Origin of the sequence: Nostoc sp. NZL, from assembly GCF_015714705.1 — a bacterium.
In the GTDB taxonomy this organism is placed as follows: domain Bacteria; phylum Cyanobacteriota; class Cyanobacteriia; order Cyanobacteriales; family Nostocaceae; genus Nostoc; species Nostoc foliaceum_A.
The window spans coordinates 1-49,315 of sequence record NZ_WBKL01000053.1; the positions used below are offsets into that span (position 1 = coordinate 1).

The following is a 49,315-nucleotide window of genomic DNA, read 5'->3' on the forward strand; positions in this document are numbered from 1 at the left end:
TAAGGGACTTCCAAATAAAAAAATATACCATCGCTATAGAGGCAGGGGGCAGGGAGCAGGGAGCAGGGGGAGGGATAGTCGTAGTGAAGTCCAGAAATTGGATAATTTAATTTCTGGAAGTCCCTAAGGAACAGGGGGGAGTAGTCCCAGAGAATGAAGTTTATAAGTTTTTGACTTTTATCAGATATCTAATGCTTAGATTTAAAAAAAAGAGCGATAATTAGTGTTGCGATACTTTTTTGTTAAAGCTTGATATTCCTTTCTTTTTAGCTAAAGGAGTAATAGCCCTCTTTGTTAAATGGCGATAAGGGTTTAAGTTATCCATAAATATATTTAACAGAAAAGTATTCATTTTTAGTGTGTATGTGATTTAAGCGCATTTTTTGAACGCAGTTACACCGAGGAGGTTGAGATGAGTCGTCTTCTTTACGAAAATTCAGTCTCATACAAAGGATATCTCATCATTCCATTTGTTTTTGGAAAAGTTGATAATTACGAAATTTATTCGTATAAATTACTATCTGAAATTGGCAATAAAAGCCAATTTCATAAAGCAGAAAACCCAGCAGAAATTTATGGAAGTAGCGTTAGTAATATCGTTGATCTTGCTAAAGAACATCTTGATCAAAATTCAGAGTTTGTTCATCGAGGGGATAGTTTTAAGTCGCGCTACATTTACCGAAACAATTTAATTATCATTTTCCAAGAAAGAGACAAATTCTTTTATGACCATTATCCACCAGAGTTATTGAATAATATTGCAGCTCCAAAATTATTCAAATCTGAATACGAATGTCTGAGTTGGATTAAACAAGGGCTTAATGGGCAACATGTACGGCAAAGAACTATTTGAACAAGCAATCTTGACTTTGGTGCAGAGATCCAAATCTAGCACCAGATACAATCTCACCGATCAACTTCAGCTTTGATAGTTACTGAAAAGCCGTATACGTCCATTGGTGAATATACTAACCAATGTTCAACAAACTAGGCGCAAGCAAGCTTCTGCATTGACTCAAATAAACAAAGACGCAATGTTATAACATTGCGTCTTTGCTTTTTATCCGAAATCATTTTCAGATTTACTTGTTAGGCTGAGGAGTTAGCCGCAGATAGGGTTTGACTTCCTGGTAGCCTTTGGGGAATTTCTCTTTGAGTACTTCTGGATCTTTGAGTGAGGGGACAATTACACAATCGTCTCCATCTTTCCAGTCAGCTGGTGTCGCTACGCTGTAATTATCAGTCAATTGCAGAGAATCAATCACCCGCAAAATTTCATCAAAGTTGCGTCCCGTGCTGGGGGGATATGTGAAACTCAGGCGGAGTTTCTTATTGGGGTCAATTACGAAAACCGATCGCACTGTCAAAGCCGCATTAGCATTGGGGTGGATCATGTCGTAAAGATCAGAAACCTTGCGATCCGCATCCGCCAAAATTGGGTAGTTGAGGGTGGTGCTTTGAGTTTCTTCGATGTCTCCCACCCAGCCTTTGTGGGATTCAACATCATCAACACTGAGTGCGATCGCTTTGACATTGCGCTTGTCAAATTCTGGTTTTAGCTTGGCAACTGTACCAAGTTCTGTTGTGCAAACAGGTGTAAAATCAGCAGGGTGAGAGAACAGCACAACCCAGCTGTCACCTGCCCATTCGTAAAAATCGATGTCGCCGTGTGTTGAGGCTTGCGTAAAGTTGGGTACTGTGTCACCTAGACGGAGAGCCATGTGAGATTCCCTGTAATTAGAAAAGCATATGTGTTCTACTTTGCCATCATGACATAAAACCCCTATTCCCCAATCGGACTTTAGCGGTTTGAAACAAAATTTTAGGTTGTCACCACTCTCGGATAAGGGACGAGGGAAGGTAAAGATTGTTAAGTGACATACTCCCACACTTTTGCAAGCGGTTGTCCGTAGGAGTATCTGTGCTTATCTGTGGTTAATTATTTTTTCCGTACCTGATCAATGCGGGAACCGCCATAGTTTAGATACTAAAACATAAACTTGTGTAATTTATAGCCAAAAATCCCCCAGATTTGGGGGATTTTGCGTTAAAGCCAGCAGCGGGATTTGAACTCGCGACCTTCCGATTACAAGTCGGATGCACTACCACTGTGCTATGCTGGCAAGTTTGGCGTAGGTGTAGCCTAATGTAGGCATTGCTTTTAAATAGCAACCACAATTTATGATTGTACCATAATTAAATTATTTGTCTACCTGTAATTGCTAAAAAATATTCGCCTCTTCAGAAATTAGGCTCAAAGACCTGAGATTTTGGCAATAACGCTGCTTTTGTGACCTTAGATGGGAGCGTTGGTCTTGCAATTGTGACGAAACAGAAAAAAATCATGTTGATAAATTGATATTCATGGCAAAAGCTAACTCAAATCCTGGGCTGGACGCAAAAATATTGTGTACAGTTCTAAAAGTGTATTTTCTTGACACGGCTGAATAAAGGAACAGAAATATATAATTATTTTTTACAGATCACAAGCATGGCAGCATTGCTCGGACGAGATTTATTAAGTCTAGCGGACTTCAGTCCAATGGAAGTTCAAGAACTTCTGCAATTGGCAACTCAACTTAAATCACAACAACTGAAGTTGCAGTGTAATAAAGTTTTGGGGTTGTTGTTCTCCAAAGCTTCAACTCGCACACGGGTAAGTTTTACTGTGGCGATGTACCAACTGGGTGGACAGGTAATCGATCTCAACCCCAATGTCACTCAAGTTAGTCGCGGGGAACCTTTGCAGGATACGGCGCGGGTGTTAGACCGATATCTGGATATTTTGGCAATTCGCACTTTTGCACAGCAGGATCTGGAAACTTTTGCTCACTATGCTAAGATTCCGGTGATTAATGCGCTTACTGATGCAGAACACCCCTGTCAAGTCTTAGCGGATTTATTAACGATTAAAGAAAGCTTTAACACCCTTGCTGGGTTAACTTTAACCTACGTGGGTGATGGGAATAATATGGCTAATTCTTTGATGTTGGGCTGTGCTTTAGTGGGGATGAATGTCAGAATTGCCACTCCTAGCGGATATGAGCCAGATTCTCAGATTGTAGAACAAGCAAGAGCGATCGCTAATAACAAAACGGAAGTCCTCGTCACTCATGATCCTGAATTAGCAGCTAAGGGTTCTGCTGTACTTTACACTGATGTTTGGGCAAGTATGGGGCAAGAAGCAGAAGCAGACAACCGGATGCCAATTTTCCAGCCTTACCAAATTTCAGAGCAGCTATTAAGTCTTGCTGACCCAGAAGCAATTGTTTTACACTGCTTACCAGCCCACCGTGGTGAAGAAATTACCGAAGCAGTTATTGAAGGTTCTCAATCACGAGTTTGGGAACAAGCAGAAAATCGCTTACACGCCCAAAAGGCTTTGCTTGCGAGTATCTTAGGGGCAGAATGAAAGAAGTTAGGAGTTAGGAGTTAGGAGTCAAAATAGCGAATGTGTGATTGGCTCCTAACTACTTCCTGGTAAAAAATCCAAAATAAATGGGTAAAAGAAAAGAGAATTATTTTTCTTTTGCCTTTCATATTTTTACTTTTCTCTTGTTATGGGGAGTTTTTTGTAGTACTAATGTTCTAGAGACATTTATAATTACTTCCGGCTTTCTTTATGGAACGTCTAACTGAAGCTCAACAAGAACTTTACGAATGGTTGGCAGAATACATCAGATCGCACCAGCATTCGCCTTCAATTCGGCAAATGATGCAAGCGATGAACTTGAAGTCACCAGCACCAATTCAAAGTCGCTTAGAACATTTACGCACTAAAGGATATATAGAATGGACTGAAGGTCAAGCACGAACGATTCGGATTTTGCGTCCAGTGAAGCAAGGTGTACCAATTTTGGGGACGATCGCTGCTGGTGGTTTAATAGAACCGTTTACTGATGCTGTAGATCATTTAGACTTTTCTAATATCTCGTTACCTCCCCAAACCTACGCTTTGCGCGTTGCTGGCGATAGCATGATTGAAGACTTAATTGCTGATGGCGATGTCGTATTTCTGCGTCCAGTAGCAGAACCAAATCATTTAAAAAACGGCACCATTGTCGCCGCCAGAGTAGATGGATTTGGTACCACATTAAAACGTTTTTATCGCCAAGGCGATCGCGTTACCCTCAAACCAGCAAATTCTAAGTACAATCCCATTGAAGTCAGCGCCATACAAGTGCAGGTACAAGGTTCTCTCATCGGTGTTTGGAGGGGTTACAACTGAGTAATAGAAAATGGGGAGTGGGGAAGAGATAATCAATACCCAATGCCCATTAATTAGGGTTCATGACTACCTTTGTGCTTAACATTTTATGTACCTGACGCAAAATTCAGTGCAGCAACTGCCCACTTTCCGATTAAAATTGCCATTTGCAAGGGAAAGTAAGGGCAGTTATCACACTTCGCAACCATTACCAGGATGCCCAAGAATGCCTCTGTCTCTGCAATTGCGGCAATATCAGCGAGAAGCGATCGCTAGCTGGTTTACCAACAATGGCAGAGGGACGCTGAAAATGGCTACTGGTAGTGGTAAAACAATTACCGCATTAGCGATCGCTTGTGAATTATATCAGCAGATTAATTTACAAGTTTTGTTGGTGGTATGTCCCTACCGCCATCTCGTTACCCAATGGGCACGAGAATGTGAAAAATTTAATTTGCAACCCATTTTAGCTTTTGAGAACTTACGCACTTGGCAAAGTCAACTTTCTACGCAAATTTATAATCTGCGTTCTGGTTCTCAAAGGTTTGTCACGGTGATTACTACGAACTCCACTTTAATTGGAGATGGGTTTCAGTCTCAACTCAAATATTTCCCCGCCAAAACTTTAATTATTGGGGATGAGGCGCATAATTTAGGCGCACCCAAATTAGAAGAAAGTTTACCGCGTAGTGTTGGGTTGAGACTAGCTTTATCTGCCACACCGGAAAGGTATTTTGATGATTTTGGTACGCAATCTTTATTTGATTATTTTGGCCCAGTTCTCCAGCCAGAGTTTACTTTGAGGGATGCGATCGCTCAAGGTGCTTTGGTGCATTATCTGTATTATCCGGTGTTGGTAGAGTTAACTGAAGCAGAAAGCATTGCTTATTTAAAGTTAACTAAAAGAATTGGGCGATCACTACTATATCGAGATCGAGAAAATAGCGAAACGGGAAATTTTGAAGACAATGAAGATTTAAAGCCTTTGTTAATGCAAAGAGCAAGATTAATTGGTGCGGCGGAAAATAAATTAAATGCTTTACGGGATTTAATGGCAACTCGCCGCGAAACTACTCATACACTTTTTTATTGTAGTGATGGTTCCCAAGATGCAGGACAACGTTCATCTCTACGCCAACTTAAAGCTGTTGCTAAAATTCTGGGGGTGGATTTGGGGTACAAGGTAAGTACCTATACAGCCCAAACAACTTTACAAGAAAGAGAACTATTACGTCATCAATTTGAAAGCGGTGAATTACAGGGTTTAGTGGCAATTCGTTGTTTAGATGAAGGTGTCGATATTCCGGCAATTCAAACTGCGGTGATTTTATCAAGTTCTGGTAATCCCCGCCAATTTATCCAGCGACGGGGGCGAGTTTTACGTCCTCATCCTGCTAAGGAACGCGCGACAATATTTGACATGATTGTTTTGCCACCAGATTTAGATAGAGAAACTATAGAAGTTGAGCGTAATTTGTTGAAAAAGGAATTGCGCCGCTTTGTAGAGTTTGCTGATTTGGCTGATAATGCAGGCGTTGCAAGAATGAAGTTACTTGATTTACAAAAGCGATATGGTTTATTAGATATTTGATGATGAACCAGAAAATAATTGTATGTTTTTGTAAAATTTTTCGAGATTTGAAAAAAGAAGCATTAAGTATGAAATAATAAGATTATGAGTTAGATCATAATTGGATATAACCTGCGTTAAAAATTTCACCTCCATCCCATTATGATCTAGATTGTTACTATTAATAGTAACAGAGAACGATTAAATGATAAAGTATTTTTTCAAATAAATTATAAATTTAAAAAAATAGTTTTTGCAAAATTAAAGATAACGCAAACAGTGGCTTTACGGAGGCAATTGCAACACTAGAGAAAGTTAAAATATAGAAAAAGCATATTTCAAAATCCGATATGTCACAAGAGACGAATATCGATGATGTACAGGAGCCAATAACCAGTGCTCCACCAGAAGTACGGCAAATCATTGAGCGGGTATGGAAGCTGGAAAAAGGCAGGCTAGATAAGAAGATTAACACCCATATAAATGACAATATTTTGGACATTATTAAGGAAGAGGTGCGATGAAGCTGACTTCAATCAAGCTATGCAACTTTCGCTCCTTTTATGGTACGACACCAGAGATGATCCTAGCTGGGGGAGATGCTCAAAACACGACGATTATTCATGGTAATAATGGCTCTGGAAAAACTAGCTTGCTAAATGCCTTTACGTGGGTATTGTATGATAAATTTAGTGCAGCATTTGCATCGATAGAGCAGTTGGTAAATAAGCGTGCGATCGCAGAAACTCAAAAAGGTCAAGCTGTAGAATGTTGGGTAGAGATTGGCTGGGAACATGAAGGTAAGCGCTATCGAGTTAAACGCGCCTGTCGGGGTTATAAAAACGAAGGTGATTTTGACGCTGGCAAAACTCAATTAACCATGTGGGTTGGTGCGGATGATGGCAAATGGAATATACCAACTCAGCAACCAGACGATATAATTAATCAAATTTTACCCGCTACTTTACATCAATATTTTTTCTTTGACGGCGAACGAATTGAAGAAATAGTCCGTTCTGATAAAAAAGCTGAAATTGCCGAAGCTACAAAAATCTTCTTGGGTGTGGAAGTAATCAACCGTTCCATCAGACATTTGGGAGATGCTAAAAAAACTCTAGAAAATGAGTTAAAAGCTATTGGTGATTCTGAAACCAAACAACTATTACGACAGCAAGAAAAGATAGAACGAGAGCGTGAACGCATTACCAAACGGCAAACTGAAATTAAAGAAGAGTTAGAATATCAACAAACTTTTAAAAAAGAGACAAGCAATCGTTTACGAGAATTGAGTGCTGCGAAAGAATTGCAAGAAAGATGGCAGGATTTAGAATCGCAGAAAGCGGCGAATCAAGAAGAATATAAAAAAACTAAGGAAGCGCTGAAAAAAGTTATTTCCGCGCGGGGTTATACAGTTTTACTCTCAGAAACTACATCCCAGTTTCGAGGAATTATCAATGACTTGAAGCAGCGAGGCGAGTTAACATCAGGAATTTCGCGGGAATTTGTGAATGATTTACTCAATTCTCAACGCTGTATCTGTGGTGCAGAGTTGCATGATGGTAATAATTCTCATACTCATGTGAGTGCTTGGTTAAATAAAGCAGGTTCCTCGGCGGTGGAAGAAACTGCAATTCGGATGAGCGCTCAAGTAGATGAAATTGATAAGCAAGCCATAGGATTTTGGGAAGAAGTTGATAGAGAACAAACTAGGATTAATCAGTTAAGGCAAATCATATCCCAAATTGAAATTGATTTAGACAATATTCAAGAACGGTTGCGAAAAGATGCTAATGAAGAAATTAGCAGTTTGCAAAAACGGTTAGATGAAATTGAAAGTAAAATTGATGAATTAAACCGAGAACAAGGTGCAAATCAGCAGCAGATTGCTCAACTCACAACTGAAATTGAAGGTTTGAACAAACAAATCGCCAAACAAAAGCTGAATGAAGACAAGCAAACTTTAGCACAGCGGCGAATTAACGCTACTCAAGATGCAATCGAACGGTTAACAGAAGTTAGGAATCGTCAAGAGCAACAATTTCGCCTGCAACTAGAAAAGCGAGTACAAGAAATATTTATGGAAATTTCTGTAACTCCATACATTCCTAAAATCAGCGATAAATATGAACTGACATTAGTAGAAAATACCACAGGTATAGAAGCACCAGTTGCAGCATCCACCGGGGAAAATCAGATTCTCAGTTTATCCTTTATTGCCAGCATCATTGACAAAGTACGGGAATGGAGTGAGAAAAGAAAAATGATGATGATTCCCGATAGTAGTACTTTCCCAATTGTCATGGATTCACCCTTTGGTAGTTTAGATGAAAGTTCGCGGCGACACATTGCTAAGACAATTCCTCAATTAGCGAATCAGTTGATAGTTTTAGTTACTAAGACTCAGTGGCGGGGTGAAGTAGAAGCAGAAATGACAGACAGAATTGGTAGAGAATATGTGCTTACATATTATTCTTCTAAGCCGGATTGCGAACAAGATTATATTGAGTTGGCTGGGGAAAGATATCCTTTGGTGAAACAAAGTCCGAATGAGTTTGAGTATACGGAAATTATGGAAGTTGAACGTTGAACGGGATGGGTAATTACAGTGTGTCAACTTAGAGCCAAGGCGAATGAAATTCGCGGCTACACAAACAAAGCCCACCTTTCCTTCGGAACGCTACGCGAACGTGGGCTAAGGTTTTGTCTCTGTAGGCGCGGTTTATAACCGCCTTTATTAAGTTCTTTACGAATTACGAATTACGAATTACGAATTACGAATTACGAATTATTTTAATGCTCCTCAAAAAAACTACAGTACTCGTCGTTTCCCTCTTAACTCTATCAACCCCCAATGCCCTAGCCTTTTCTGACACCCAAAGCTATTGGGCAAAAAATTGTGTCCAGCAACTAGGAGAGCGTAAACTTATTACAGGCTACCCTGATGGTAGTTTTCGCCCAGAAGCAACAGTGACACGCGCTGAAGCAGCAGTGTTGATGCTAAATGCTTTTCCTGATTCACCAGTGAAACGCACTGCTACGTCATTTAAAGATGTACCCAGTAATTATTGGGCGAATAAAGCAATTTCTACGGCTTACCAAAAAGGATTTTTTTCTGGTTATCCCGGTGGAATTTTCCAGCCTAACCAGCCAATTCCTCGTGCCCAAATCATTGGTGTCGTAGCTGGTGGGAAAAATTACAGTCCTTTATCCAACCCAACGCAGATATTACAAAAATATTTTAACGACGCGGGACAAATTCCTAACTATGCCCAAAATGCGATCGCATCTGCGACTATTAATAGTATTGTTGTCAATTATCCTAATGTCAAACAGCTAAAACCATTGCAAAGCGCTACTAGAGGCGAAGTTGCAGCTTTGATATGTCGGGCGTTAAATATCTACACGGTTCCCCCACAATATATTGCTGGAGTCGAAGTACATCCGCAAGAAGTACGCCCTTTACCAGGAAAACTCGATATTATTCCCACCTTTAACAGCAATAGTCCCGAACTGGTAACAACTGAAGGAATTTTACTATCAACTTTCCCCCCAAATGGAAAACAAGTACAGTCAGCACATTTAAATTATCCCTTTCAAGGCAGATTTGATATATTTGCTCATCATATCGTCAGGGCAGAAACATCAGCCCAAAGCCGCACTGTTTACCAAGGGATAATTGTACATAATCCAGGAAATGAACCTGTGACGCTGCAAGTATTACAAGCAGCTAGTTACCTCACCAAAGAAGCACCATTTATCGCTTTACCTGATGTGGTAGAAAATCCCCAAGGTACAGTTTACTCTGGGTCAGGCGATCGCACAATGAATGATGTATTGCGGGGAGTTCGGCAAGGGATTTTTCCCGAAAAGCTGGTGATAGAACCAAAAGAAACGCAAATCCTAGCGAATTTACCCATTCCCGTACAGGCTCCTGCTTCTAACGGTCGCACTACGATGATGCGCTTGGCAAGTAGTAGTCCAGTTTATCTCGCAAATTTAGTTAAAAATAGTAATATTCCACCCACCTTAGCCGAGTGGCAAAAGCTTCTGGATACAGGCAGTTTAGCAGGAAAGCGTGACCCCATTCCTACACCTCTCGACCCTCCCAGAGAACCAACGGTATTTAGTCGCGTTGCTGGTGTCTCCCAAGGAGCGCAATGGCAAACACAGCTTACGGATAATTCTAATGTATCTGAGTTAACAATACCTCAACCAGGAAAAGCGTTTTCTTATCCTTTGGGAACTGTACATTTAATTACTCTCAGCACTGGGCAAATTCAAAGTGCAGCGATGTTAAAACGCTATCCTGATACAGCATACTTTGCCCACAGTAACTATGGTGTTGAATACAATCTGACTGTACCCCTCAGAAATATTACTAATCAAACTCAGACGGTAACTGTATCAATCCAGACTCCTATTAAGGATGAAGGGGGAACGGATAGACTGCTGTTTTTAAAGCCAGGTGTAGAACAAATATTCTTTCGGGGAACGGTGCGGGTGCGTTATATCGATGATAATGGTGTGGAAAAGACGCGCTATGTGCATTTGGTACAGCGTCGGGGACAAAGGGGTGAACCATTGGTGACGCTGAAGATGTTGGCGGGTGGGAAGCGAGAAGTACAGGTGGACTTTTTGTATCCTCCAGATTCTACGCCGCCGCAGGTGTTGACGGTGAGAACGGAGGGGTGATTTTTTCACTACACAGCTTTCAGAAGCCCTGTGCTAATTGGTGTTCACACTCAAATCATAATGAAAAGTGGAAATTCAGGCAAAACTCTTATGCTGACATTTACCCAACTTAAACCACCTAATCCTGATGTCGCAGTCACCTTTACTCTGGCGCTGACAGCAGAAGAACGTACCCGCAGCCGTCATCGCTTTGAAACGGAAGATAGCAAGGTTGTGTTTCTACATTTACCTAGAGGAACTGTTTTACATGATGGCGATATTCTCCAAGAAGAAACCCATAGCAGTTTAATCAGAATTACTGCCAAACCAGAACTAGTGCTGACTGCCTTTGCCCAAACACCACTTTTATTACTACGGGCGGCATACCATCTCGGAAATCGCCATGTACCTGTAGAAATTACCCCAACTTATTTACGCTTGTCCTCAGATTCGGTTTTACACAGTATGTTGAAACAATTGGGGTTAGAAGTTAAAGAGGAAATTTTACCGTTTCAGCCAGAATTGGGAGCTTATGGACAACACCATCATGCTCACTGATAGCCATCTTTTGAGTATTTTACAACTGGCTAGCCCCGCTTTGCCCGTAGGAGCATATAGCTATTCTGAAGGTTTGGAAATGTTGGTGGAAAATGGTACGATCGCTAACCACACACATCTCAAAGATTGGTTAAAAGCAGAGTTACTCTACGGGGCAATTCGGCTAGAAGCGGCGGTAATGGTACGATCGCAGCAAGCTGCCAAAATACATGATGTAGAGTCGCTATGTCGTTGGAATCTGTGGTTATCCGCTGCTAGGGAAACAGAAGAGTTACGCGCCTCTAGTTGGCAGATGGGGCGATCGCTCATCCAATTACTTGGTAAACTAGAACCACAGATTGTGCCTATTGTCAATGCTGTAGGTAATCCTTGCAATTATGCGATCGCTTTTGGCATTGCCATTGCCCATTGGCAAATCAGTATTAAAGCCGGATTACTCGGATATCTGCATAGTTGGGCAAGTAATTTGATTACTGCTGGTGTGAAACTTATCCCCCTTGGGCAAACCGCAGGACAGCAGTTATTGCTAGATTTGCAACCATTAATTAGCGCTGCGGCATTGGAAATTCTCGCGTTGGAGGATGATCAACTTGCCTGTTGCAGTTGGGGTTTGTCGCTGGCGAGTATGCAGCATGAAACGCAGTATACAAGGTTGTTTAGGAGTTAGTCAAAATAATTCGTAATTCGTAATGACGCTCGAATACTCGCTAACGCTACGCTAACGTAATTCGTAATTATTACAAAGGACAAATGACAATGAATGTATTTAGAGTGGGAGTTGCTGGCCCAGTGGGTTCGGGGAAAACGGCTTTAGTTGATGCTTTGTGTAAGGGATTGCGTGAGCAGTATGAGATTGCGGTGGTGACAAATGATATTTATACTCAAGAGGATGCTCAGTTTTTAGTGCGTTCTCAGGCGTTGGCAAGCGATCGCATTTTGGGTGTAGAAACTGGTGGTTGTCCCCATACTGCTATCCGTGAAGATGCTTCGATGAATTTGGCGGCAATTGAACAGTTAGAGGAACGTTTTCTCGATTTGGATTTAGTATTTTTGGAAAGTGGCGGCGATAATTTAGCTGCTACCTTTAGCCCCGAATTGGTGGATTTAACAATTTACGTCATCGATGTTGCAGCAGGCGATAAAATTCCCCGCAAAGGTGGCCCCGGTATTACTAAGTCTGATTTGTTGGTAATTAACAAAACTGACCTTGCACCCTATGTTGGTGCAGATTTAAGTGTGATGGAACGAGATGCTAAAAAAATGCGCGGTGATAAACCTTTTATTTTTACTAATTTAAAAACTCAGTCTGGACTTGCAGATGTAATTAACTTTGTTTGTACAAATATCTGTTAAGCCTGAAAGTTTTCTATAAAGCCCGTAGATGACGGCTTCGCACACGTTCAGCACTACCGGTAGGAATCGCAGCAATTAATTTTTGCGTGTATTCCTCTTTGGGTTCTTGGTAAATGCTTTCGGCTGTCCCTTCTTCAACAATTTGACCGCGATTCATGACTAAAATGCGATCGCTCATAAATTTCACCACACTTAAATCATGAGAAATAAAGATATAAGTAAGCTGAAAATCTGACTGTAATTCTTTGAGAAGATTTAATACCTGCGCCTGTACTGAAACATCCAGCGCTGAAACTGATTCATCGCAGATGATAAACTTAGGATTCAATGCCAAAGAACGGGCTATGCAAATCCGCTGGCGTTGACCACCAGAAAACTGATGAGGATAGCGGTTCATCGCATCTGCACTCAAACCCACCCGTTCCAAGAGTTCGGCTACTCGCACTCGTCGTTGTTGCTTTGTTTTACCAACGGCGTGAATTAACAATGGTTCCATCACCGCGTCCCCAACCTTCATCCGGGGATCGAGGGAACTGAAAGGGTTTTGGAAGACTATTTGCATTTCCCGCCGCAGTTTTTGCAACGGTTCTCCTTTGAGGCTAGTAATATCTTGTTTCTCAAAGATTATCTGACCACTCATCGGTTCAATTAATCGCAGCAAGGTTCTGCCAAGGGTGGTTTTACCGCAACCAGATTCTCCTACCAAACCTAGTGTTTCCCCTGGTTTGACATCAAAGGAAACGCCATTAACTGCCATATTGTAGCGTTTTGTCCCACCAAACACACCGCGCACTGGAAAACCAACTTTCAGGTTGCGGATTTGCAGCAAAGGTTCCTTCTCATTGAAGTTTGCCAATCTTGCAGCAATCTCTTCGGTGGTGACTTCTGTGGGTTGTGTGGGTTCTTTGGCTTGAATTACTACTTGTCCCGTTGCTGTCTCTTCTGCACTCATGTAATCAGAAACGGTGAGTAATTTTTGGGGACGGCGGTTGAGTGTGGGGCGACAAGCTATTAAACCTTTAGTATATGGATGCTGAGGACTGCTGAAAATTTGCTCCGCAGTACCAGATTCGACAACTTTACCTCTATACATCACCGCTACTTGGTCAGCAATTTCCGAAATTAGCCCCAAGTCGTGAGTGATGAAAATCATTGCCATATCACGGCTTTGTTGCAATTCGCGCATTAACTCCAAAATAGTCGCTTGCACCGTCACATCCAAGGCTGTGGTTGGTTCATCGGCAATTAAAATTAACGGGTTGCAAGAAATTGCCATTGCAATCATCACCCGTTGCAACTGACCCCCAGAAAGTTCATGAGGGTAGCGTTCCAGCATGGCTTCTTTGTGTTCTTTAACCAACTGGGACAACTTTGATGGTTCTGGTTTCGATGAATTGCTGTTGGTTTGATGCCAAGTTTCGATATACTGCTGCTGGATCTCCTCATCGCTAGCTAGAAGCTTAACCTCTTGTAGACCTGCGATCGCAATTTGTCGTGCTTGGGCTGCTGACACATTTTGATGCCGCATAATTGCTTCTGTTAGCTGAAACCCGATGTTATAAACCGGATTTAGCGAACTCATCGGTTCCTGAAAAATCATGGCGATGTCGCCACCACGGTGTAGCTGCATTTGCTCAGGAGGCAATTTTACCAAATCGATGGCGTTGGCATTCTCTTGAGGACGAAACCAGATTTCACCGCCAGTAACTATACCGGGAGTTTGCAACAAACCCATCACAGCTAGGGCTGTCACTGATTTACCACTCCCCGATTCTCCTACTATTCCTAGAGTTTCACCTCGATGCAAGCCAAAGGAAATACCATCCAAAGCTCTGACAGTGTTGCCATCACTGGGAAATTCAACTTGTAGATTGCTAACCTCTAGAACAGTTTCTCTCATAGGAATTGGGTGTGAATCTTAACTTAAAATTATTTGGATTTTAACAATAGTTTTGATCTATTATGTCGGTAAATATGGTTTTATGCTCCTTGGCAGTTTTTCACTGCTTAAACCTCAACCACAATTGACATCACATACTTCCACAATATACACGCATTTGCAATAAGGTTAAGTTATTGAATAGAGATTTGAAGTTGTTCTACATTTTGGGCAGTTGAATAATTGATGACAAAATTAGACTAAGGTCTATACATAAGTATGTCAATAAAATAGTTAAATTCTTGATAGAAGATACCAGAATACAAAGATAAGGGGTTGGCTAATTTAACCTAGGAATTGAGAGATGAGCGATCGCACATGGACGCGACACAACGCAGGGACATCATTTACAAATCCATCGCTTGTCTCATCCAATATTCCCACATTGGCCAATCCAACACGCGGTTTTGGTTTACCAACAAATAATACTCCACTCGCAACAGTCACAGAGGTAGCAGGCGACCTTCAAGAAGCCCAATCTGCTGATGAGCAATCATTAGAACCAGAAGCTATCAAAGAAAAGCCTCTTGTTCATGACATTAGTCGCATATCTTTGCGTCGTCCACAGCCGCAACTTACAGTTAGCCAGCCAGGAGACCAATATGAGCAGTCAGCTGACTGGGTGGCTAACCAAATTATGCTCCTGCCTAGACCTCAATCAAAGATAAATCCCGGTGAAATAGATTCACAAGATATAGTGCAGCGAAAATGTGCAGCTTGTGAGCAAGAAGAAGAGGAAGTACAACGCGCTAGTGATCACAGCGTTCCAACCCAAGAGAATATTGAGACTCAGTTAAATAATAGTAAGGGTGGGGGAAACCCATTATCTGCCGAAGTGCGAGACTTTATGGAACCGCGCTTTGGTAGTAACTTTGACAATGTGCGAGTACATACTGGCTCCAATGCTGTGCAGATGAGCCAGTCGTTGGGAGCGCAGGCGTTTACTCATGGTAGTGATGTTTACTTTGGTGCAGGTAAATCACCTGCTAATAACGAGTTGACAGCCCATGAGTTAACCCATGTGGTACAGCAGACAGGCAAGGTGCAAAAACAAAACGATACATCCACAGCACCAGCCCCCGTTGAACAGACAGCGAGTGGTATGCCGCCCAAAAAAGGTACAACCAAAATTGACAAAAAGAATGGCACAATTACCGCTTCTGGGAAAAACATCACCGAAGCAATTACAAACTTAACATCACAAGGAAAGGGCGAAGCGGGCAGTGTTACTTGTGCCCCAGAGAAAAGTGTCCAGACTTACCAAGCTGATGATCAATCTGCTGAAATTGTCTATGAAGCAGACGTTCTAGTTACAGAAACTAAGGCAATGCCCGTCTGGACTGAACTCGACCAACAATGCGAACCCGTTAAAAAAGAATGGGCAAGGTTTTATAGCGCTCTAGATACGCACGAAAATGGGCACATTAGTATTGACGAGAAGGCTTTTAAAGATTTACACAAAAAGCTGCTTGGCAAAACAACCTCAGCATCTGACAAGATTTTTAACGATACTTACGCCCAAGCAAATACTGATAACAACACCTACGACACCACAACTAAGCACGGTCTGACTCAAGGTACAGGAGTAACCCCGGTACAGTGTGGCCCAGAAAAAGTTTCTCAAAATGAAGATGAATCAAATGCAGAGACAGAAGTTCAAACTAAGCAGCAGGCGGGGATAAAAACCCTACAGCACAAGTCTAGTAACGATTTTCTGTCTAATAAAACAACACTGCAAACAAAACTTAGCCCTACTCTCTCAGTTACTTCGCAGCCACATTCGACCATACAAGCACAACCGCAGACTAACAAAGTGCAGATGAAATGTAGTGCTTGTGATCTAGAGGATAGTGTACAACGTAAGACGATCGCTCAAAACATCACTTCCCACAAAGACAACAAATCAATTCAAAAACTGGGTTGGAATGATATCAAGGATGCAGCAGGTGCAGGTGCTAACTGGGTTGGTGATCAAGCTAGTGCAGGCGCTGAATGGGTCGGAGATAAGGCTAGTGATGTGGCTTCTATGGGTAAAGATGCCTTTGCTGCCCTAGTTGCGAGAATTGCCCCTGGTTTGGCTAATTTGATTCGCCAAGGGCCGATGGGGTTACTGGGTGAAAAAATCAAAGACGGCATCAAAAGCTGGGTCTCTAGCATCGCTGGAAACATCGATATTGCTGGTGTGATTGCTCAATTGCAGGGCAGTTTTACAGGCGTGTTTGAAGGGATTCAAGATGTTACCAAAGGTGATCCAGCCTCTTGTCGGAATTTTGCCAATAGTTTAAAGGCGTTGCAAGACTTAGGACACGCCTTCATGGAAAATGCCGCTGTCAAACAAATTCAGGCGGTATTTTCTCAAGTTAAAGGCGTTTTCCAAAAAGTTACTGATTTAGCGATCGCCCCAGCGTTTGATGCGTTGATGAGTGTTGCAGGCGGCGTATTTGACACCGTTAAGGGACTGGCAACCACAATCTGGGAATGGGGTGCCCCCGTTCGCAATACTCTAGGCGCTGCCTGGGATTGGGTGAAAGAACAACTCGGCATTGGTGGTGATGGCGAAGGTGGCGTTCTGGGATGGCTGAAGACCAAAGCCTCGCAGGTGTGGACAGAAATTAAAGGCACTCTTGCCCCAGTACTTGGCCCTTTGAAGACTGTGGGCAGTGTCTTACTAGCTTTTTCACCAGTGGGTTCAATCTACCTCATCGTCAAATATGTGCCGCAGCTAGTCAAAGCGGTGCAATGGTTATGGGCGCATAAAGACGATAAAGATATTGTCAAAAAAGCTCATGAGGAAATGGGCGATACGATTTTGCCGGAACTGCTGAGTAATCTAGAAGGATTTGCTCAAACGATGCAATCTACAGTTAGCAGTTTGGTAAATCAGGCAGTTCAATTAAGTGAAGCAGTTTTAGAATTGTTAGGCGCAATTAGCGGAGTGCCATTATTAAGCATGGCACAAAGCTTAGTGCAAACAGTATCAAATGGGGTGAAGGAATTCATCAGTTGGTGTCAAGAAGGATTCCAATCAGCCGCGAAGACTGTCCAAGAATTCGCCAGTAAAATTGTCACGAAGATTAAACCCTACATTGGCGTGCTAACTTCATTAGGGTTAGCGATCGTGAATCCGGCAATGATTCCGGTCATCCTGGCAGGTTGGGCTTGGCAAGCTTTGGATGATTGCTACAAAGCTCCAATTATTAATTTCTTACTTGACATTGTTATTGGCCTGTTGCAGGCTGCGCCCTCGTTACCCATGTTTGGGTTGCTCTGGCCAATAATCAAGGCAGGTGTCCTTGGTTTCCTTCAAGGAGTTAAAGGCAAGCCAGATCACGAAAAGGTTGCGATCGCCAACAAGTTGGCTAAAATCATCAGCGGTGGCAGTCCTGCATTTATTGTTGGATTTGTCAAAGGTTTACTCAAGGGCATCTGGGAAGGTCTCACTGACCCATTTGTGCTGATATATGAAGCCATCAAGGGATTGGGCAATCTAGTTACCTGGCTTAACGATGTGGCGAACCAAGCACTTTCTCCCACACCGACAGATCAGCCAGCATCAGCCCAGGAAGGAACAGCATCGCCAGCAACCGCTGCTAATAACAACGTGGAAATGGGTGAACGGATGCAGCAAATGGCTGGAGAACTGCAACCACCTGTAGAGCAGGTAAGCCAGGGCTTTATGCCAGCCGTGCAGGAGGTATTCAGCGGCGGCGGTGCTATGTCCTTCGAGCAATTGATGCAGAAGCTTGGTGATGCCTGGGGTAGTGTTGAGACGGCGCTGATGAATGCAGGTGGCACCCTTGCCGATAAAGTGTGTCAATTCATGTTGCAGGATAGTGCCGAAGGCGAGATGGGCGAAACGGTCGGTTGGTTAGCCGGAACGATCGCCTTTGAAGTAGTTCTCGGTATTCTAACCGCAGGTTCTTGGACAGCCGCTAAAGGTGCGATGAAAGGACTCAAGCTCTTTGCCAAGATTCTCGACTGGACAGGCGAGGCGATGGGGTTAGCATTTAAGGGCTTGGCTAAAGTTGGTGGCTTTATCCTGGATGGTATTAAGGGATTAGGCAAGCTTTTGGGTAAGGCAGGTGGTGCAGCAAAAGTCATCCTGGATGCTCTGGGTGAGATTGGGCAAAAACTAATTACCTTTGCAGACGAATTGCTTGGCAGAGCAGCTAAAGGAGCAGCTAGTGAGGTCGCTGAAGAAACTGGTGAGAAAGCTGCTAAAGAGGTAGTTGAAGAAGCTGGTGAAAAAGCTACTAAAGAGACAGTTGAAGAAGCTGGTGAGAAAGCTGCGAAGGAGGGAGCTGAGGAAAGCGGCGAGAAAGGTGCGAAAGAGACAACCGATGATGCAGCTAAAAAGGCTGCTGAATTGCCTGCTGCGATCGCTAAGGCGAAATCAATCACGGAAACTAATGATATCGCAGATACACCAGCTCCAATCCTGCTTGGAATCCTAACATCAACTGTTAAACCTCAGTATTCTTGGATTAAGGGGTTTGAAGCGCGTCCAAAGCGGCCGGGCCATTACTCTATTCATATGATTGCTAGTGACCATGAAATTGACTCAGACTACAGTACTGATGAGATTAAAAAACTGGAGTCACAAGCCAAAGAATTTGAAGCCCAGCTAAAAGAAGCATCAGCAAAAACCAGAGAAGCAGAAGCCAAGGCAGTTGAGGCCAGAAGAACTGCTGATGAAGCGACAAGTCATGTCAAAGCAACGGAGGCAGAAGCAAAAGCGGCTGAGGCCAAAGTTCAACAGGCAGAAATAGAAGCCCAAGCAGCAGAAGCAAGAGCTAAGAATGCGGAGGGTACCACGGAAGAAGCAGCTCAAGCCAAACAAGAATTGCTCAAGGCTAAACAAGAAGCAGAGCAAGCTAAACAAGAGGTACTCAAGGCTAGGCAACAAGCAGAGCAAGCCAAGAAAGAATTTCAAGTCTTAGAGCAGGCCAAAGCTAAGGCTAGCCTAGAGGAAACTGAAGCTAGACAAATTGAAGCGATCGCTAGAGAAGAAGCATCTCTAGTGAAACAAGAAGCACTTACAAATCAGAAAGTTAAACTTCAAGGAGACCGTGCTGCTTTAGATAAAGAAATTGATGAGTTAAGAACAGAAGCGGCAAAAGCCCAGAAGAAAGTTGATGAAGCTTCTAAGAAGATCCCTGACAAAAGAGGGGCGGAAAGAAAGCTTGCTGAAAATGAGCTAGATCAACTGCAAAAAAGGCGGGACAAGATTAGTAATAAACTTTCAGAGAAATCAGGAGAGAAAGCGAAGCTAAACAGTCAGATTAAAAACATAGAAGAACAAATACAAGCAGAAATTCGAGCTTCTAGAGCAGTTCCACCAGAAATTGCTAAAAAACTTCGTGACAATAGTCCCAATGATGAATTGCGTAAATGGGTTAATGATTCCAGCAATCCTCAAGTCAAGTTTGATCCTGTAACTGGCAAGCCAATCGATCCTGTTTATGGAAGGCCAGTGGATAGGCTTTCTCCCGATCACATTGTTCCTTTGGAGGAAATAAAACAAATGCCAGGTTTCAATAAGCTGACATATCAACAGCAGCTAGAGGTTGCAAACTTGAGAGAAAATATTATGGGTATAGATCCCCGTGTGAATTCAGCAAAACAAGATACCTCTTGGACAGTATTTAAAGGACACTCAGAATTTGGTGCGATTGATCCAAAAGTTCAAGCAAAACTAATTCAGGCAGAAAAAGATGCAAGAGCAGCATTAGAAAAAGCGATTGAGGCAAGATTACCGTAATGAAATTTCAACGTCAAATAGGAGCATTCAACGTAGTTGCTCATTGTCCTGACGATCTTGAGCATCAAGCTCAAGCACTATTAGATAAACTTGCTGAGATTAATCAGCAGAAATCTAACCTTAAAGATGGGACTAAAGTTGAGTTCGGTTGGTCTATTTTAACTCTGCGTGGCAATGAAGATGAACTTGTCGTTTGTGAACCATATTTCAGCGATGATCCATTTCAAAACTATCTACCAGTAGTTGATGACACTCTAAGAGTGATTACTGAACAAATAGAGTTATTAAATCGTGTTGGGGTAGAAGGAGTCAATCCAAGCTTTCAAGATAAAGTAGTAATTGCCAAAGGGTCTCTCCAGGCAAACCATATCTATCTTGAACGTAAATCACCTGAGGCTAACACCCATAACTCAGGTTGGTATATCGGAGAAGTTACACAAGACAAGCCCGAACAAACTGATGATAACTTTGAAGCTGTTTATGTGTACCAACTGCTAAATCAACGTCCTGCTCTTATGCCAATTCTTGCTTTACCACCTGGGTATCTAGTTATTGTCAATGAAGATATAATTGAAGCAATTTTTAATAAAGATAACCAGAACATTTGGCAGTAAAAAATTAATGACCTTATAGGATAAAGTTCTCTATGGGAACTAAGGCTGAAGATTATCAATATCAATTAGATGCAGAGCTAATCTTATGCGATCGCACCATCTCCCCCTTACCCATCCACGCTCTAGCTCTAGCTTTGACAAAACTAGAAGAGGATTTGATTGAATGTCGTCTCAGGTTTCAAATCAATGCAGAACTTCACCGACACATCGAAACTGAAGCCCTATTCAATCTCAAACCAGAAATTCGTGTCCCGCTTTCCAGTAAAGATTTTTTATCTGAAACAGATATCGAAATTGAGATTAGTTTACAGCCAGATTTTCTCCCAAATCTGAGTGAACACATTGCCAGTCTAGATGAGATATCAAGTAATTTCATTAAGCTAAACCAAGAACAACCTGATAATCCCCTATTTGCAACTGAAAATTGGCTGTTAGTATCAGCCATACAACCGCAAACATCCGGTGATGTTGGCTACCGCACCCTTTGGGATTACCTCAGTCCCGCCACCCTTAGCAAAGCTGCTGCATCCGGTTCAGCTAATCCAATCTCTGATGCACTAGGCACCTTCTTCAAAAATTGGACGCAGAATAACCTATCTGCGGTGACTGAAAAAGCCACTACTGAAGTTGTTGATGGAATTGCTCATTTTTTCAGAGATTTCGCCGATTTCAATCTGGATGAATTGAAAAAACTTGTCAAAAATATTGATCAGCAAGTTACAAAAGATTGGAAACCCTTTTCAGGTGACAGAACAATTCTTCAGGAAATACTTAACTTCTTTACTGAAGACGACTGGAACTTTACTAAATTGCAGGGAGAATCTGTCTTACAACTCGCATTCGGAGGCAAAAATGGCAAATGGAACTGTTACGCCAAAGCCATAGAAGAAAATAAGCAATTTATCTTTTACTCTCTTTGCCCCATCACCGCACCTGAAGACAAAAGACAAGCCATTGCTGAATTCCTCACTCGTGCCAACTACGCCATGATGATTGGTAACTTTGAACTTGACTTTAACGATGGCGAAATTCGCTATAAAACTAGTATTGATATTGCAGGCGATCGCCTCAGTTTTGCTTTAATCAAAAATTTGGTTTACACTAACGTCACCATGATGGATGAATACCTACCAGGGATTTTATTAGTAATTGATGATGATGCCTCACCTCAAGAAGCAATTACCAAAATAGAAACCAACGTATAAGAAGCGAGAGTAACATTAGCCATCGTTGGCTAACATATTACAGTCAAGCATTCGTGTTAATTTAAATACAATTAAATACAATCATTTTTCATCAGCCACCAAGAGCGCAAGTGGGCGATCGCTTCTTCTTTTTGTTTGGCTTCGACTTCGATCCACGGTGCTTGGTGGTAAACTTTGGGCATATCGGTAATCAAGTCGCTGTGTTTTCTGTCATTGAAAGCTTGCTCACCATTGGAAATATGGACTAATTGCCAATCTGGATTTGCCCAAGTTTCTCGCGCTGCGTAAAACATGGATGCGACACTCGGATGATCGTAGCTATCTAAATTTTCGTGGCAAATATGGTGATGGGCATCAAACACCATCGGCACGCCAGCTTGCTGACATACTGCTAAAATTTCATCGGCGCTATAGGCGTATTCATCGTTTTCTAAAGTCAAACGGCAAATGATATTTTCTGGTAGTTCGGAAATTACTTTTACTAGTTGTTCAGGACGTTGAGATTTGCCACCATGAATATTCATCAATGACCAAGGCGATCGCGGTAAGCCCAGTAAGTCAAGTATACGGGAATGTCCTGCTAGATTATTGATACTTGCTTGTACCACTTCGGGAGAATCAGAACTTAGCACTACATATTGATCTGGATGCAACACCATTCTTATGCTTAATGCATTTGCTCGTTGACCGATTGTTGCTAAATCAGCGCTCATTGCCTCTAGTATATTTGCGCCGATTTTGTCTTCTAAGTCACTTAGGGGAAATAAAGAAGAAGACATCCGATAGAGCTGAATTTTATTCTGCTGGCAAAATGAGAGGGCATCATGCAAGCGATGTAAGTTATGCCGATACAGTTCACTCAGGGCACTTTTGCGATCGCTAAGGGAAAGTTTTAAGTATCGTGTGCGCGTCATTGTCCGAAAGCGCACTTGTTTGTCAGAGGTGATACAAACTAGCCCTAGGTTGGGCAGTGTACTTTTTTGGTACTGCTGTGTATTAGGTGAATTTTGAAACTCGATTACGGTCATTAACTAAATTTACTAACTGTTGCATGTTTTGAGCCATTTTTTAATTTAAACAAATTCTGCCACTGACTTACGAGTACCTAAAGAATGAAGTCCTAAGGCTTAAGGGTGTAAATGCTCGTAATACTTACGTTTTAGCTAAACAAGGTCTTCCTCAAACTTAGTCAAATAATGACGTTTGAACGCACCCCATCTAAATCAGAGATTATATTGCTCAGTATTGGTGTATCTATCTATTTTTTATAAGCAATAACCAACAGTTGAGGAGCATCAAAACCACCCTGAAACACAAGGTCATGTATCACCTGCCATCCCTTACGAGTAAACAGCAATTTCCAAAACGATGGGCTGGATTCTGAGTATAACTGCTTCCAGTAAAGCAACTCACTACGAGTCAAAAAACACTGGTCACAACGGTAATAATCTACAGAAAAACCTGTTGTTTCTAGAAGCGTAAATATTTGCTCGTGAGTGAAGGCATGAAGGTGGTATGGATCAAAATGACGCGTCTCCCCTAGTGGTACAGACAACATCAATACGCCATTGCTAGTTAAATAATTACTGAGTTGTTTTAAAAAATTGGTCGGATTTTTTAAATGTTCTATCGTCTCAAACGAGATAACAACGTCAAAAGGCTCCGAACACTCAAATTGCTCTGCATCGGCGCAAATGAAGTTTATTCCGGGAATTTGGTAGTGTTTCTTAGCATATTCCACAATCTGTGAGCATATATCGACTCCAACTACACCGCTTGCGCCTGCAACACGAAGCATTTGGCTACCATATCCACTGCCGCACGCGATATCTAGAACTCTTTTTCCCAAGACGTACTTGGTTGCAGTTTCGTAGCGTCCAAGATGTAGCTCCATGATCTTGCGACTAGCCGAATCCTTACCCATGCGCTGGGGAATCAAGCGTTCCCAAGTTACAGTCAGGTTATCCAAAGCTTCAACTGAACTGCTAACAAAGTTACTCATATAATTTGCGGTTACAAAGTGGTAGTCTTTTGTTTTGATGGTTTTCAATTATACATAGTTGTAACTATCAGTAACATGGTCTTAACATGTGAATTTGGCTAGGGTGTTGAAACTGGAACTATATAAACACCTAGCGCCTACTCTCTCTCCTGTTTAAACGTAATTGATAATTATGTTTTAAGTGGAAATTTAAACCCCAATTGAAACATAAATGAAACTCTTTAAAATTACGAATTACGTTAGCGTAGCGGGGCGAAGCCCATTACAAATTACGACTTTACCAAAGTGAGCCGCACTTTTGAGGTAATGATAAGCTTCTGGCGCTTCAGAGAATGGAAAAACTCGATCAATAATCGGTTTGATTTGATGCTGTTGCATCGCCTGATTCATCGCCTCAAACATTTCCCGACTGCCAACATAAATTCCCTGAACTGTTAAACTCTTAAAAAGTATTGGCATGGGGTCAATTTTATTTCCTCTGCCTGATAATACGCCAATCAAGCTAATACGTCCCCCAATGCGAACTGCTTGTAGTGATTTTGGCAGAGTTCCTGCACCGCCTACCTCAACTACATGATCTACACCCGTTCGATTGGTTAATTGGTAAACTTGCTTTTCCCAATCTGGCGTTGTTTTGTAGTTGATTGTTTCGTCAGCACCAAGCTCTTTAGCTCGTGCCAATTTCTCATCACTGCTGGAAGTAATAATCGCTCTTGCACCATGTATTTTGGCAAACTGGAGAGCAAAAATCGAAACTCCCCCAGTACCGAGTAATAAAATACTATCACCTGCGCGAATATTGCCTTTTGTCACCAGTCCATGCCAAGCTGTGACTGCTGCACAGGGCAAGGTTGCTCCTTCAATGTAAGATAGGTGGTCAGGTAATATCACTAAACCATCTTGGTGTAATACCACATACTCAGCCAGTATTCCATTAATACCGCCTCCTAAATCGGATTTCATTTTCTCTTTGGTTAAAGAGCCATAAATCCAGTCTTGGAAAAAAATACCAGCGACGCGATCGCCTATTTTAACCCGTGTCACACCTTCCCCCACCGCCACGACTTCCCCTGCACCGTCAGACAGGGGAATTAAGGGATATTTCTGTTCAGAACCGTAAGTTCCTTCAATGACAAGCAGATCACGGTAATTTAGGGATGTTGCTTTGACTTGAATGAGAACTTGTCCCGCAGTTGGTTTTGGTTCAGTGCGATCGGCTAACCTGAGGGCATCAATCCCGGCGTTGCTTTGAATTTCGTAAGCTTTCATTGGCGGACTCCTTTTGCCAAGATAATAGTGTAGAGAAATTTTGTGCTGTTTTTCTACACTAAAATAATTACCGAGGAGGGGAAAATGAGTAATTTAAGTTCATATAAAAAGCAGTGTTTTCATGTGATATGAAAACACTGCTTTTTATTGTAATAGATAAATAGTTCCTACCCTAAGTTGATATAGCAGTTCACACTCAGATGCGGTACAATCTTATATCGCCAAGTGCCGTGCCCCTATGGGTGTACCTCACTTCGCCTTATGAGCTTGGTTGCTGATCGGGAAACATACACTTATCAGAGTCACAACCACTAGGGCCAGCCTCTGCCATTTCGCCTAAATCGTAGCGGCTTAAGACTGCACAGAAATCATCTGTTTTACGCCGTGCTTTCACGTCTCTATTCAAGCGCTCGTAAGTTGGTTTGTCTATTGGTTCAAATGGCAAACGTGGGAATGATTGCAAATCGTCAAAACGGGCTAAAAGGGCTGCTGAAATATATCCTTCATCATTTTGGATAGTTTCGTAGATCCGCTGTCCTAAAGGTTCGATTTCATCAGAGCGAAGTTCCAAAGTTGCTGATGTGTTGTGAGTCACATACCAACGTTGAACCTGGAGGACAAAATCAAATTGAGCTAAGACTGAAAACTTAGAAACATCAATTTCATCAGCCCCTGGTAAATCAGCCCAAGATACAGAGACAGGGATTTCTACTAACCATTCACTCACCCGTGAATCAAAGGGATCATTGAGCAAATTGCCCTGTTCATCTTTGTCAGATTGAGAAGGAATGACGTTGTAACCATAGTCAATACAAGCTAAGGCTACTGGGTCATTTTTGCCGAAGGTGATGCGGCGAATAAATCTTTGCGCTTTTGGAGGATGCCATCCGGAACTAGCATTAGTTAATAATGCTTTCGTGCCACTAGGTTGGACTGTCGTACAGCGATTTGGACGTTTGAAATTATGGCGATCGCAATAATCCCAAACTACCCGATGTACAATGTCTTTCCAGGAACTTAGATATTTTTCTTCCTCACGCTTGAAAGCTAACCCTTGTGGAGTTGCAGGCCTTCCCGCTTCCCACCAGCGCAGCCAATCAACACCAAAAGCATGGACAAAGAAATCAAATAAACCTGTAAAAGAAACTCCTACAATCGGATCTAATTCACGGCTGTATTGATAGCGTGGTTCTAAGAATTTGTGATTTAAAAGTGCTGCTACAGATAGCGCCCCAGCAGTGAAAGCCTCTTCTTGTTCTTTGTAGTTATGTGGGTCGATTTGATTAAGGTGAACCTCTGACAAATTGCAGTGGAAGTTGCTGCCGATGATTTCCAGATTTGTTACCCTAGAGGCTTTTTATCCCCTAGTTCTACTGCTTAATTATTTGCAGTAGCTCCGCGTACCTTTTGCAGATGTGACTTCAGATAATAAAAGTATTTTTCACATCCACCCCCGCACTCTTGGAGAGATTATATTCTAGACACAAATTTCTGATGTCATCTAGTTTCACTCTCTACGCTGTACGGTGTCAAAGGTTTTTTACTTCCTTTGATTACCACGGGATTAGCATCTCAGCTTTCCCCGTTTTTGCGAGGTTTTTAACGTGAGGCAAAATCACTTACCACACGGATTTAGCCCATAGCGAGCTAAACGATGTTCTAACTCATTAGCATCAAGATTTGAATAACGTTCTTCTAACCACTGTTTTGCTGTTCCTTGTTCATAAGCTTGTAAAAACTCAACTTTTAGAGCTTGTGTTGGCAGCAAATCAATATTCGATCGCGCTACGGCTTCACCAGCCCATTGAATCGCTCCCTCGCCGCTATAATACTGTTTGCGAACGGCATTAAGACATTCTTCTAAGGTTGGCTTGCGGTGAAAAACTCTGGTATGGTTTGCCATCCTGAGTGCATCACGCTCTGGATCGATTCGCCAACTGCCATTTTCATCTTGCTGCCATAAATTATCTTTGGCGGTGGCTGCTAGGTGATCCCCAGAATCAAACTGACGCATCCCCGCACTTCTTCGGATATTTCCTGCAACAATTGTTACAGCAGCTTGGTCGATTAACAAACAACATTCAACTGAACTTAATTGTCGTCCTATAGCTTTATTCAGGATAGATGCACAACGCTGATAAAGTCCGGGCAATTTTACAGGATTAGCAACTCCTCCAAAGCCGTTGAGAGTTTCTCCTGCTTTTCGGACATCGCTGATATCAACTAATACTTCAACTTCTGCTGAAAATTGTTCATCAGTAGAGAGTTCTAATAGGGCTTGATATGATTCAACCCAACCTTCACGGCTATCTCCAACGTGAATAGTGACGTTATTGCCTTCTATATGAGTTTGAGTATATTCACGTCGCTGTTGCACAGGAGTGCTACCAATTTCACCTTGTACAGTGACATTCAGTTGATTACGGATGGGGGGCAACTGGTTAATAAATTGTGGTTCTAGGACGGCTCCAGTACCACAGCCCATCATTGCCAGATCCATCATTAAGCCGAAGGCACTCCAGTCTTCGAGATTGGTAGAGGTGCAATTATAAGCCCCGGAAAAATTCTTTGGCTTGGTTATCCAGTCTGTACCACCAACCCATAGCCAGCGTCCACTGGGCATAGCTTTCAAGTTGCGCTGCATCTTATCCAGTATGGCAGCTTCTTCTTGAGTGAGCTTTCCCAACTCGACTAAGCCGAGGAGAGTGCGATCGCATACCTCATCCCATGTTTCCCTTAGTCCCGCCTTTGTGCGGCGGCTATAGGTTCTAAAAAATACGGGATTAGCAGCCGGTGCAGTTTCAGGAAACTTTGCACTCTGGCGTTTTCTTTCTAGCTCTCGAACCATATATTAAGTGTCTTGCGTTCTTGTTGCGTGCGGACAGATTATGACTATACGCCAAGTAGTTTGAGTATTAAAGATTGTCAAATTACCCACTTTACGCTACCTCTACCCTGCACTAATTGCAACAGAAATTTATGATGTATAATGTCTTTCACCCTTGAGTATAATTTCATTAGCTAGTTCTAATTAGCACCAATTAACTTATAAGTAAATTATCTTTATACCGATTTTTATTCAATTACCTAGCAAAGGCATAAACTTTGCTTAAAATTATGCAGGTAGAGACTGACGAACATAAATTTCATATACAGAAACTGTTTTGGGAATACTTTGCCGATTCAGCAAGTAAGAGTATTATGTGTTGAATCTTGGATGTAAACTCTATGTAGCTTTTATACAGGGCAAGTTGCTTAGGCGGCAACTGCCAAAAAGTTCTCAGCCAGGGAAAGATGTATCAGACTTGAATAAGTATTAGAGGTGGCTGTAATGCCGACAATTCATTTGGTAGATGGTGAAAAAGGCGGGGTAGGAAAATCTCTCTTTACCAGAACAATGATTCAGTATTGTCTGGATAAGAAAATCCCGTTTGTACCAGTGGACACAGATAGGTCGAATCCAGATGTAGCAGAGGTGTATAAGGAGATATGTAAGTATGCTGTGTTTAGTGAGAATGAACGACAGGCAGATAAGGCAGATAAAATATTTGAGTGGGCGGTAGAGAAGCCAGTAATTGTGAATTTACCCGCACAATCGCATAGAGCAGTACAAGGGTGGATTGATTCTAATCAATTAATGGAACTAGGGAATTTGCAGGGAGTGATGTTTTGCAAATGGTTTGTATCAACAGGAGGATACGACAGCATCAACCTGTTTGCTCAGTCAGTGAATACCTATGGTGAGAAAATCCCTCATATTCTGGTAAGGAATTTAGGGCTGTGCGATGATTGGGAGCATATAGAGTCAGACTCAAACTTTCAGAAAATAGCAAGTAAATATAAGATAAAAGTTATAGATTTTCCGAAGTTAGCATATAGAGAAAGAAACATAATTGACCAAAATCGCCTGACTTTTGCGGAGGCAAGAGAGTATAAAGAATTTGGCATAATTGGGCGACAGAGAGTAATCAATTTTCTGAAGCTTGCTTATAGTGCTTTTGAGAGAGTAGGTATCTGGTATGAAAAAGTTGAATAGCTTTGCCCTAGAGGGTTTAATCATTGCCAATGATCAATATCCGTTGTGAAACTCTGCCAGACTACACAGTAATAGCTGAGGTGGATACATTAGCCTTTGGGCAGCAAAACGAGGCTAAACTTGTAGAGAAAATTCGCCGTTCTGACCGCTATATTCCAGAACTTTCGCTGGTTGCAGAGGTTGAAAATGTTATAGTCGGTCACATTTTATTTAGCTACATTGACCTGGTGGGTGAAGAAACACTACAGGTGCTCGGTTTAGCACCTTTAGCAGTTCATCCACAGTTTCAAAGACAGGGTATTGGCAGCGCACTAATAAAAGCAGGGTTAGAAATAGCAGAGGCAAAGAAAGAAGCCATAGTGATTGTCCTTGGTCATCCTCACTTCTATACTCGTTTTGGCTTTCAGCCTTCTGTTGTTTATGAAATTGAGTCTCCTTTTCCAGTACCAGAGGATGTCTTCATGGTTAAACCGCTGCAAGGCTATCAAAAAAAGTATAAAGGGAAGGTTGTTTATCCAGCTGCTTTTGATGGAGTATAGTATTATTCCTGCGTAGATATTTACAATTTTCTGCCCTAACTTAAAAGCCTTGAAAAGTAAGAAACTTTAGAGCGCAATTTGCCAATTAGCCATTAAAAATCACTGGTGCTGAAACTACACTTTTGTCTTCTAACGCAGCTGCAACCCGTAAAATTAACGCTTCATTATATGGTGCTGCTATCAATTGCACACCTAATGGTAAAGCATTTTGGCGCTGAATTGGTACTGATAAAACTGGTAAACCGATGAAAGATAATGGTTGAGTAAATAATCCTAAATGGGGACGGACAAGAATTTCTTCCCCATCCAAAATCATGGTTTGTTGACCAATTAGCGGTGCGGAAATTGGTGTAGTTGGGGCAAGAATTACATCCACATTTTGAAAGATTTCCCGAACGCGATCGCGATACCAGCTTCTAAATCGTTGTGCTTGCAGATACCAGCTACTAGGAATTAACGCCCCTGCTAAAAAGCGATCGCGTGTCGCTGGATCAAAATCTTGAGGACGACATCGCAAATTATCCAAATGCAGATTTGCGCCCTCGCTAGCTGTAATCACAAACGCCGCAGCACGGGCGCGGTGTGCTTCTGGTATGGTTACGTATTCAGTCACATTCAAAGCATCAGCTACCTTTTGGACTGCTGCTAAAGCTTCCGGTTCTGCGCCTTTGGTGAAATAATCAGCAGCAATCGCAATTCTGATATCAGAAATATCTTGTTTTAGTTGTGGTAAAACCAATTCAGGTGGATGCTTTGTACAAACTGGATCGCGATCGTCTTCTCCCTGAAGCACATCAAACACTGTAGCGATATCCTGCACCGATCGCGCAAAAGGGCCAATGTGGTCAAAACTGCTAGAAAATAAAGCTACTCCAGCACGAGATAACCTCCCGTAAGTCGCCTTTAAACCGAAAACGCCACACAACGCCGCCGGAACCCGAATTGAACCATTTGTATCAGAACCCAACGTCAACGGTACTAAGCCAGCAGCAACAGCCGCCGCCGAACCACCCGATGAACCACCAGCAACTCGTTGTAAATCATGGGGGTTGTGAGTAGCACCGTAATGGGAATTTTCCGTGACAAACCCATAAGCGTACTCATCCATATTCAAAGCGCCAACCAGCACAGCACCAGCTTGTTTCAGCTTTGCTACTGCGGTTGCATCTTGACTAGCTGCGGGGTTCTCTGCATTGATTTTCGACCCCGCCAGAGTCGTTAAACCAGTGATATCGAAGAGATTTTTCACCGCAAAAGGCACACCAGCCAGCGTTCCAGGATTATTACCTTGGGCAATTTCCCTGTCAATGCGGGCTGCATCTATTAAAGCTGTTTCAGCAGTCACAGCCGTAAAACAGTTGAGTTGATTATCCCGCGCTGCGATCGCACGAATCGCAGCTTTGGTAACTTCCACCGCGCTAACTTTGCCTTCACGCACAGCAGCAGCGATTGATACAGCATCATTCATGGTTCAAAAACTGGTGCAACTTCAATATCCTCCGCTAGAGGAAAAGAATTTACAAGATTAGCGATCGCACTAATTCTCTCAAAATTTGCCACCACACCATCTCGATACTCATCTCTTATCTCTAAATCCAACAATAACGCCATTTGATCAACATACTGACCCACGTTAAATTCTTCTCTTCTCATCTCTTCGTCTCTGCGGTTCGTTATTCTAAACTTATAACCTCTTGTGGCAACACAAAAAACCCATCTTCCCCAGCCTTAAAATCAACAACCTGAAACACAGCATCAATATTTAACTCACCATAAATATGAGGAAATAAGTTATCTACCTCCGCAGCCTCATAACGAACATCAGCTTTAACTCGATCAGAATCAATGCAAAGAATTACCAAATCCTTTTGATTAACAAAAAAACGATTAGCAACCCAGATAACTTGTGCTGCTGTCGAACAGTGGATAAATCCTTCCGACTCTAACGTATCACCCCGATAAGTTCCGAGGATTTTTGCTTGTTCCCATTGTTCGCGTTTGGTGATATGTAAAATAATGTTCATAGTAATTAACAAATGCGATTAATTTTATACAGTAAACCCGGCTGTCATTTATGTGAAGGCTTGCAAGAAAAGCTAGAACAAATCCAAAATCTTAGCTTCGAGTTGGAAATTAGGGATATTACGACTCGTGAAGATTGGTTCGCTGCGTATGAGTATGAAGTGCCAGTACTTTATTTATCGAACCACGGAGGCACAGAGGACGTGGAGGGGAGTGAGAAATTATTGCCACGTCCTTCTCCTCGTGCTAGTGTGCAGCAGTTGGAGCAAATGTTGCGTAAGTATTTAGCCAATTAGAAAAAAATAATGCAGAATAAGCGCAAGATCAAGAAGGTGACGAGGTTCACAAAATGAAATTGCGGGAATTACTAACAGCGGTAGATAGTGTTGAACAATTGCCTAGCCATCCGACTTTAGAGGATGTGGAAGTTAGGGGTTTGAAGACAAATTCCCATGCTTGTCGTGCGGGAGATTTGTTTATTGGGATGCCAGGAACGCGGGTTGATGGTGGGGAATTTTGGCAAAGTGCGATCGCATCCGGGGCTGTAGCTGCGATCGTTTCTCCCGAAGCTGCACAGAAAAATCCTCCCACAAATGAGGCTGTGGTCATCAGTGCAAGCAACATAACTCAAGCTTGTGCCCAAATAGCTAGTGCTTTTTACGGTTATCCGGGGCAAAAACTCAAGCTCGTGGGTGTGACTGGGACAAATGGCAAAACTACAACTACTCATCTGATTGAATTTCTGCTCAACAAAGCTAATCTAGCTACAGCTTTAATGGGAACTCTCTACACTCGTTGGGCAGGTTTTGAGCAAACTGCTGCCCACACTACGCCCTTTGCTGTGGAACTGCAACAGCAGCTAGCAGAGGCGGTAAATGCTGGTAGTGAGTTCGGCGTGATGGAAGTAAGTTCTCACGCTTTGGCCCAAGGTAGAGTATTGGGTTGTGAATTTGATGTGGCAGTGTTCAGTAATCTTACCCAAGACCATCTTGACTATCACAGCGACATGGAAGATTACTTTGCTGCCAAAGCGTTGTTATTTAGCCCTGATTATCTCAAGGGACGGGCAATAATTAATGCTGATGATTCCTACGGGAAGCGGTTAATTGCCTCCTTAGATTCCCAACGAGTTTGGAGTTACAGCGTCAACGACAACAGCGCTGATTTATGGATGAGTGATTTAAATTACCAGCCGAATGGTGTCAGTGGTACATTACATACACCAAAAGGTGACGTAGCTTTTCGATCGCCCCTAGTCGGACAATATAATTTAGAAAATCTTCTCGCAGCCGTTGGAGCAGTTTTACACTTAGGGCTAGATTTGCAGTTAGTAGCGTCTGTGATACCTGAGTTTCCTGGAGTCCCCGGACGAATGGAACGGGTACAGATTCTACCAGACCAAGATATTAGCGTGATTGTGGATTATGCCCACACACCTGATAGTTTGGAAAATCTGCTGAAAGCTGCACGCCCCTTTATACCTGGGAAAGTGATTTGCGTGTTTGGTTGTGGAGGCGATCGCGATCGCACTAAGCGCCCAAAAATGGGTAAAATCGCGGCTGAGTTAGCTGATGTGGCAGTGGTGACATCGGATAATCCCCGAACTGAAGATCCAGAAAGGATTTTGCAAGATATTTTAGCGGGAATTGCTGACACAGTGCAGCCAACTGTAATTTGCGATCGGGCTACTGCTATTCGTACCGCTATTTTACAAGCACAACCCGGTGATGGAGTGTTACTTGCTGGTAAAGGTCACGAAGACTACCAAATTCTTGGTACTGAAAAAATCCATTTTGATGATCGAGAACACGCACGCGACGCTTTGCACCAAAGGCTGAACATACAAGCCTAATTCCAACTAGGGGCGCACATCTGTACGCCCCTAAAATATGTACTCTAGACAACTAAAATCGCCCATAATTCATAGTTAATATTTATTTCCGTGGGGATTTTGTAAAAAATGCACACATAAAGGTGAAAATCGAAGACAGAATTATTTCTTGCTTCATCCTTGTTGTGCTTGACTCATGAATGTTTCTCTGGCTAAGGATCTGTCTGTTTATCAACTGGTTATGGGTGTGCAAGCGCCTCCTAAACCATTGTCCCTCAGTCCTGCTACTCTGCTATCACTGGTGAGAGCGCAAATTGACTTACTAATTGAGCAGCAAATTGCAGCCACTTTATGGGTAAAGCTACCACCAGAAAAAATTTGGCAATCAGAATTAGCGCGTTATCAATCCTCGGTAGGTGCATCTAGTCTGATTTATACTTGCCAGATTAACGAGAGTGGGAAAGGGGGAGATGAAGGAGCAGGGGAAGCAGGGGAAGAAAATACCCCCTCATCTTCCTCATCTCCCTCATCTTCCTCATCCGCTCATTATGTCCGTGTTCACGTACCGCCAGATAGCCAACTGCGACGGGAAAACTTTCTGATGGTGTTATCGCCCCAGTTTTGTAGTTTAGTTTTGGCTCATCGACCACTTAAAAAACGCAAAAATCAGACATCGGTGAAGGTAAATACTAATAAAAGCCAGCCGTTACTGATTATAAGTACTGTTGAGGGGAGAATAATTCAGCAAGTATTAGATGGTATCCAACAGGCGATTGCGCCAGAATCATCCGCAATACCTGTTGATTTGACTTGTCCAACTGCGCCCCAAGCCTCACTGATGAATCAGCTGTTCGCAAAACAACTCCTGCGACAAGATGAAATTAATCGTCAAATCATCGCAGTCCGCACCACCAAGTTGCAGCAGCTAAACCAAGAATTGCACAACAAAGAGCAACTCCAAGATGAATATTTGAAGAATCTATGTCAGGAACTGCGTACACCCCTGACTCATATGAAGACAGCACTTTCGTTATTGAATTCCCCTAATCTTAAACCCCCGCAGCGACAACGTTATTTACAGATGTTAAATACCCAGTGCGATCAGCAAAATTCCCTGATTACTGGTTTGTTGGAACTGGTGCAGTTGGAACGTAATTTAGAGGGAACAACTTTGGAGTCGGTGCGGCTCTCAGATATTGTGCCTGGAGTAGTCAGCACCTACCAACCTGTAGCCCAAGAAAAAGGGATTATGCTAGCCTACACCGTACCTACTGAACTTCCATCTATTTGGTGTGTGAGTGGTGGGCTGAGGCAGATTGTAATTAATCTGCTGCACAACAGTATTAAGTTTACTCCTAATGGGGGTGAAGTATGGGTGCGTGCCCGAATTCAAGGCGATCATGTCCAATTAGAATTCCGCGACACAGGTATCGGTATTGCCGAAAGCGAGATTTCTAAAATCTTTGATCGGTTTTATCGTGTGCGTACAGCAGCAACTGAAGATTATGGTGGTGCTGGATTGGGGTTAACAATTGTACAGCAATTGCTGGTGCGCTGTGGCGGTTCTATTTCTGTGAAAAGTAAATTATATGAAGGTTCCACATTTACAGTGCAACTGCCAAGCGTTGGTGATACCCCAAGAGCGATCGCTACAGAACATGAGTGATGAGTTATGATTATCACCTAAGTTAACTTTGTGGTGCTATACAATTTTGCCTTTGTTTAACATCACAAATTTAGGCATAATCTATCTGCTTTATAAAGTTAATAAAAGGAATTAAAATTTTAATAAACAGCTAATTATTTCAACTGGGAATAATTAGTTTTTAATTCCTTAATTTCTCCAGTTTACTGATGATTATTAGCTAGAAGTTTTTGGTATCGCGGCGGTAATTTGGCGGAGCATCATGACTTGCCAATAAGGTATAGGAGCCAGCAATACAGTACCATTTCCTTCAAAAGTATTGACGAGAAACTCACCAGAAGACATCGAACCTAAAAGAGATTTGGTAGCTTTCTCAACGCGATAATTTAAAGTACTTGTGCGAGCGATTGCAAAATTTCCATCAACAACTAATCGGTCATTGCGTAAATTTATTACTTCTACAGGGCCTTGTGCCGCCATTACCACTGTACCCTTGCCTTTGACTTTTGTTTGAAACAAGCCCTCGCCACCCATTAAACCTGATACAAGTTTGTTTCGTTCAATTCCTACTTCTACAGTGCCATCACTAGCCCAATAAGCACCACTATCTAAAATCCATTCACTACCGTCTAATTCTAGGATGTGATATCCCGATAAAGAAGGTTCTAAATATAATTCACCTGTACCTGTATATGTAGGACGGAAAATGTTTTCTCCCGTGGCTAGGGATTTTAAAAAACCGCCTGCTGAAGGGGCTTTAGATTGCATCTGAATGTTGCCACGTATATAGTACATAGCACCAGATTCAGTCCGTACTGTTTCGTTTTGCAAAGTTACCTTGACTAAACGTAAGCTTTCTTTTTCGATTATTTCAAAACTTGCCATAATTTTCCTTTTGATTTTTGTAGAAATGTATACTAGGCTCTTAGCCAGAATTTATATACATTTTTGGCATCTATTTTTGCAGATGGCAAGTCAGAAAAATTTAAACAGATTTCTAAAAAAAGTGTATTTGCTGAAAATAGATTATTTGTGTTTACTTGCAAACTGCTGTGTACTGACTATTTAATTTAACCTTGGTTTGACGGGTTATATAGTGTCTGCATAATTAGGGACTTGCAAAAAATAAATTATCCCAAATTATTTCTAGATTTTTAGGGGCGCAAAGTCTTGCGCCCCTAAGATTGGATATTTTTTTAACTGGAAGTCCCTTAGTCAAATAAAAAACCTCTAATATAAAACGTTTTACTAAGTAAAAACTGTCCCTCTGGAACGAGCGAGAGGGACAGACTTGAACTTTAGTTTAAGGCAGGGAGAGGTTTGTTGAACTCACGTTAATTTAGAGTGAATATTTATAATTTTGAAAAATAGTTAATGACTATTGACATTTAACATTTAACTCCTGACTTCTGCTTACTGCTAACTTCTAAGGGGAGGAAAATCGTCAAAACTTCCCCATAGTGTGGACGCTGGCGCACAATCAGTTTGCCACCGATCGCCTGAAATAAATGCTTGGTTGCGGCGATATTCAAACTAATCGTACCCGTTTCTGGTTGGAACATCAGCAATTGGCCTAGAGCTTTGCGAATTGGTGGCGTTGCAGGTATGGCGGCTTTACTTGAATCTTTGCACCCGAATTGGGGCGATAATTGTAACTTTAATTGATCTCCCGCCGGGATAACTTGTACTTGAATATGGCTACCAGCAGGTAAGCTGCGAGTAAAATTCTCTATCAAACCAGTGAGTACCTGATCCAGCATCATGGGATTGCTTACCACTGTTGGTAGTTGCTGGGGTAAAACAACATTTAAAGTTAAGTTCCGCCGATGCGCTGCTTGTTCCCAACGGGGAATGCTCTGCTGCAACACTTGATCTAAAGACATCGGTGTGAGTTGAGCTTTTGACGATTTTGCCGAGGCAGTAGTTTCTAATTCTGCTGCCTTAAAAAGCAACTCCATACGGTCAATTTGCTCAGTACACTCGTGATCGATAATTTTTAAGCGATGGATCACGCTGGCATCTAAATCTCGCCGCTTCAGCAGTAGGCGAGTCATGGTGCGAATAGTTGTTAAAGGTGTGCGGACTTCGTGAGCGAAAGCTTGGAGCAATTCCACATCAGGATTTGGGGATTCGGCTTTGGGGATTGGGCATGAGTTATTTTCTTTGTCCTCCTTGTCTCCAGTTCCTAGTAAAGAGTCCTTAGTCTCTTCTGCTTCTGTTAATTCTTGAAGCAACAACTGGCTAAACTGAACCATGATGCGGCAATCTGGTGCTACCGGAGAATACTGTTGTACCAATGCATCCAGGCGGGCAAAAAATTCTGGATTAGCCAGCATTACCCTTGCTCCTAGCGATCGCCAAGCCTGCTGCACTACCTCTGGCTCAAAAGAAAATGAAAAGGTTTTTTTACCGTTTTTGTGGGTTTCTAAAACCAGTACTAATCTAAATTTATCTGTAAAAACTAAGCAAAACTGTTCTGTCCCTAGCGGATCGGCAGGTAATAAGGGAAGTACCGATTCATGGGGAGCGATTTCTTCATTTACAGAGGCGATTGCATCTGGCATCTGAAATGGCATCAGCGCCAAGGGGTTAAATGGTTTTGCCGTAAAAGTTACTGTTTGTAAGCTTTGAGTTAGTTTTGGCTGACTAAATAAGGGTGCTGGTGCAGCTAAAACTAATCCTTGGGTTGTGTCTCTTGAAGCAGCTGCTAAAGTATTTAATAGCAAATGTTCTGTCGCTGCTAGGCTGACACGCCACTGCCGCTCTGCTTTAGCAGGTGAACATTCAGCCACACTTGATTGATTTTCAGCCAAGATTTCGCTCAGGCTTGGCAATATCCATTTGTACACAGGCTTTCACCCCTTAATTCAAGAGCGACTAACAGCGTCTAGGGTAGACATTTCACTACTACCTAAGAGGTTATAGCTATTTGTGTACTGATGACAGGGGTAGAACCGAACAATTCGGGCGCAATTTCCCCTCTAACTGCGATGTCTACGACGGGCTACGCCTACGCAGTTATGAATTGAAAAACACTCGCGTTGATTTTTACCGATAGGAATTGCGATCGCATTTTTTTGAGTAGATTAACAATAGACCATCTCAAAGGCAGTTTATGAATTCTTTTGATTCAGTTGAAGATTTGGTACTAGTTGCTGGTGCTACTGGTGGAGTAGGGCAATTAGTGGTAGGCAAATTACTGGAAAAGGGTTTGAAAGTTCGTGTTCTGACACGCAATGCCGCAAAAGCCGAAGAAATGTTCAACCAGAGAGTGGAAATTGCCGTTGGTGACATCCGCCAGCCAGCTACACTCCCAGCCGCAACACAAAATGTCACCCACATTATCTGCTGTACTGGAACCACCGCCTTTCCCTCTGCGCGATGGGAGTTTGACCAATCCCCGAACTTGATTGAATGGGGAATCACTTTCCTGAACCCTCAATCTAGTGAAGCAAAAGCAAAGAATAGTCCAGCCAAGGTCGATGCCCAAGGTGTCAGCAACCTAGTTACAGCAGCACCCAGAAATTTGCAGCGATTCGTTTTCGTCTCTTCCTGTGGAATTCTCCGTAAAAATCAGTTTCTTTTTAGTATTCTTAATGCTTTTGGTGTCTTGGATGCCAAACAGAAGGGCGAGGAGTCCATTATTAATTCAGGATTACCCCACACCATCATCCGCCCAGGACGACTCATTGACGGGCCTTATACTTCATACGACCTCAACACCCTCCTCAAGGCAAAAACAGGGGGTAAATACGGTGTAGTCGTAGGTACTGGCGATACACTTTCGGGTGATACCAGCCGGATTGACGTAGCAAACGCTTGTGTGGAATGCCTTTTCCAGCCAAGTAGTTCCAGGAAAATTTTTGAAATTGTTAACCAAGGAAAAAGACCACCTGTGATTGACTGGGAAACTCTTTTTTCCTCGCATTAATCATAAATTTTACCTCCTCCCTATTTATCCCCAACAACTTTCGGTTGCAAGAGCTACCACCGCAATGCGGAATTAAAAATTAAAAATTAAAAATGAATACAGCATAAGGGTTTCGTTGATTTGGAATGATTGGTTTATTTCCGGCGTGTTGTACTAGGTAATTGCAGCAGCGATTGTGTCATCCACACCGTGGATTCAAAATGGCAGCAAATTTACGGCCACGAAAACTACTAAATATTGCTGAATATACGGGATTACGGAAGTGATGCCTGCGGTTTTTGTTAGCCTACGCGCCTTTTAATTTTCTTCTATCCTCAGTGTTTCTGTAATTTATTACCTCTAAAGACGGCAAACACCACTCTACCGTTACGGTTCACCCTAATTACTGAAAGTATTAATTCTCATACATTAGACAGAGTGAAGGCAAATCAATCCATGAAACAACTAAAAAAACTATTTAGTTAGTTTAACCGTCCTAAGCAAGGTTCGGGAAACCACCCTTCATGGACTGGCTAACACTAAGCTTCAGTATATATATCAGCATATCTGGAGTTTTAACCCCAGGAAAGCCAAACCAAAGGTATTCATGCTGAACTGGCTGATTTATTGACCCTGTTGGTTCAAAATTTAGTCCTTTATATTCTCATTCATTCATTTGTAGTTATACGGAGCCAGCACCTAAAATGGCAAAAGTAGTTGGAATTGACTTAGGAACAACGAACTCCTGCGTGGCAGTGATGGAAGGTGGTAAACCCACAGTAATTGCTAATGCTGAAGGTTTTCGGACAACGCCATCAGTAGTCGCGTTTGCGAAAAATGGCGACAACTTGGTTGGTCAAATCGCCAAGCGCCAAGCGGTGATGAACCCCGAAAATACGTTTTACTCAGTCAAACGCTTTATCGGACGCCGCTTCGAGGAAGTAAGTAACGAAGCTACGGAAGTTTCTTACAAAGTCCTTAGCAGCAACGGCAATGTCAAATTAGATTGTCCGATAGCTGGTAAACCGTTTGCTCCTGAAGAAATTTCTGCAAAAGTTCTTCGCAAACTAGTTGAAGATGCCAGCAAATACCTGGGTGAAACTGTAACCCAAGCTGTAATCACTGTTCCCGCATACTTCAATGACTCACAACGCCAAGCGACAAAAGACGCTGGTAAAATTGCCGGGATTGAAGTTCTACGGATTATCAACGAGCCTACAGCTGCATCTCTGGCTTATGGATTTGACAAGAAGAGTAACGAAACCATCCTCGTGTTTGACCTTGGTGGTGGTACCTTCGACGTATCCGTGCTGGAAGTAGGAGATGGAGTTTTTGAAGTACTAGCCACATCTGGTGATACCCACCTTGGTGGTGACGACTTCGATAAAAAAATAGTTGACTTTTTAGCTGAGAAGTTCAAGAAAGCCGAAGGCATTGAGCTACGGAAAGATAAGCAAGCTTTACAACGTCTGACTGAAGCCGCAGAAAAAGCCAAAATTGAGCTTTCTAGCGTTAGCCAAGCAGAAATCAACCTACCATTTATCACCGCTACCCAGGATGGCCCCAAGCACCTAGATACAACCCTAACTCGCGCTCAATTTGAAGAACTTTGCTCTGACTTAATCGACCGTTGCCGTATTCCTGTGGAAAACGCCCTTCGGGATGCCAAGTTAAACAAAGGCGATATTGATGAAGTGGTGTTAGTTGGTGGTTCTACCCGCATTCCCGCAGTCCAACAGATTGTGAAGCAGGTATTGGGTAAAGACCCCAACCAAACCGTCAACCCTGATGAAGTCGTAGCAGTTGGTGCAGCTATTCAAGCTGGGGTACTAGCTGGTGATGTAACTGGCATCTTGCTGTTAGACGTGACACCGCTATCTTTGGGTGTTGAAACATTGGGCGGCGTGATGACCAAAATTATCCCCCGCAATACAACAATTCCCACCAAGAAATCGGAAGTCTTCTCCACTGCTGTGGATGGACAAACCAACGTAGAAATTCACGTCCTCCAAGGTGAACGCGAATTCTCTAACGATAACAAGAGCTTGGGAACCTTCCGCCTTGATGGTATTCCTCCTGCACCACGCGGCGTTCCTCAAATTGAAGTGGTGTTCGATATTGACGCTAACGGTATCCTTAACGTCACCGCTAAGGACAAAGGTACTGGTAAAGAACAGTCCATCAGCATAACCGGCGCTTCCACCCTGGATAAAAATGACGTTGACCGGATGGTAAGAGAAGCTGAACAAAACGCTTCATCTGACAAAGAACGGCGTGAAAAGATTGAACGCAAGAATCAAGCTGACTCTTTGGCATACCAAGCTGAGAAGCAGTTACAAGAATTGGGCGATAAAGTTCCCGATGCTGACAAGACCAAAGTCGAAGGTTTGGTGAAAGAACTGCGGGAAGCAGTTGCTAAAGAAGACGATGAGCAAATCAAAAAGCTCACCCCAGAATTGCAACAAGCGCTATTTGCTGTTGGTAGCAATATTTATCAACAAGCTGGTGGCGGTGCTACACCTGGTGCTGAACCCCAAGATGGTGGTTCCACATCTAGTGGTAGTGGCGACGATGTAATTGACGCTGATTTTACAGAGAGCAAATAATTCCCCTACTTCTTTTGGGAAGATTATTTAGTCGCACCTCATATTACCCACTCAGGCAAATGCCTGGGTGGGGATTTTTTTTTAGGAGTTATGAGTTATTAGTAAAAGTAATATTGCTAACTCTTGATTTTGATTTTAATTTTATTGCTAACTCTATTAACTCCCTTATGCCATATCCCCAAGCACCTTGGACACTTCAAGGCTACGCTATCCAAACTCTGCATTTGGTGAATATTGACCGAGTGCGCCCTTTGATTCCCTTAGAGTTAGAAATTATTTCTGTATGGCCTGGTAAAACCATCGGTAGTGTGTATTTATCTAATTACGGGTCAGGTTCGGTACTGGAGTATAGTGAGTTAATTGTTGCCCCCGCCTTGGTTAATTATCAAAGAAAAATCGGTGGTTGGGTTTCCCATATTTATGTAGATAATACTGATTCGGTGGCTGGCGGTCGAGAAATTTGGGGACTACCAAAGGAACTAGCTGAGTTTACCTGGGAACAAGGAAACCATGTCACTGTGCATCAGGAAAACCGGAAACTGTGTAGTCTTAAATATAATCGGCAAAGCTTGGCATGGAGACAGGGGTTAAGTGCCTCTGGTTTCAGCGCCAAGGGTGCTGATTTGCTAATATTCCCTGCTGAATTTGAGTCTCTGTTGGGTTTGATTGGTTCTAAATTAGAAATCCCCAGCGAAAGTCCTTTTTCTGGAATAGGTTTAGGTCAGCCTTGGTTAACTGTGCGTTGTGAGCAGATGAGTCTGCGGGTTGATGCGCCAAAAGTAGTCTGTCAATCAAACCGCAACGCGAGAGTCATTAGTGATTAGTCATTAGTCTTTGAGATACCACGCTCACTCTTTAACGTGGTTTGAATTAGTCCGTTATAGAAAGTTTTTCCGCCCAAAAGGGACGGAGTATGCACCAATGACCAATGACCAATGACCAATGACTACCTAATCAAACTTTATTGTTTGATCGCCATTCTGATTAATTTAAAATTGGCTAATTTAGTAAGGCGATCGCAGGTATATTCATTTTCGTTAATCGAGCTTATTCTTGTTAGTTTAACTAACATTTTTGTTGTTTTCAACGAAAAACAATTAACTAACTGACCAATAAAGTTGATAATCCTCTATAGAAAATTTCCCATTATTGGAAGACATTTTGAAAAAGAAGTAATAATCTCCTGGCTCCCAAATACTAAATTCTCCCTCTTGTTCTTGAGCAGTAGCTGTCGAACCACCATTGGGGATAGTCATGCTAGCAATTTGTGTTCTATTCTCTGCTCTCATCAGAAAAACTTCCAGCAGGCAGAAACCCTTTAGTTCGGCGGAATAACGGATTCTGAAGCGGATTTTTCCTCCATTACGTAGGGTTTTTTGAATAGAAAAATTTTTAGTTTGAAGAGGATTACCAGACAGTTGAATGTCTTGACCTTGCGTTAAGATATGGGTCTGCGTTTGTTCAAGTGAACTCATTAATTTTCCTCCTCACAAATAATAGACTTTCTTGAGATAATTGGATTGTTGACAAATGTTTTTTCCTGTCACGTTCGTATTTTCCCGCCACTACCAAGAAAATGCAATGACAGATAAGACAGTTAAGAAATTGATTGCAACAAATAGAATCCAGGCTTAAGCATTAACTAGGTATTTAATCCTCTTAGTTGCCAAGCCCCTAGTGATTTTAGGACTTCGGTACTCTAAGAATTTCGAATCGTTCAAATTAAGAAAAATACGTCGTTTTATGCTTCTCTGGATTACCTTTTACCAAGAAAGAATTCAGGAGTCATATCATTTCACTTTAATAATCATACAAATACGCTGGTAGGGGCATTACCATGTCCCGACGAGAAATCTATATGTATGAGGATTTTCGTGAATTGGTATCACCAGCCAATACAGCTAGCGTTAAAAAGCATAAACTGCGTAGGTTGGGTTGAACAAAGTGAAACCACTAAATATGCAGATTTAATGGTCAACAAGAAAGTGGCGGGTTTGAATCTCTCATTAAAAGATTGCTGCATTCTTCTTCAAGAAACGTGTATATCTTGCAGCCTTGCTACCATTTCTGCACGCGCCGAAACCTTCAGCTTACGAAACATCCTCTTCAAAGCTTGTTTGACGGAATTTTGCGTAATCCAAAGTTTTTCCCCTATTTCCGCATTTGTCAATCCCTGCGCCACTAACTCGGCAATTTCTAACTCACGCGTTGTTAGAGGGCTTACTAAAAAGGAATTGGATATTTTTGGTTTTGCCCGTAGAGTTGCCATTTTCGCTGATAAATGAATGCATAAGGCACTCAAATCAGCTAAATCGTTGCCATTAAAAGCAGGATTTCCCTTGTCACGAGCCAAGTTGAGCGTTCCGACAAGACGACCATCGCAAACTATCGGCCCGGTCATCACGTGTTCGTGATCGGAACGCGAGCAAAAATGCTTCCAGTCTCCTGGTGATAATAATAACTGCTCATGGGCCGGAGCATGACGCTCAACCACGTAGCGCCCGACTGGATTGCTTTCTAAGCATACTGCCGGAATACCCTGAACATCGATTTGGGCCGTTGGTTGCTCATCTAGAAGATAAATACCCCAATTTTGCACACCAAAATGCTTACCAATTTTATCCGTGAGAGCTAGTCTTAATTCTTGCTCATTTTGGACATTGGCGATCGCATGAAATACGGCGTGGAGAGAATTAACCATAAGTGTACCCAGTTGGGGACTATCCAAGCCTCAACAATTACTTCTATGCTAATACCAATAAAACTAAAACGCTAATTACAGTAGCGACTAGGAGAAGCACATGACAGTTACACAACTCTCTGCTCAGGAACTTTTCCGGGCTGCTTATGAAAACCGCTATACTTGGGACAAGAATTTCCCCGGTTATACTGCAAATATTACCTTTAAGCATGATGATAAGGTGTTTACAGGCAAAGTAATCATCAGTGCCAATCTCAAAGCCGAAGTTTTAGATGTAGATGATGAGCCAGCCCAGAAGGCAATTCATGGTCAAGCATGGGAGATAGCAATTCACCGCGTCCGCCGCAGCTTTGAAGACACCCACAGCGCCAATACGTTTAGTTATGGCAAAACTGACGAAACTGGTGCAGTTGAGCTTTTAATTGGTGGTAAGGCTGAGGGCGATAAATATAAAGTCCGCAATAATGAAGTATGCCATGTTCACCGTCTAATCCACGGTACTTTCGTGACCATTGACACCTTCAGCAGTCACGACACTGGGGAAGGTTACCTATCCCACCGCTATGACTCTGTGTACCATGACCCCAAGACTGGGGAACAAAAGGGCGGTAGAAGCGAATTTACAGATGAGTATGAAAAAGTTGGTGACTATTTCATCCTAAATCGTCGGGAGATTCGCACTGAGACAGCAGGACAAGTATCTATTCAGGAGTTTAACTTCTCTGATATCAAATTGTTGGAACCTGTTGCTGTTTAAGCTGTATTTTGTAATCTAAAAATTAGCGTAGGCGCAGCCCACCGCAGGTATCGCTCTTTAGTTTAAAGGAGCGATCGCTTTTATTTTTGACGTTTTGAGTGATGAAGACGAGGTTTTTAAAATAGAGTTTGATATTTAGATAGGTCGAGGGGTAACAGTAATGTTACCCCCCTCCCATCCGAAACCGTGCATGAAGTAGGGTAGGTAGCCAGTGAGTTACCATTATTGGCACTTTTCCAACCACCCCCCTCCAAACTACGCATGACCGTTTGTTTCCGTATCACGTAGCTTTCCAGTAATCAAAACGCTTGAGAGCTTCACCATCGTAGCGTCCGTATTGGATTTTCTCGTGACACTGACGACAAACCACGAGGGCTTTTCGTTTACCTGCTGATATTTTGACCATCCATTCTGGACGTTTGCCCTGCTACGAATAGAGAGATCGCTGCTACTGTTTTTGATTCCTTCTGAATAGGCGCAGAAACTGACCTTGTTCTTAATTGAAGTAGGTGCTGAGTCAGGTCGGATTGAGTCAGCAAATGTAATATGGCTGGAGTGCAACAAGGACAAAACAATGGTTCAAGGGGAAGCATGACTATTACTGTCTCAGATTTGTATATTGAGTTAGGCATTCATGGTGTATGTACTAACGACACCAGTATATGTGACGAACTAATTCAAGGGACTCTTATCAATCTTCTCGTTTTTCATGATGAGTTTAAAAGCTAAAATCCCACTATTCAACTGAATGGATAGCCAAAGTGTCGCAAATCTCATTGATCCATTGCGCTCCCAAATAGCACAAGCTATTGTCATCAGAGAAAATCTCCCTTTTATTAAAGACAAGCACCTTTACTAGGGTATGGTCGCGCTGGGATTGCACCACAAACATTAGAAAAACTCACTCCCGTTGCTATCGTTGGTGCCACAAGCGCTATTACAGGTGTTATTAGTACCATTCAATTCGAGGTAGTAGTTGCACCGACTGCCATTACTTGAGACCATTCACTGACGCGGTTGTTATCTAAGACGGCTCGCACTCGATAACCAAGCTGAATTTTATGCATTAGCAAGATCACATCACGGTTGAGTAATCCTTGTGATTTTTGGTTTTCATTAGATGCAGCTTGTATACGAAAGCAGCGATCGCTTTGACGTTTCAACTTTGGAGATTTCCCTTCCACAAGCACCGTTTGTAGTTCGTACTCTTTAGCTTCAGGATATGGTTCCCAGCAAAGTTGCCAGTAAGTTGACCAGCGAATTAAGTCTGATGGTAATTCCTTGACTTCATCCGACAATGTAGAGACAAGTCCGGTGACTGAAGGTTGTACAACTTGAGGCTGATTTGAGGTGATTTCAGCAGCTATAGATGAACTGTCATCAACACCTAGTATCAATCCGAATATCAAAGTGAACAGCACAATCAATCGTAGGCATTGTAATTGCACCGACAATATTTTCCGATTCATCATGATGCAAAAGTCAGTTGCTTACCACTCAACAGGTAAAATCAGGTTGCCGTTGTCTGCATAGATTGTTCGAGAACGGATACGCGTTCTGGGAGCTACTGTAGAGTTGAAGACTGCGCTTCTTTGCCCAATTGCTGATCTGTTGCCAATGCTGGCGCGGAATATAACAGAGTTCGGTCCTAGCCCTACGGCATCACCTAAGCTAGTTTCAGGGCCATTAGCAACACCATTGACAACTTGCCTACCACCATGAACTAGAGTGCGAGGCCCATAACCAATGCCATCACCAAGAGTTAAGCTAGTGGTTTCTAATGCGTGAAAGACAACGTCGTTTGCCATCCCAGCAATTTGCCCAACATTAAAAGGTTCACCCTCATCAGCACGTAGCGAAATTCTATTAGCTAGTTTGTTGTTGAGTGTTGCTAAAGAATCTTGGAAAGTAAGATTACCGATAATGCGGTTACGATAGTTCGGATCACGAGTTGGACTTCCACCTATCTGTGGCAGACTTCCAGAATTAAAGAAGGTGAGGGGAGCATAATTAATTCCTGTTACGTTTGTCAAGTCTGCCCTAGCTAAATCTGTGTAACCTTTGGCAAATGCTTCGTTGACTTCAATAATGCCTTCCATTAATGCAACGTCTGCTTGTGTCAGGTTGACTACTTTCCCCAAACTGCCGCTAGTAGCTTGTAGATCAGTTGTGACTTTTTTTCCAGGCAGGACAACTTTTCCAGCGGGTAAGGTAACACCAGGTCCAACTCGCGCCAGAAAGTTGACTACTGTGTTTCTTTCTATAGTTGCACCATCTATTTCACAGTTGAAGGCGAGAAAAGTCTCTGGAACAGTGTTGCTAAACTGAGTATTGGTAACTGGGTCGGTAAAAGGCCCTGTTAAACCTTGAGTACCAATTTTAGCTGCACCTTTGACAACAGCCATGTGTGCCATAATCACACGTTCGCCAATCTGCACTCCCGTTCCTGAAGCTATAATTTTCACTTGGTCTTGGGCATTAGAATCTGCCGCAATACTAATAGGAGCATTAGTAGCATCTAACTGGGCAAATGGAGCAACGTAGACTTTTTCGCCCAAGGTAATATTTGTGGGATTGGTGATTGTTGCTGTTGGGTCAACAAAACTAGCTGACTCGGAAGGTGCAGCACTTGGGCATATAGGTAAGTTTCCCACAGTTGGATTACACGTTCCTCCAGCAGCTACTGCGGGTTGTATATATATCTGTGTGCTGATGGCAAACGCTAGGATAATTGCAGTTAAAGCACTAAAAATTGTGCGAGGTTTGAACATAGGAAGAAAAGTCCTCACGGGTTATAGAATATTTGGCTATGGGATAATCTGCGTTAATGAATGAGAGATTTATTCAGGCGATGTCTGGCAACAAGACGCAGAGCGTCTACGCAGGCTGAGAAATTACCAAAAATTACACTGCAACAGCCTCTATTGAGACTCATTTTAGGTATGAGACCAAGAATTAACCGCCCCAAAAACCTGCCAAATTGAAGAATAGTTGTAAGACAACTGATAATAAAAAGCCTAAAAGCGGCACTGAAATTGTCGTTGTTGCTCCAGCAACCGCATCATTGTAGACAGTCTCCCAAGCATCTGGCCCAGTTGTGGACTGTCCATATACTTTAGTACTCACAGCTAACGTTAAGCTAAGTACACTTAAACCAACTAGTATTACGCGACGTTTCAACATTATTCCTTGTTACCTAATAGTTCGCCAAGTTTATTGGGTAAGGTAAAGCGAAAAGGTACAGGACATACTTAAACTTTTCGGTTTACCTAACTTAATAACTTTCAAATTTAATCAAGTACAAATTGCTACATCCAGCAATTAAGAATCTATTGTAATCCTATTTGCTGTTTAACACTAGAGCTTTAGGTATTGAAAAAATTTATGGAAATAATAAAAATAGTATTAAATTTATAGTGGAAAACTGTGTTCACAAAACAATAATTTAATTAAAAAATTCATCTATCTTAAGGAATAAATTTAGATTAATTGCTGCTATTAATAATCAGTATAGGTAAAAAATAATTTAAATTCTATCTTTGGGGGGATAAATATTTAAGCTGTATACTAAATAAGAGTTTGGAGAAGATAATAGACATCGATTTGGTGTCGTAGATTGAGTAAAGACTACGAAATTTTTCCGCAGACCCATGAAACCTTTGTGCAGATCGCAATGATTCGGTTAATGCTGAGAAGACTCGCCTAATTGATTTGTTTAATACTTTCCAAACATCCTCTAAGGTCAATTGCAGTTTTTTCATCATGGCAATGTCAATTACATCTCCATCATGAAAGTGCAATTCACACCAAGCGCATTCTAAAATCCTCTCAAGAGGATTAAATACAAAATTTTCAGCTATGTAGAAGGCTATCTTAATGGAGCAAGAGGACTCCCGTTAAGCTTCGCTGTAACGGGAGATGAATTGCGACCAATATAACACTGAGCGCAGCGAATCATTATTTTGGTTGTTCCTGATGCTCAACGTAATTTTTTAATTGTTCGACTGTAACACCCCCACAACTGGCTACAAAATACGCACCAGTCCAGAAATATGGCAAGCCATAGAAGTATTTTGTAGCCAACCAGGGAAACTCTTTACGTATTAGCCTACTACTCAC

General features: G+C 42.3%; 39 protein-coding genes, 1 tRNA gene and 2 pseudogenes. 22 read left to right on the top strand and 20 right to left on the bottom strand.

The genetic code is table 11. From position 1 onward, the window contains the following. Positions 1-412: 412 nt before the first annotated feature. Positions 413-853, top strand: coding sequence for a hypothetical protein (locus F8R90_RS07530; RefSeq protein ID WP_196510233.1), 441 nt, complete (start codon positions 413-415; stop codon positions 851-853). A 229-nt stretch (positions 854-1,082) separates the two neighbouring features. On the opposite strand, the gene F8R90_RS07535 is transcribed toward F8R90_RS07530, so the two are convergent. Together F8R90_RS07535 and F8R90_RS07540 are read right to left on the bottom strand one after the other, a co-directional pair. Further along, positions 1,083-1,721, bottom strand: coding sequence for a peroxiredoxin (locus F8R90_RS07535; RefSeq protein WP_190894128.1), 639 nt, complete (start codon positions 1,719-1,721; stop codon positions 1,083-1,085). A 330-nt stretch (positions 1,722-2,051) separates the two neighbouring features. Beyond that, positions 2,052-2,123: transfer RNA gene (locus tag F8R90_RS07540), tRNA-Thr, on the bottom strand. A gap of 368 nt (positions 2,124-2,491) precedes the next feature. Between F8R90_RS07540 and argF the strand changes: the two genes are divergently transcribed. From argF to ureG, 9 genes are all read left to right on the top strand, one after another. Continuing rightward, positions 2,492-3,412 (top strand): ornithine carbamoyltransferase, encoded by a 921-nt coding sequence (argF, locus tag F8R90_RS07545; protein ID WP_196510234.1) that lies wholly within the window; start codon positions 2,492-2,494, stop codon positions 3,410-3,412. 210 nt (positions 3,413-3,622) lie between these two features. Beyond that, positions 3,623-4,228: a transcriptional repressor LexA gene (gene lexA / locus F8R90_RS07550; RefSeq protein ID WP_190894130.1), complete on the top strand. Its 606-nt coding sequence runs from the start codon at positions 3,623-3,625 to the stop codon at positions 4,226-4,228. A gap of 88 nt (positions 4,229-4,316) precedes the next feature. Then, on the top strand, positions 4,317-5,798 hold the full coding sequence (locus F8R90_RS07555; RefSeq protein ID WP_196510235.1) for a DNA phosphorothioation system restriction enzyme: 1,482 nt from the start codon (positions 4,317-4,319) through the stop codon (positions 5,796-5,798). A 329-nt stretch (positions 5,799-6,127) separates the two neighbouring features. Next, a complete protein-coding gene (locus F8R90_RS07560; protein WP_181984959.1) occupies positions 6,128-6,301 on the top strand; it encodes a hypothetical protein in 174 nt (57 codons plus the stop codon). Beyond that, the gene (locus F8R90_RS07565; RefSeq protein ID WP_196510236.1) at positions 6,298-8,364 is read left to right on the top strand and encodes an AAA family ATPase; all 2,067 of its coding nucleotides are present in this window, start codon (positions 6,298-6,300) and stop codon (positions 8,362-8,364) included. Before F8R90_RS07560 ends, F8R90_RS07565 begins: the two co-directional genes overlap by 4 nt. Positions 8,365-8,570: 206 nt before the next feature. Further along, positions 8,571-10,469 carry a DUF3370 family protein gene (locus F8R90_RS07570; protein ID WP_196510237.1) on the top strand — a complete coding sequence of 633 codons (1,899 nt, stop codon included), beginning with the start codon at positions 8,571-8,573 and terminating at the stop codon, positions 10,467-10,469. Between the two features lie 90 nt (positions 10,470-10,559). After that, a complete protein-coding gene (gene ureE, locus F8R90_RS07575) occupies positions 10,560-11,006 on the top strand; it encodes an urease accessory protein UreE (protein WP_196510238.1) in 447 nt (148 codons plus the stop codon). Then, positions 10,981-11,673: an urease accessory protein UreF gene (locus F8R90_RS07580; protein WP_196510239.1), complete on the top strand. Its 693-nt coding sequence runs from the start codon at positions 10,981-10,983 to the stop codon at positions 11,671-11,673. The genes ureE and F8R90_RS07580 overlap by 26 nt, the downstream gene beginning before the upstream one ends. Before the next feature lie 89 nt (positions 11,674-11,762). After that, complete coding sequence (gene ureG, locus F8R90_RS07585) at positions 11,763-12,359, top strand: urease accessory protein UreG (protein WP_196510240.1); 597 nt, start codon at positions 11,763-11,765, stop codon at positions 12,357-12,359. Positions 12,360-12,372: 13 nt separating this feature from the next. Here ureG and F8R90_RS07590 read toward each other — a convergent pair whose 3' ends face one another. Then, complete coding sequence (locus tag F8R90_RS07590; protein WP_196510241.1) at positions 12,373-14,259, bottom strand: ABC transporter ATP-binding protein; 1,887 nt, start codon at positions 14,257-14,259, stop codon at positions 12,373-12,375. A gap of 343 nt (positions 14,260-14,602) precedes the next feature. Here F8R90_RS07590 and F8R90_RS07595 point away from each other — a divergent pair, with 343 nt between their 5' ends. The 3 genes from F8R90_RS07595 to F8R90_RS07605 are packed head-to-tail and all read left to right on the top strand — an operon-like array spanning position 14,603 to position 21,878. Continuing rightward, the gene (locus F8R90_RS07595; protein ID WP_196510242.1) at positions 14,603-20,059 is read left to right on the top strand and encodes an eCIS core domain-containing protein; all 5,457 of its coding nucleotides are present in this window, start codon (positions 14,603-14,605) and stop codon (positions 20,057-20,059) included. Further along, positions 20,059-20,673, top strand: coding sequence for an immunity protein Imm33 domain-containing protein (locus tag F8R90_RS07600; RefSeq protein ID WP_196510243.1), 615 nt, complete (start codon positions 20,059-20,061; stop codon positions 20,671-20,673). Before F8R90_RS07595 ends, F8R90_RS07600 begins: the two co-directional genes overlap by 1 nt. A gap of 32 nt (positions 20,674-20,705) precedes the next feature. After that, positions 20,706-21,878 (top strand): YbjN domain-containing protein, encoded by a 1,173-nt coding sequence (locus tag F8R90_RS07605; RefSeq protein WP_196510244.1) that lies wholly within the window; start codon positions 20,706-20,708, stop codon positions 21,876-21,878. Positions 21,879-21,949: 71 nt separating this feature from the next. On the opposite strand, the gene uvsE is transcribed toward F8R90_RS07605, so the two are convergent. The 5 genes and pseudogenes from uvsE to nrdJ (F8R90_RS07630) all read right to left on the bottom strand — a co-directional run. After that, positions 21,950-22,906, bottom strand: coding sequence for a UV DNA damage repair endonuclease UvsE (gene uvsE, locus F8R90_RS07610; RefSeq protein ID WP_196510245.1), 957 nt, complete (start codon positions 22,904-22,906; stop codon positions 21,950-21,952). Between the two features lie 230 nt (positions 22,907-23,136). After that, the gene (locus F8R90_RS07615; RefSeq protein WP_196510246.1) at positions 23,137-23,880 is read right to left on the bottom strand and encodes a class I SAM-dependent methyltransferase; all 744 of its coding nucleotides are present in this window, start codon (positions 23,878-23,880) and stop codon (positions 23,137-23,139) included. A gap of 234 nt (positions 23,881-24,114) precedes the next feature. Further along, entirely contained in the window at positions 24,115-25,149 is a 1,035-nt protein-coding gene (locus tag F8R90_RS07620; RefSeq protein ID WP_196510247.1) for a zinc-dependent alcohol dehydrogenase family protein, read from the bottom strand. A gap of 259 nt (positions 25,150-25,408) precedes the next feature. Next, positions 25,409-26,482, bottom strand: a pseudogene (nrdJ, locus tag F8R90_RS07625) (ribonucleoside-triphosphate reductase, adenosylcobalamin-dependent); the annotation flags it as partial. 285 nt (positions 26,483-26,767) lie between these two features. Then, a pseudogene (nrdJ, locus tag F8R90_RS07630) lies at positions 26,768-27,997 on the bottom strand (ribonucleoside-triphosphate reductase, adenosylcobalamin-dependent); the annotation flags it as partial. 483 nt (positions 27,998-28,480) lie between these two features. Here nrdJ (F8R90_RS07630) and F8R90_RS07635 point away from each other — a divergent pair. Next, on the top strand, positions 28,481-29,185 hold the full coding sequence (locus tag F8R90_RS07635) for a mobilization protein (protein ID WP_196510248.1): 705 nt from the start codon (positions 28,481-28,483) through the stop codon (positions 29,183-29,185). Between the two features lie 29 nt (positions 29,186-29,214). Continuing rightward, positions 29,215-29,724: a GNAT family N-acetyltransferase gene (locus F8R90_RS07640; RefSeq protein ID WP_196510249.1), complete on the top strand. Its 510-nt coding sequence runs from the start codon at positions 29,215-29,217 to the stop codon at positions 29,722-29,724. 85 nt (positions 29,725-29,809) lie between these two features. On the opposite strand, the gene F8R90_RS07645 is transcribed toward F8R90_RS07640, so the two are convergent. Genes F8R90_RS07645 through F8R90_RS07655 form a run of 3 tightly spaced genes read right to left on the bottom strand, consistent with a single transcriptional unit; the run spans position 29,810 to position 31,748 of the window. Continuing rightward, positions 29,810-31,192 (bottom strand): AtzE family amidohydrolase, encoded by a 1,383-nt coding sequence (locus F8R90_RS07645; protein ID WP_196510250.1) that lies wholly within the window; start codon positions 31,190-31,192, stop codon positions 29,810-29,812. Next, positions 31,189-31,377, bottom strand: coding sequence for a DUF4089 domain-containing protein (locus tag F8R90_RS07650; RefSeq protein ID WP_196510251.1), 189 nt, complete (start codon positions 31,375-31,377; stop codon positions 31,189-31,191). Before F8R90_RS07650 ends, F8R90_RS07645 begins: the two co-directional genes overlap by 4 nt. Positions 31,378-31,397: 20 nt before the next feature. Next, complete coding sequence (locus F8R90_RS07655; RefSeq protein WP_196510252.1) at positions 31,398-31,748, bottom strand: DUF952 domain-containing protein; 351 nt, start codon at positions 31,746-31,748, stop codon at positions 31,398-31,400. A 12-nt stretch (positions 31,749-31,760) separates the two neighbouring features. On the opposite strand from F8R90_RS07655, the gene F8R90_RS07660 reads away from it, so the two are divergent. The 3 genes from F8R90_RS07660 to F8R90_RS07670 all read left to right on the top strand — a co-directional run bounded on the left by F8R90_RS07660 (position 31,761) and on the right by F8R90_RS07670 (position 35,243). Beyond that, complete coding sequence (locus tag F8R90_RS07660; RefSeq protein WP_196510253.1) at positions 31,761-32,042, top strand: glutaredoxin family protein; 282 nt, start codon at positions 31,761-31,763, stop codon at positions 32,040-32,042. A 53-nt stretch (positions 32,043-32,095) separates the two neighbouring features. Further along, entirely contained in the window at positions 32,096-33,598 is a 1,503-nt protein-coding gene (locus F8R90_RS07665; protein WP_196510254.1) for a UDP-N-acetylmuramoyl-L-alanyl-D-glutamate--2,6-diaminopimelate ligase, read from the top strand. Positions 33,599-33,773: 175 nt separating this feature from the next. Then, complete coding sequence (locus F8R90_RS07670) at positions 33,774-35,243, top strand: DICT sensory domain-containing protein (protein ID WP_196510255.1); 1,470 nt, start codon at positions 33,774-33,776, stop codon at positions 35,241-35,243. Between the two features lie 195 nt (positions 35,244-35,438). On the opposite strand, the gene F8R90_RS07675 is transcribed toward F8R90_RS07670, so the two are convergent. After that, a complete protein-coding gene (locus F8R90_RS07675; protein WP_196510256.1) occupies positions 35,439-36,107 on the bottom strand; it encodes an AIM24 family protein in 669 nt (222 codons plus the stop codon). Between the two features lie 503 nt (positions 36,108-36,610). Next, positions 36,611-38,071, bottom strand: a complete 1,461-nt coding sequence (locus F8R90_RS07680; RefSeq protein WP_196510257.1) for a sensor histidine kinase — start codon at positions 38,069-38,071, stop codon at positions 36,611-36,613. 266 nt (positions 38,072-38,337) lie between these two features. Here F8R90_RS07680 and F8R90_RS07685 point away from each other — a divergent pair, with 266 nt between their 5' ends. The 3 genes from F8R90_RS07685 (at position 38,338) to F8R90_RS07695 (ending at position 42,562) form a co-directional block, all read left to right on the top strand. Next, entirely contained in the window at positions 38,338-39,153 is an 816-nt protein-coding gene (locus tag F8R90_RS07685) for an SDR family oxidoreductase (RefSeq protein WP_196510258.1), read from the top strand. 683 nt (positions 39,154-39,836) lie between these two features. Continuing rightward, on the top strand, positions 39,837-41,738 hold the full coding sequence (gene dnaK / locus F8R90_RS07690) for a molecular chaperone DnaK (RefSeq protein WP_196510259.1): 1,902 nt from the start codon (positions 39,837-39,839) through the stop codon (positions 41,736-41,738). 167 nt (positions 41,739-41,905) lie between these two features. After that, positions 41,906-42,562 carry an acetoacetate decarboxylase family protein gene (locus F8R90_RS07695; protein WP_196510260.1) on the top strand — a complete coding sequence of 219 codons (657 nt, stop codon included), beginning with the start codon at positions 41,906-41,908 and terminating at the stop codon, positions 42,560-42,562. 273 nt (positions 42,563-42,835) lie between these two features. Here F8R90_RS07695 and F8R90_RS07700 read toward each other — a convergent pair whose 3' ends face one another. Further along, positions 42,836-43,213 carry a hypothetical protein gene (locus tag F8R90_RS07700; protein WP_196510261.1) on the bottom strand — a complete coding sequence of 126 codons (378 nt, stop codon included), beginning with the start codon at positions 43,211-43,213 and terminating at the stop codon, positions 42,836-42,838. Positions 43,214-43,767: 554 nt separating this feature from the next. Next, on the bottom strand, positions 43,768-44,439 hold the full coding sequence (locus F8R90_RS07705) for a LuxR C-terminal-related transcriptional regulator (RefSeq protein WP_190894157.1): 672 nt from the start codon (positions 44,437-44,439) through the stop codon (positions 43,768-43,770). Between the two features lie 100 nt (positions 44,440-44,539). On the opposite strand from F8R90_RS07705, the gene F8R90_RS07710 reads away from it, so the two are divergent. Beyond that, positions 44,540-45,196, top strand: coding sequence for a DUF3386 domain-containing protein (locus F8R90_RS07710; RefSeq protein WP_196510262.1), 657 nt, complete (start codon positions 44,540-44,542; stop codon positions 45,194-45,196). Between the two features lie 280 nt (positions 45,197-45,476). Here the strand turns inward: F8R90_RS07710 and F8R90_RS33345 are convergent, their stop codons facing one another. The 5 genes from F8R90_RS33345 to F8R90_RS07730 all read right to left on the bottom strand — a co-directional run. After that, entirely contained in the window at positions 45,477-45,602 is a 126-nt protein-coding gene (locus F8R90_RS33345; protein ID WP_269141737.1) for a hypothetical protein, read from the bottom strand. A 553-nt stretch (positions 45,603-46,155) separates the two neighbouring features. After that, complete coding sequence (locus F8R90_RS07715) at positions 46,156-46,668, bottom strand: hypothetical protein (RefSeq protein WP_230966185.1); 513 nt, start codon at positions 46,666-46,668, stop codon at positions 46,156-46,158. 18 nt (positions 46,669-46,686) lie between these two features. Further along, entirely contained in the window at positions 46,687-47,967 is a 1,281-nt protein-coding gene (locus tag F8R90_RS07720) for an acetyltransferase (RefSeq protein ID WP_196510263.1), read from the bottom strand. A gap of 184 nt (positions 47,968-48,151) precedes the next feature. Beyond that, the gene (locus tag F8R90_RS07725) at positions 48,152-48,379 is read right to left on the bottom strand and encodes a hypothetical protein (RefSeq protein WP_196510264.1); all 228 of its coding nucleotides are present in this window, start codon (positions 48,377-48,379) and stop codon (positions 48,152-48,154) included. Between the two features lie 774 nt (positions 48,380-49,153). Further along, the coding region (locus F8R90_RS07730) for a transposase (protein ID WP_196510265.1) at positions 49,154-49,315 on the bottom strand (162 nt) is incomplete at its 5' end.

Coding starts and splice junctions, on each gene's coding strand:
- F8R90_RS07530 (WP_196510233.1), top strand. CDS start 413: ATGAGTCGTCTTCTTTACGAAAATTCAGTCTCATACAAAGGATATCTC.
- F8R90_RS07535 (WP_190894128.1), bottom strand. CDS start 1,721: ATGGCTCTCCGTCTAGGTGACACAGTACCCAACTTTACGCAAGCCTCA.
- argF (WP_196510234.1), top strand. CDS start 2,492: ATGGCAGCATTGCTCGGACGAGATTTATTAAGTCTAGCGGACTTCAGT.
- lexA (WP_190894130.1), top strand. CDS start 3,623: ATGGAACGTCTAACTGAAGCTCAACAAGAACTTTACGAATGGTTGGCA.
- F8R90_RS07555 (WP_196510235.1), top strand. CDS start 4,317: ATGTACCTGACGCAAAATTCAGTGCAGCAACTGCCCACTTTCCGATTA.
- F8R90_RS07560 (WP_181984959.1), top strand. CDS start 6,128: ATGTCACAAGAGACGAATATCGATGATGTACAGGAGCCAATAACCAGT.
- F8R90_RS07565 (WP_196510236.1), top strand. CDS start 6,298: ATGAAGCTGACTTCAATCAAGCTATGCAACTTTCGCTCCTTTTATGGT.
- F8R90_RS07570 (WP_196510237.1), top strand. CDS start 8,571: ATGCTCCTCAAAAAAACTACAGTACTCGTCGTTTCCCTCTTAACTCTA.
- ureE (WP_196510238.1), top strand. CDS start 10,560: ATGCTGACATTTACCCAACTTAAACCACCTAATCCTGATGTCGCAGTC.
- F8R90_RS07580 (WP_196510239.1), top strand. CDS start 10,981: ATGGACAACACCATCATGCTCACTGATAGCCATCTTTTGAGTATTTTA.
- ureG (WP_196510240.1), top strand. CDS start 11,763: ATGAATGTATTTAGAGTGGGAGTTGCTGGCCCAGTGGGTTCGGGGAAA.
- F8R90_RS07590 (WP_196510241.1), bottom strand. CDS start 14,259: ATGAGAGAAACTGTTCTAGAGGTTAGCAATCTACAAGTTGAATTTCCC.
- F8R90_RS07595 (WP_196510242.1), top strand. CDS start 14,603: ATGAGCGATCGCACATGGACGCGACACAACGCAGGGACATCATTTACA.
- F8R90_RS07600 (WP_196510243.1), top strand. CDS start 20,059: ATGAAATTTCAACGTCAAATAGGAGCATTCAACGTAGTTGCTCATTGT.
- F8R90_RS07605 (WP_196510244.1), top strand. CDS start 20,706: ATGGGAACTAAGGCTGAAGATTATCAATATCAATTAGATGCAGAGCTA.
- uvsE (WP_196510245.1), bottom strand. CDS start 22,906: ATGACCGTAATCGAGTTTCAAAATTCACCTAATACACAGCAGTACCAA.
- F8R90_RS07615 (WP_196510246.1), bottom strand. CDS start 23,880: ATGAGTAACTTTGTTAGCAGTTCAGTTGAAGCTTTGGATAACCTGACT.
- F8R90_RS07620 (WP_196510247.1), bottom strand. CDS start 25,149: ATGAAAGCTTACGAAATTCAAAGCAACGCCGGGATTGATGCCCTCAGG.
- F8R90_RS07635 (WP_196510248.1), top strand. CDS start 28,481: ATGCCGACAATTCATTTGGTAGATGGTGAAAAAGGCGGGGTAGGAAAA.
- F8R90_RS07640 (WP_196510249.1), top strand. CDS start 29,215: ATGATCAATATCCGTTGTGAAACTCTGCCAGACTACACAGTAATAGCT.
- F8R90_RS07645 (WP_196510250.1), bottom strand. CDS start 31,192: ATGAATGATGCTGTATCAATCGCTGCTGCTGTGCGTGAAGGCAAAGTT.
- F8R90_RS07650 (WP_196510251.1), bottom strand. CDS start 31,377: ATGAGAAGAGAAGAATTTAACGTGGGTCAGTATGTTGATCAAATGGCG.
- F8R90_RS07655 (WP_196510252.1), bottom strand. CDS start 31,748: ATGAACATTATTTTACATATCACCAAACGCGAACAATGGGAACAAGCA.
- F8R90_RS07660 (WP_196510253.1), top strand. CDS start 31,761: ATGCGATTAATTTTATACAGTAAACCCGGCTGTCATTTATGTGAAGGC.
- F8R90_RS07665 (WP_196510254.1), top strand. CDS start 32,096: ATGAAATTGCGGGAATTACTAACAGCGGTAGATAGTGTTGAACAATTG.
- F8R90_RS07670 (WP_196510255.1), top strand. CDS start 33,774: ATGAATGTTTCTCTGGCTAAGGATCTGTCTGTTTATCAACTGGTTATG.
- F8R90_RS07675 (WP_196510256.1), bottom strand. CDS start 36,107: ATGGCAAGTTTTGAAATAATCGAAAAAGAAAGCTTACGTTTAGTCAAG.
- F8R90_RS07685 (WP_196510258.1), top strand. CDS start 38,338: ATGAATTCTTTTGATTCAGTTGAAGATTTGGTACTAGTTGCTGGTGCT.
- dnaK (WP_196510259.1), top strand. CDS start 39,837: ATGGCAAAAGTAGTTGGAATTGACTTAGGAACAACGAACTCCTGCGTG.
- F8R90_RS07695 (WP_196510260.1), top strand. CDS start 41,906: ATGCCATATCCCCAAGCACCTTGGACACTTCAAGGCTACGCTATCCAA.
- F8R90_RS07700 (WP_196510261.1), bottom strand. CDS start 43,213: ATGAGTTCACTTGAACAAACGCAGACCCATATCTTAACGCAAGGTCAA.
- F8R90_RS07705 (WP_190894157.1), bottom strand. CDS start 44,439: ATGGTTAATTCTCTCCACGCCGTATTTCATGCGATCGCCAATGTCCAA.
- F8R90_RS07710 (WP_196510262.1), top strand. CDS start 44,540: ATGACAGTTACACAACTCTCTGCTCAGGAACTTTTCCGGGCTGCTTAT.
- F8R90_RS33345 (WP_269141737.1), bottom strand. CDS start 45,602: ATGGTCAAAATATCAGCAGGTAAACGAAAAGCCCTCGTGGTTTGTCGT.
- F8R90_RS07715 (WP_230966185.1), bottom strand. CDS start 46,668: ATGATGAATCGGAAAATATTGTCGGTGCAATTACAATGCCTACGATTG.
- F8R90_RS07720 (WP_196510263.1), bottom strand. CDS start 47,967: ATGTTCAAACCTCGCACAATTTTTAGTGCTTTAACTGCAATTATCCTA.
- F8R90_RS07725 (WP_196510264.1), bottom strand. CDS start 48,379: ATGTTGAAACGTCGCGTAATACTAGTTGGTTTAAGTGTACTTAGCTTA.